60 protein-coding genes (2 of these 60 only partly in view) are annotated in these 54,986 nt (G+C 66.5%); 31 read left to right on the plus strand and 29 right to left on the minus strand.

All coding sequences use genetic code 11. From position 1 onward, the window contains the following. Positions 1-270, minus strand: partial view of a lysophospholipid acyltransferase family protein gene (locus tag VEA80_RS07170; RefSeq protein ID WP_325060021.1) — the start only. The gene continues 495 nt to the left of window position 1, outside the view; only the first 270 of its 765 coding nucleotides appear in the window; its start codon is at positions 268-270; its stop codon lies beyond the left edge, outside the window. A 90-nt stretch (positions 271-360) separates the two neighbouring features. Between VEA80_RS07170 and VEA80_RS07175 the strand changes: the two genes are divergently transcribed. After that, entirely contained in the window at positions 361-1,047 is a 687-nt protein-coding gene (locus VEA80_RS07175; RefSeq protein ID WP_325060022.1) for a fused DSP-PTPase phosphatase/NAD kinase-like protein, read from the plus strand. Positions 1,048-1,081: 34 nt separating this feature from the next. Here the strand turns inward: VEA80_RS07175 and VEA80_RS07180 are convergent, their stop codons facing one another. From VEA80_RS07180 to VEA80_RS07205, 6 genes are all read right to left on the minus strand, one after another. Continuing rightward, positions 1,082-1,429 (minus strand): UrcA family protein, encoded by a 348-nt coding sequence (locus tag VEA80_RS07180; protein ID WP_325060023.1) that lies wholly within the window; start codon positions 1,427-1,429, stop codon positions 1,082-1,084. 114 nt (positions 1,430-1,543) lie between these two features. Continuing rightward, positions 1,544-1,930: a UrcA family protein gene (locus tag VEA80_RS07185; RefSeq protein ID WP_325060024.1), complete on the minus strand. Its 387-nt coding sequence runs from the start codon at positions 1,928-1,930 to the stop codon at positions 1,544-1,546. Between the two features lie 62 nt (positions 1,931-1,992). Beyond that, positions 1,993-3,729, minus strand: a complete 1,737-nt coding sequence (locus VEA80_RS07190) for an ABC transporter ATP-binding protein (protein WP_325060025.1) — start codon at positions 3,727-3,729, stop codon at positions 1,993-1,995. 22 nt (positions 3,730-3,751) lie between these two features. After that, the gene (locus VEA80_RS07195) at positions 3,752-3,994 is read right to left on the minus strand and encodes a DUF4170 domain-containing protein (RefSeq protein WP_325060026.1); all 243 of its coding nucleotides are present in this window, start codon (positions 3,992-3,994) and stop codon (positions 3,752-3,754) included. 2 nt (positions 3,995-3,996) lie between these two features. Continuing rightward, positions 3,997-4,812 carry an inositol monophosphatase family protein gene (locus tag VEA80_RS07200; RefSeq protein WP_349257218.1) on the minus strand — a complete coding sequence of 272 codons (816 nt, stop codon included), beginning with the start codon at positions 4,810-4,812 and terminating at the stop codon, positions 3,997-3,999. Beyond that, positions 4,793-6,139, minus strand: a complete 1,347-nt coding sequence (locus VEA80_RS07205; RefSeq protein WP_325060028.1) for a TldD/PmbA family protein — start codon at positions 6,137-6,139, stop codon at positions 4,793-4,795. The genes VEA80_RS07200 and VEA80_RS07205 overlap by 20 nt, the downstream gene beginning before the upstream one ends. Before the next feature lie 148 nt (positions 6,140-6,287). Here VEA80_RS07205 and VEA80_RS07210 point away from each other — a divergent pair, with 148 nt between their 5' ends. Both VEA80_RS07210 and VEA80_RS07215 read left to right on the plus strand, forming a co-directional pair. After that, a complete protein-coding gene (locus VEA80_RS07210; RefSeq protein ID WP_325060029.1) occupies positions 6,288-6,422 on the plus strand; it encodes a hypothetical protein in 135 nt (44 codons plus the stop codon). 2 nt (positions 6,423-6,424) lie between these two features. After that, positions 6,425-7,000, plus strand: coding sequence for a peptidase S14 (locus tag VEA80_RS07215; protein ID WP_325060030.1), 576 nt, complete (start codon positions 6,425-6,427; stop codon positions 6,998-7,000). On the opposite strand, the gene VEA80_RS07220 is transcribed toward VEA80_RS07215, so the two are convergent. Further along, positions 6,997-7,401 carry an MAPEG family protein gene (locus tag VEA80_RS07220; protein ID WP_325060031.1) on the minus strand — a complete coding sequence of 135 codons (405 nt, stop codon included), beginning with the start codon at positions 7,399-7,401 and terminating at the stop codon, positions 6,997-6,999. The genes VEA80_RS07215 and VEA80_RS07220 overlap by 4 nt on opposite strands. Before the next feature lie 145 nt (positions 7,402-7,546). Here VEA80_RS07220 and VEA80_RS07225 point away from each other — a divergent pair, with 145 nt between their 5' ends. Both VEA80_RS07225 and VEA80_RS07230 read left to right on the plus strand, forming a co-directional pair. After that, positions 7,547-7,711 (plus strand): hypothetical protein, encoded by a 165-nt coding sequence (locus VEA80_RS07225; protein ID WP_325060032.1) that lies wholly within the window; start codon positions 7,547-7,549, stop codon positions 7,709-7,711. A 54-nt stretch (positions 7,712-7,765) separates the two neighbouring features. Then, complete coding sequence (locus tag VEA80_RS07230) at positions 7,766-8,248, plus strand: hypothetical protein (protein ID WP_325060033.1); 483 nt, start codon at positions 7,766-7,768, stop codon at positions 8,246-8,248. Between the two features lies 1 nt (position 8,249). Here VEA80_RS07230 and VEA80_RS07235 read toward each other — a convergent pair whose 3' ends face one another. From VEA80_RS07235 to VEA80_RS07245, 3 genes are read right to left on the minus strand one after another with little or no spacing between them, the layout of a single operon-like run. Continuing rightward, complete coding sequence (locus tag VEA80_RS07235; RefSeq protein ID WP_325060034.1) at positions 8,250-8,894, minus strand: class I SAM-dependent methyltransferase; 645 nt, start codon at positions 8,892-8,894, stop codon at positions 8,250-8,252. Continuing rightward, positions 8,891-9,799, minus strand: a complete 909-nt coding sequence (locus VEA80_RS07240) for a fatty acid desaturase family protein (protein WP_325060035.1) — start codon at positions 9,797-9,799, stop codon at positions 8,891-8,893. Before VEA80_RS07240 ends, VEA80_RS07235 begins: the two co-directional genes overlap by 4 nt. A gap of 31 nt (positions 9,800-9,830) precedes the next feature. Then, positions 9,831-10,517 (minus strand): winged helix-turn-helix domain-containing protein, encoded by a 687-nt coding sequence (locus tag VEA80_RS07245; RefSeq protein WP_325060036.1) that lies wholly within the window; start codon positions 10,515-10,517, stop codon positions 9,831-9,833. 64 nt (positions 10,518-10,581) lie between these two features. On the opposite strand from VEA80_RS07245, the gene VEA80_RS07250 reads away from it, so the two are divergent. Continuing rightward, positions 10,582-10,887, plus strand: coding sequence for an NIPSNAP family protein (locus VEA80_RS07250; RefSeq protein ID WP_325060037.1), 306 nt, complete (start codon positions 10,582-10,584; stop codon positions 10,885-10,887). Then, entirely contained in the window at positions 10,884-11,219 is a 336-nt protein-coding gene (locus VEA80_RS07255) for an antibiotic biosynthesis monooxygenase (RefSeq protein ID WP_325060038.1), read from the plus strand. The genes VEA80_RS07250 and VEA80_RS07255 overlap by 4 nt, the downstream gene beginning before the upstream one ends. A 95-nt stretch (positions 11,220-11,314) precedes the next feature. On the opposite strand, the gene VEA80_RS07260 is transcribed toward VEA80_RS07255, so the two are convergent. The 3 genes from VEA80_RS07260 to ubiA form a co-directional block, all read right to left on the minus strand. Next, positions 11,315-11,989 (minus strand): hypothetical protein, encoded by a 675-nt coding sequence (locus tag VEA80_RS07260; protein ID WP_325060039.1) that lies wholly within the window; start codon positions 11,987-11,989, stop codon positions 11,315-11,317. Between the two features lie 330 nt (positions 11,990-12,319). Next, the gene (locus tag VEA80_RS07265; protein WP_325060040.1) at positions 12,320-12,946 is read right to left on the minus strand and encodes a hypothetical protein; all 627 of its coding nucleotides are present in this window, start codon (positions 12,944-12,946) and stop codon (positions 12,320-12,322) included. Between the two features lies 1 nt (position 12,947). After that, complete coding sequence (ubiA, locus tag VEA80_RS07270; protein ID WP_325060041.1) at positions 12,948-13,904, minus strand: 4-hydroxybenzoate octaprenyltransferase; 957 nt, start codon at positions 13,902-13,904, stop codon at positions 12,948-12,950. Positions 13,905-14,215: 311 nt separating this feature from the next. Here ubiA and VEA80_RS07275 point away from each other — a divergent pair, with 311 nt between their 5' ends. Continuing rightward, the gene (locus VEA80_RS07275) at positions 14,216-16,033 is read left to right on the plus strand and encodes an ABC transporter ATP-binding protein (protein WP_325060042.1); all 1,818 of its coding nucleotides are present in this window, start codon (positions 14,216-14,218) and stop codon (positions 16,031-16,033) included. A 34-nt stretch (positions 16,034-16,067) separates the two neighbouring features. Here the strand turns inward: VEA80_RS07275 and VEA80_RS07280 are convergent, their stop codons facing one another. Further along, entirely contained in the window at positions 16,068-16,715 is a 648-nt protein-coding gene (locus VEA80_RS07280; RefSeq protein WP_325060043.1) for a hypothetical protein, read from the minus strand. Between the two features lie 99 nt (positions 16,716-16,814). On the opposite strand from VEA80_RS07280, the gene VEA80_RS07285 reads away from it, so the two are divergent. The 8 genes from VEA80_RS07285 to VEA80_RS07320 all read left to right on the plus strand — a co-directional run bounded on the left by VEA80_RS07285 (position 16,815) and on the right by VEA80_RS07320 (position 26,875). Continuing rightward, entirely contained in the window at positions 16,815-17,693 is an 879-nt protein-coding gene (locus VEA80_RS07285; protein ID WP_325060044.1) for a 16S rRNA (uracil(1498)-N(3))-methyltransferase, read from the plus strand. Next, positions 17,680-18,342: a signal peptidase I gene (lepB, locus tag VEA80_RS07290; protein WP_325060045.1), complete on the plus strand. Its 663-nt coding sequence runs from the start codon at positions 17,680-17,682 to the stop codon at positions 18,340-18,342. The genes VEA80_RS07285 and lepB overlap by 14 nt, the downstream gene beginning before the upstream one ends. Positions 18,343-18,422: 80 nt before the next feature. After that, on the plus strand, positions 18,423-19,790 hold the full coding sequence (locus tag VEA80_RS07295; RefSeq protein ID WP_325060046.1) for a glutamate--cysteine ligase: 1,368 nt from the start codon (positions 18,423-18,425) through the stop codon (positions 19,788-19,790). A 67-nt stretch (positions 19,791-19,857) separates the two neighbouring features. Beyond that, positions 19,858-20,217, plus strand: coding sequence for a hypothetical protein (locus VEA80_RS07300; protein WP_325060047.1), 360 nt, complete (start codon positions 19,858-19,860; stop codon positions 20,215-20,217). 58 nt (positions 20,218-20,275) lie between these two features. After that, the gene (locus tag VEA80_RS07305; protein WP_325060048.1) at positions 20,276-20,809 is read left to right on the plus strand and encodes a GNAT family N-acetyltransferase; all 534 of its coding nucleotides are present in this window, start codon (positions 20,276-20,278) and stop codon (positions 20,807-20,809) included. A 96-nt stretch (positions 20,810-20,905) separates the two neighbouring features. Continuing rightward, positions 20,906-22,789, plus strand: a complete 1,884-nt coding sequence (locus VEA80_RS07310) for an MHYT domain-containing protein (protein ID WP_325060049.1) — start codon at positions 20,906-20,908, stop codon at positions 22,787-22,789. Positions 22,790-23,044: 255 nt separating this feature from the next. Continuing rightward, positions 23,045-25,222, plus strand: a complete 2,178-nt coding sequence (locus VEA80_RS07315) for a peptide MFS transporter (RefSeq protein WP_325060050.1) — start codon at positions 23,045-23,047, stop codon at positions 25,220-25,222. A 264-nt stretch (positions 25,223-25,486) separates the two neighbouring features. Continuing rightward, positions 25,487-26,875, plus strand: a complete 1,389-nt coding sequence (locus VEA80_RS07320; RefSeq protein WP_325060051.1) for a type IV secretory system conjugative DNA transfer family protein — start codon at positions 25,487-25,489, stop codon at positions 26,873-26,875. On the opposite strand, the gene VEA80_RS07325 is transcribed toward VEA80_RS07320, so the two are convergent. The 5 genes from VEA80_RS07325 to VEA80_RS07345 all read right to left on the minus strand — a co-directional run bounded on the left by VEA80_RS07325 (position 26,872) and on the right by VEA80_RS07345 (position 33,148). Beyond that, the gene (locus tag VEA80_RS07325; protein ID WP_325060052.1) at positions 26,872-27,405 is read right to left on the minus strand and encodes a putative glycolipid-binding domain-containing protein; all 534 of its coding nucleotides are present in this window, start codon (positions 27,403-27,405) and stop codon (positions 26,872-26,874) included. The two genes, VEA80_RS07320 and VEA80_RS07325, sit on opposite strands and share 4 nt — an antisense overlap. 36 nt (positions 27,406-27,441) lie before the next feature. Next, entirely contained in the window at positions 27,442-28,368 is a 927-nt protein-coding gene (gene bla / locus VEA80_RS07330) for a subclass B3 metallo-beta-lactamase (protein WP_325060053.1), read from the minus strand. A gap of 155 nt (positions 28,369-28,523) precedes the next feature. After that, complete coding sequence (locus tag VEA80_RS07335) at positions 28,524-30,599, minus strand: outer membrane beta-barrel protein (protein WP_325060054.1); 2,076 nt, start codon at positions 30,597-30,599, stop codon at positions 28,524-28,526. A gap of 394 nt (positions 30,600-30,993) precedes the next feature. Continuing rightward, a complete protein-coding gene (gene tldD, locus VEA80_RS07340; RefSeq protein ID WP_325060055.1) occupies positions 30,994-32,418 on the minus strand; it encodes a metalloprotease TldD in 1,425 nt (474 codons plus the stop codon). Positions 32,419-32,500: 82 nt separating this feature from the next. Then, positions 32,501-33,148 (minus strand): tetratricopeptide repeat protein, encoded by a 648-nt coding sequence (locus tag VEA80_RS07345; protein ID WP_325060056.1) that lies wholly within the window; start codon positions 33,146-33,148, stop codon positions 32,501-32,503. Positions 33,149-33,273: 125 nt separating this feature from the next. Between VEA80_RS07345 and coxB the strand changes: the two genes are divergently transcribed. The 11 genes from coxB to VEA80_RS07400 all read left to right on the plus strand — a co-directional run bounded on the left by coxB (position 33,274) and on the right by VEA80_RS07400 (position 42,946). Further along, entirely contained in the window at positions 33,274-34,170 is an 897-nt protein-coding gene (coxB, locus tag VEA80_RS07350) for a cytochrome c oxidase subunit II (protein WP_325060057.1), read from the plus strand. A 17-nt stretch (positions 34,171-34,187) separates the two neighbouring features. Beyond that, positions 34,188-35,861, plus strand: a complete 1,674-nt coding sequence (gene ctaD, locus VEA80_RS07355) for a cytochrome c oxidase subunit I (protein ID WP_325060058.1) — start codon at positions 34,188-34,190, stop codon at positions 35,859-35,861. 10 nt (positions 35,862-35,871) lie between these two features. After that, complete coding sequence (cyoE, locus tag VEA80_RS07360) at positions 35,872-36,780, plus strand: heme o synthase (RefSeq protein WP_325060059.1); 909 nt, start codon at positions 35,872-35,874, stop codon at positions 36,778-36,780. Then, on the plus strand, positions 36,777-36,914 hold the full coding sequence (locus VEA80_RS07365; protein WP_325060060.1) for a cytochrome C oxidase assembly protein: 138 nt from the start codon (positions 36,777-36,779) through the stop codon (positions 36,912-36,914). Before cyoE ends, VEA80_RS07365 begins: the two co-directional genes overlap by 4 nt. Continuing rightward, the gene (locus VEA80_RS07370; RefSeq protein ID WP_325060061.1) at positions 36,911-37,474 is read left to right on the plus strand and encodes a cytochrome c oxidase assembly protein; all 564 of its coding nucleotides are present in this window, start codon (positions 36,911-36,913) and stop codon (positions 37,472-37,474) included. Before VEA80_RS07365 ends, VEA80_RS07370 begins: the two co-directional genes overlap by 4 nt. Before the next feature lie 51 nt (positions 37,475-37,525). After that, positions 37,526-38,431 carry a cytochrome c oxidase subunit 3 gene (locus VEA80_RS07375; protein ID WP_325060062.1) on the plus strand — a complete coding sequence of 302 codons (906 nt, stop codon included), beginning with the start codon at positions 37,526-37,528 and terminating at the stop codon, positions 38,429-38,431. Between the two features lie 67 nt (positions 38,432-38,498). After that, positions 38,499-38,894, plus strand: coding sequence for a DUF983 domain-containing protein (locus VEA80_RS07380; protein WP_325060063.1), 396 nt, complete (start codon positions 38,499-38,501; stop codon positions 38,892-38,894). 106 nt (positions 38,895-39,000) lie between these two features. After that, positions 39,001-39,693, plus strand: a complete 693-nt coding sequence (locus VEA80_RS07385; RefSeq protein WP_325060064.1) for an SURF1 family cytochrome oxidase biogenesis protein — start codon at positions 39,001-39,003, stop codon at positions 39,691-39,693. Then, positions 39,693-41,120, plus strand: a complete 1,428-nt coding sequence (gene thrC / locus VEA80_RS07390; RefSeq protein ID WP_325060065.1) for a threonine synthase — start codon at positions 39,693-39,695, stop codon at positions 41,118-41,120. Before VEA80_RS07385 ends, thrC begins: the two co-directional genes overlap by 1 nt. Then, positions 41,111-42,367, plus strand: a complete 1,257-nt coding sequence (locus VEA80_RS07395) for a pitrilysin family protein (protein ID WP_325060066.1) — start codon at positions 41,111-41,113, stop codon at positions 42,365-42,367. The genes thrC and VEA80_RS07395 overlap by 10 nt, the downstream gene beginning before the upstream one ends. 12 nt (positions 42,368-42,379) lie before the next feature. Then, the gene (locus VEA80_RS07400) at positions 42,380-42,946 is read left to right on the plus strand and encodes a GNAT family N-acetyltransferase (protein ID WP_325060067.1); all 567 of its coding nucleotides are present in this window, start codon (positions 42,380-42,382) and stop codon (positions 42,944-42,946) included. A 77-nt stretch (positions 42,947-43,023) separates the two neighbouring features. Here VEA80_RS07400 and nadC read toward each other — a convergent pair whose 3' ends face one another. The 4 genes from nadC to nadA are packed head-to-tail and all read right to left on the minus strand — an operon-like array spanning position 43,024 to position 46,948. Further along, positions 43,024-43,908 (minus strand): carboxylating nicotinate-nucleotide diphosphorylase, encoded by an 885-nt coding sequence (nadC, locus tag VEA80_RS07405; protein WP_325060068.1) that lies wholly within the window; start codon positions 43,906-43,908, stop codon positions 43,024-43,026. After that, positions 43,850-45,319 (minus strand): L-aspartate oxidase, encoded by a 1,470-nt coding sequence (locus VEA80_RS07410; protein ID WP_325060069.1) that lies wholly within the window; start codon positions 45,317-45,319, stop codon positions 43,850-43,852. The genes nadC and VEA80_RS07410 overlap by 59 nt, the downstream gene beginning before the upstream one ends. A 47-nt stretch (positions 45,320-45,366) precedes the next feature. Further along, complete coding sequence (locus VEA80_RS07415) at positions 45,367-45,801, minus strand: hypothetical protein (protein ID WP_325060070.1); 435 nt, start codon at positions 45,799-45,801, stop codon at positions 45,367-45,369. Beyond that, positions 45,785-46,948 carry a quinolinate synthase NadA gene (gene nadA, locus VEA80_RS07420; RefSeq protein WP_325060071.1) on the minus strand — a complete coding sequence of 388 codons (1,164 nt, stop codon included), beginning with the start codon at positions 46,946-46,948 and terminating at the stop codon, positions 45,785-45,787. Before nadA ends, VEA80_RS07415 begins: the two co-directional genes overlap by 17 nt. Before the next feature lie 258 nt (positions 46,949-47,206). Here nadA and VEA80_RS07425 point away from each other — a divergent pair, with 258 nt between their 5' ends. Then, positions 47,207-48,397, plus strand: a complete 1,191-nt coding sequence (locus tag VEA80_RS07425) for an MltA domain-containing protein (protein WP_325060072.1) — start codon at positions 47,207-47,209, stop codon at positions 48,395-48,397. Positions 48,398-48,452: 55 nt separating this feature from the next. Then, a complete protein-coding gene (locus tag VEA80_RS07430; protein ID WP_325060073.1) occupies positions 48,453-49,124 on the plus strand; it encodes a M23 family metallopeptidase in 672 nt (223 codons plus the stop codon). Here VEA80_RS07430 and VEA80_RS07435 read toward each other — a convergent pair. Continuing rightward, complete coding sequence (locus tag VEA80_RS07435) at positions 49,117-50,667, minus strand: oligosaccharide flippase family protein (RefSeq protein WP_325060074.1); 1,551 nt, start codon at positions 50,665-50,667, stop codon at positions 49,117-49,119. The two genes, VEA80_RS07430 and VEA80_RS07435, sit on opposite strands and share 8 nt — an antisense overlap. Positions 50,668-50,801: 134 nt before the next feature. On the opposite strand from VEA80_RS07435, the gene VEA80_RS07440 reads away from it, so the two are divergent. After that, positions 50,802-51,719 carry a hypothetical protein gene (locus tag VEA80_RS07440; RefSeq protein ID WP_325060075.1) on the plus strand — a complete coding sequence of 306 codons (918 nt, stop codon included), beginning with the start codon at positions 50,802-50,804 and terminating at the stop codon, positions 51,717-51,719. 3 nt (positions 51,720-51,722) lie between these two features. Here VEA80_RS07440 and VEA80_RS07445 read toward each other — a convergent pair whose 3' ends face one another. Genes VEA80_RS07445 through VEA80_RS07455 form a run of 3 tightly spaced genes read right to left on the minus strand, consistent with a single transcriptional unit; the run spans position 51,723 to position 53,803 of the window. Then, positions 51,723-52,709, minus strand: a complete 987-nt coding sequence (locus VEA80_RS07445) for an NUDIX hydrolase (protein ID WP_325060076.1) — start codon at positions 52,707-52,709, stop codon at positions 51,723-51,725. Beyond that, complete coding sequence (locus VEA80_RS07450) at positions 52,706-53,233, minus strand: hypothetical protein (protein ID WP_325060077.1); 528 nt, start codon at positions 53,231-53,233, stop codon at positions 52,706-52,708. The genes VEA80_RS07445 and VEA80_RS07450 overlap by 4 nt, the downstream gene beginning before the upstream one ends. 12 nt (positions 53,234-53,245) lie before the next feature. Beyond that, entirely contained in the window at positions 53,246-53,803 is a 558-nt protein-coding gene (locus tag VEA80_RS07455; protein ID WP_325060078.1) for an HD family hydrolase, read from the minus strand. Positions 53,804-53,966: 163 nt separating this feature from the next. Between VEA80_RS07455 and VEA80_RS07460 the strand changes: the two genes are divergently transcribed. Continuing rightward, a complete protein-coding gene (locus VEA80_RS07460; RefSeq protein ID WP_325060079.1) occupies positions 53,967-54,425 on the plus strand; it encodes a nuclear transport factor 2 family protein in 459 nt (152 codons plus the stop codon). A 159-nt stretch (positions 54,426-54,584) separates the two neighbouring features. Here the strand turns inward: VEA80_RS07460 and VEA80_RS07465 are convergent, their stop codons facing one another. Then, positions 54,585-54,986 carry the 3' end of a LytTR family DNA-binding domain-containing protein gene (locus VEA80_RS07465; protein WP_325060080.1) on the minus strand. The gene runs 438 nt beyond the window's last position, so only the last 402 of its 840 coding nucleotides appear in the window; its start codon lies beyond the right edge, outside the window; its stop codon occupies positions 54,585-54,587.

Genomic DNA, 54,986 nt, shown 5'->3' on the forward strand with positions numbered 1-54,986 from the left:
CGCCACGATGCCGCCTTCGCGCGACTGCGAGATCAGCATCTTGGCCTTTGGCACGCCGCGTTCGAATGACCACATCTTGTGCACCAGAGAAAACCGTCCGTGCCAGATGCAGCCGATCAGTTTGCCCCCCTCCGGCCGCCAAAACGGCTCGACCGCAGCCCGGTTCACCCGGGTCCAGCGCGTCGTTATCCCCACGAACAGCATATAGCCGCCGATGGCCCGCCCGATCAGGTACTGGACGACTGAATTGCCGAGAAATTTCTTGGCCATGAGCTCGCTGGTCGCGCCGCTTCCGAGTTGGCGCGTCGGCCCTTATAGGGGGGCCGGCCGGCTCTGCGCCAGCGGACGATGACAGGCTTCATGACTGACACCCAGGAGAAAAAGTCCCGTTTCGACTTGACGACGCCCGCCGGGCGCCGGCGGGCGCGGGCTGACTTGATCTGGACCGACCACGGCTTTCTTCGGTCGCGCTTCTCGAACTTCCACTGGATCGAGGAAGGTGTCATGGCGCGGGCGAACCAGCCATCGCCGGAGGCCGTGGCCCGCTACGCGTCGATGGGGTTCAAGACCATCCTCAATCTGCGGGGACCCTCGGACACCGGCTATTATTGGCTGGAGCGCGAAGCGTGCGAGCGGCACGGCGTCGCCATGATCGACGCGCGCATGCACTCGCGCGAGCCGCCGAGCGTGGAGCAGATCCGCAAGGCCAAGGACCTGTTCGAGACGATCGAGTATCCGGCGCTGATGCACTGCAAATCTGGCGCGGACCGGGCCGGCGTCATGGCCGTGCTCTATAAGCACTTCGCGATGGGCTTGCCGATCTCGGAGGCGGCCGAGCAGCTTTCGCTCAAATACCTGCATGTGAAGCAGGGCAAGACCGGGATGATCGATTTCTTCTTCGCCACCTATCTCGCCGAAACGAAGGAGAACAGAAAGTCCTTCATCGATTGGGTCGAGCAGGATTACGACAAGGCGAAGGTCAAGGAGGCCTTCATGGGCGAGTGGTGGGCGAACATCCTGGTCGACAAGATACTGCGCCGCGAGTGAAGCCCGCTCGGCGCGGGCTCCACCCGCGATGGCTTCAGGTCGGTGTCACGATCACGTTCGGCAGCCGCCCGCCGCGGTCCAGATAGCGTTGCGCGACCAGCGGGTTACCGATCCGCATTACGCCCTTCTGCGTGAACTGCGTCGCGCAGGCGCGGATGCGGCGGTGCTCGCGCAGATTCATCTGGCCCATTCGGTCGCCGCAGGTTTCGGCGGCGGCGTTTTCGAGCCGGTTGATCACCGCGTCGGCGCCGGCCGCGCGGTCGAGATCAAGATCGGCGTACGCGACCCGGGTGGCGTAGCGGCCGTTGTCGGCGTAGGCGGGCGCAGCGACGGCCGCGCTCAGGGCGACGGCCAGAACGATCGAAGTAAGTTGGAATTTCATGGCGTCCACTCCTTGTCGCTGATGTGCGACGGCGCGGATGATCGCGCCGGAGCGTGAGCGCCGCCGTGACAGCGGACACGCGGAGCGCGCCGCCGACGCGGCGCGCTCACGCCGTCAGTACCTTGGCTTCACGGTGTAGTAGGGATCGTCATCGCCCTCGATCACAACCTCGGGCCGATAGCCGTAATAGCGATAGAGCACGTTCGGATGGCCGACCTCGCGTACGGCGTACTCGACCGTCTCGGCTTCGCAGCCGCGCACGTCATGGTGTTCGTTGATCGGGCGCGGGCCAGCGCGATCGCCGCAGACGATGTCCGAGGCCTGCTCGATGCGGCGGATCAAAGTGTCGGCGCCGGCGCGCGACTCGAGGTCGAGATCGCCGAAATAGACGACGCGCGATTCATAGCGGTTGTCCCAGGCCGCTTGCGCGAAGGCCGGCGCAGCGGCCGCGCAAAGTAGAAGAGCTGGAGCGCAGGCGAGCGCCAGCGATGTGCGTGTCATGTGGGTTCTCCTCACGGCCCGCCCGTTACCGCGCTCAACGGCTTCGGCGGTGAGGTGTTCCGCTACCCGGTCGCGTCCGCGAATTGGAGCCGGCTGAGGCGGGCGTAAAGACCGCCTTTCGCCACGAGTTCCTCGTGGTTTCCCGCCTCTATGATGCGGCCGTTCTCGAGTGCGATGATGCGGTCCGCCTCGCGCACCGTGGCGAGGCGGTGTGCGATTACGAGAACGGTGCGGCCCTTCGCCAACCGCTTTAGTGCGTCCTGCACGCGCGCCTCGCTGGCCGCGTCGAGCGCGCTGGTGGCTTCGTCGAGCAACAGGATCGGCGCATCGCGCAGGAAGGCGCGGGCGAGGGCGACGCGCTGGCGCTCGCCGCCGGAGAGTTTGCCGCCACGTTCGCCAACGAGGGTGTCATACCCTTCGCGCAGCGCCATGATGAACTCATGCGCGGCCGCGGCGCGGGCGGCTTCCTCGATATCGGCTCGTGTGGCCCCTGGACGGCCGAGGCCGATGTTGGCGGCGATGGTGTCATTGAACAGCGCCGCCTCCTGCGCGACCAGCGCGATCGAGTTGCGCAGGCTGGCGAGCGTGACGCTGCGCACGTCTTGGCCGTCGATGCGGACGCTGCCGGAGGAGACGTCGTAGAGACGCGGCAACAGGTTGAAGATTGTCGTCTTGCCCGCGCCCGACGGACCCACGAGCGCGACTGTCTCGCCCGGCTCGACGGTGAAGCTCACGTCCTCGATCGCCGACGCGCCGCCATAGGCGAAGCTGACCTTGCTGAACTCGATATGGCCGGCGGTTGCTTTGAGCGGCTTTGCGCCCGGCTTGTCGACGATCTGGGAGGTTTCATCGAGCAACAGGAAAATGCGCGTCAGCGCCGCGAGGCCCTCGTTGAGCACGGTGTTGAAATTGCCGATCGCCCGCGCCGCCGGCGTGGCGATGCCGATGGCGCCGATAATGGCGATGAGGTCACCCAGGCTCATCGCGCCGGCGGTGATGCGCATGCCGGCCAGATAGAGAACGGCGGCCAAGGCCGCGCCGCCGAGCACTTCCAGCAACGGCTCACTTCGAGCGCGATTGCGCGCGAGCTTCATGGCCAGCTTGCGCCGCTGTTCGAACGCCGCTTCGGCGCGATCGGTTTCGCGTTGCTCCAGTCCGTAGGTTTTGACGACACGCGCAGAACCGATGCTTTCGGTGAGCAGGGCCGTGAGCAGACCGATCTGCGCCTGCGCGCTCTCGGTGGCGCCCCGCGCGCGTTTGGCGATGGCTTGCAGCGGCTTGCCGGCAATGGCGAACACCGCGAGCACCAGGAGTGTCAGCGCCCAGTCGTACCAGAACATCGAAGCGACGGCGCCGATCAGGGTCAGCGTGTCGCGTATGGCGACTTGGCCGCCGCGCACCAAACCTTCACCGATCACCGTGATGTCGTTGGTGAAGCGCGAGACGAGGCGGCCGCCGTCTTCGCGCGTTATGCGTGCGAAGTCTGCGTTGGTGATCTTGGCGAACATCGCGCCTTGGAGGTCGCGCAGCACCTTGAGCGCGAGCCCCTGGGAGAGCACCGCCTGCACGTAAATGGCGATGGCGCGAACGACAGTCGCCGCCATCACCGCGATCGGGACCAGCGCAATGGCGCCGAGATCGCCGGTTTGGATCGAGTCGATCGTGAACTGCAGGATCCAGGCGTACGAAACTGCCGCGAGCGCGACGACCGCGAGCACCGGAACGAGCAGCGCGACGTCGCCCAGATAGCGGGAAACGTAGTCGCGCCAGAGGCGTGCGAGTAATTGACCTGGTTTCATCCGCCCCTGAACGATGCCGCCGTCATTGACCCCGCTCGCCGTCCGTCGCCGGATCGAGGAGGCGGTGGGCGTGGATGATGAAGTAGCGCATGCGCGCGTTATCGACCGTGCGCTGGGCCGCGCCTTTCCAGGCGTCGTAGGCGGTTTTGTAGTTGGGATAGGCGCCGACGAAATCGACTTGGGAAAGGTCGGCGAATTCCGGACGGTCGAGCGACTTTAATTCGCCGCCGATGACGATGTGGAGGAGTTGACGTTCTTGGCTCATGGTTACGGCTTTTGATCTTGATCCCGCGGATCGGGCAAGACAGCGGTGCGTTCGATTAGCAAAGCGTGCAGGTCGGCGCCAGCGGCGACGACGCCGGGCACGCGCGGCACGGGTTGATTGAGTTCGAGCGCAAAGCCCCATGGGTCGCTGACGACGCCGCCCGCGGCCTGAATGATGGCCGCCCCGGCGGCGATGTCCCAGTCGTGCTTCCAGCCGAATAGGATGGTCGCGTCGCCGTGGGCGGCGGCGACCAAGGCCATGCGGTAGGCGATCGACTGGCGCTCGATAATGTCCAGTTTCGGCCAGGGCTTTTCCCAGCGCCGGTTCTGGAAACGGCGCGGCTGGCCGATCATGCGCGCGCCTTCGAGCTTGCCGCGTTCGCTGGTGCGGATCGGCTTGCCGTTCAGCGTCGCGCCGTGGCCTACGGCGCCCAAGAACATCTCATCCGTCATTGGATTGTAGATGGCGCCCGCAAACGCGTGGTCGCCTTCGACGAGGCCGACGCAGATCGTCCATTGCGGGACCTTGCCGACCAACGCCGAGGTGCCGTCGATCGGGTCGAGCATGAAGGTGCGCGGCTTACCGATGCGGCGATCGGGATCGTCAGGCGTTTCTTCCGAGAGCCAGCCATAATCCGGCCGTGCGGCGAGCAGGCGTTCGGCGAGCAATGCGTCGACCGCGTAGTCGATATTCGTGACCGGGCCGAGCGCGCCTTTTGAATGCACTTCAAGCGGCTTCGTCATGAGCGAACGCGCGAGCGCGCCGGCTTCGCGGGCGGCAGCTTCGAGGAGCTCGAGGTCAGACGCCGCCGACTGCAAGGTCGTCCACGATGAGGCTGGGAATTTCGAGCGCGCCGCGATTATCGACGTCCGAGCCGCAGCGCAGGCGGGCGAAGATGTCGAGCAGGCTGCCGGCGACGGTGACTTCGCTGACGGGATGAACAATCTCGCCGTTCTCGAACCAATAGCCGGCGACTCCGACCGACCAATCGCCTGTGTTCATATTAAGCGAGGGCGAGAACATATCGGTGACCAGCAGGCCTTTGCTGGCGCTTTTCATCAGCCCGGGCAGATCTTCCGCTCCAGGTTTGACGAACAAGTTCGCCGTGCCGATGCCGGGCGGGCCGCCGTGTCCGGCCGTCGCGTGGCCGTTAGGTTCGAGGCCGAGCTGGCGCGCAGCCGACGAGTTCAAGAGCCACATCGTCAGCACGCCGTCGTCGATCAACGTGGCGGGCGCGACTGCGCCGCCTTCGCCGTCGAACCAGCGGCTGCCGGCGCCGCGCTTCACGAACGGGTCTTCGTGGATGCGGAAGCCCTCGGCGAAGATGCGCTGGCCGAGCTTGTCCTTCAGGAACGACACCCCGCGCGCGACCGAAGCGCCGGAGATAGCCGAGAAGAACGGCGAAATGATGCGGCCTGCGAGTCGATTCTCGAAGATCACCGGCGCTTTTTGGCTGGCGACCTTTCTTGCGCCGAGCCGCCGCGTCGTCCGCTCGCCGGCGATGCGGCCGATCTCTTCGGCGCTCGGCAGGTCGGCGAAGAAGCGTTTTGTGCGCCACTCGTAGTCGCGCTCCATCTCGTCGCCTTTCTCGGCGACGGGCTGGGTGCCGAGGCTGTAGGAGGTGGCGCTCTCGGCGCCTTCGAAGCCGGTCGAGGTGGCGTGGACGAAGATTGCGTTCTCGAACGAGGCGCCGCCGCCGCCCGAATTGGCGATGCCGGGAATGGCGAGTGAGGCGGCTTCGCACCGCTTTGCGAGTTCGAGCAATTGCTCCGGCGTCGGCCGGGCGGTGTCCGACTGTTCGAGCTCTGGCGCGGGGCCGCGGGCGAGATAACGCTGGTCGAGGAGGCCGGCGAACTTGTCTTCGGGCGCGGCTTTCGCCATCGCGACCACCCGCTCGGCCAAGGCCTTGAGGCCCTTTGTGGACAGATCGGTCGAGGAGGCGGCGGCTTGGCGCTTGCCGATGAAGGCGCGGAGCGCGACCGAGCGGCCTTCCTCCCGCTCCATGCCCTCCAGTTCGCCCATCCGCACCTCGGCGGAAATGCTCTCGCGTGCTGCGAGCGAGGCCTCGGAGGCGTCGGCGCCGGCGGCGTTGGCGTAGTCGATCAGGGCCGCAAGGGCGGCGGTGGAATCGGTGTCGAAGGCCATGGGGCCAACATGGGCGCTGGCGGAGGCGGGGGCAATCGCCGCCCGGCGCGCCGCCGCCGGTATTCGGCGCCGAAATGAGTTCGACAGCAGGAACAGCGGCCGAGGGGACGCCGTTTTCTGATGCTGCGGTTCAGAAGAGGAGAACCCTATGCCGAACGAACGCCAAGAAGAACAACGCGAACGCCAAGCCGGGCCACGTGGCGGTCAAGGCAACCAAGGCGGCCAGCGCAACCGCGAGCGCGACGAGCGCCAGAACGACAACAAGCGCAATAAGAAGCAATAAGCGTGAGGACGCCGGCGTCTGAGCCATCGGAGGCGCCGGCGCGCCTGTTGGCGCCGCAGGTGAAGCTATTCGGCGAGATCAACGATGATTTTTTCCGTAGTTTCCGGGAGCAGATCGGCTGCGTCACCGACGATGACATCACGGTCGAGCTGACCACGTTCGGCGGCGACGCCGATGTCGGGCGCCGCGTTCGCGAAGACCTGCGCATCTTAACAGAGCATTGCGGCAAGACGCTCTGGTTCGCGGGGCGAACCACGGTTTATTCCGCCGGCGTCACCATCATGTCGGCGTTCCCTGTGGCGCGTCGGTTCTTGAGCAGGGGCTGCGTGCTCCTTATTCACGAGCGCACGATGAACAAGGATGTCTCGCTGCGCAGTGCGCTGAAGGCGAGCGCGCTCGAAGTCGATCGGGTCAAGGCGGAAATCGAGGTGGCGCTCGAGGTCGAGCGGCGCGGCTTCCGCGACCTGGTCGCCGGGTCCGAGGTGAGCTTCGAAGAGATCTGCGAGCGCGCCGTTCGCGATTGGTACGTCACCGCGGACGAGGCGCTGGAGCGCAAGCTGATCGCGGGGTTGTTCTAGAGCTGCTGGCTCAAGCCGGACCAAACAAGGCCGGCGCCCATCAGCAGAAAGCTCAGCCAGGTCAGCGCCATGCCGATCACCCGGCCGGCGTTGAGGGCGCCGGTGTGTAAGCCGACCGCGTGGATGATCCGGCCCGCCGTTAACGAAAGCGCAGCACTGTGGAAAAGCCAGAGGGGGGCCGCGGGCTCCAAGAGCGCCAGCAGCAGGATGCCGACCAGGCCAGCGGGAATGTATTCGGCGGCGTTGGCGTGGGCGCGCACGGCGCGGTTGAAGTCCGGATTGTCGCCGACACCCAGCACGATCTTGTGGGTGCGCCGGCCGCTCGCCACCATCAGTGCCAGCACGAGCAGGATGAGGATGTTCACGCCGGCGTAGATCGCCGTCCATTCCAGACGCAGCATCGTCGTTTCCCTCCGCTCCGTTGATGTAGCGAGCCCGGCGTGCGGCCCCAAGTGCATTTCAATGTTTTGTTTTGATTTCCGAAACCGCGTGTTCACCGCGCTCAGTCATAGTCTTCTCATACAAAGAATGCCTCGAAGGCATGGGATGGGTGGTTTGGACGCGGATTTGCTCGGCGTCGTAGGGGCGATGTTCGCGGTGATCGCAGGCTTGGGCCTTGCGGTTGCCGCGATAGCCTTTTTCCGCCGCGTCCGCGACAGCGATTACGATTTCGCCGCCGGCTACAACGCGCTCGCGCCGCTCGATCGCTGAAGCTTCACTTCCGGGACTGCGCCGCTAAGCTTCCTCCATTGCGAGGAGGCGGACATGAAGCTGCGGGCCATGATGCTGGCGCTAGCGCTGGCGGCGTGCGGACAGGCGGGCCAGCAGGTCGGCGCGCAGGAGGCGGAGGCGCCCGATCCGTTCAACCTGAACATCGAGGTCGGCCGTTACGGCGTGATGCTCGATCAGGTCGAGAACCTCAGCAGCGAAGCGCCGAACGCGGCCGAGCCTGAAGTCACCGATCCGCGCGATTTGGCGCGGCGGCTCAGGGAAACAGTTTGGCAATACAATCTCGAGCGTTCGAGCCTGTGCGCGAGAGGGCTCTACACGGCGGTGTCGTGCGGACCGTCGTATCAGCCGGTGTGGATCGGCGAGCCGGCGGACGCCTCGCCCTCGCTGGAGGAATTGCAGACACGTTCGAACGCGCTCGGCGAAGAGGTGATGCGGTTCTGGGACGCGGTGTGCGAAGAGGCGCGGGCGGCCGAAGCCGATGCAGAAGCGCGCCAGTACGTGTGCGCGATCGAGTGAGCTATTTGAGCGTCCATACGGCTGCCCGCTTCACCTCGGCGTCTTCGAGCGCGCGGGTGACCGGAATATCGTAGGCGGCGATCTGGTCGAGCTGGTCGCGCGGCAGATACGTGCGGCCCGGATCGCCGATGAGGATGGTCTTGCCGGCGCGCTGAAGCTCGGTCAGCCAGTCCAGCACGCGCGGGGCGAGGTCGCGGTCGTAGAAGAGATCGCCGACGAGGATGACGTCGGCGTCGGTCGGATGGCCGACGGGATCGGCGTCGCTGGTTTGGATTTCGACATTGTTGAGCTGGGCGTTGAGCGCGGCGGCGTGCGCGGCGAAGCTGTCGATGTCGACGGCGAGCGCGGAGGCCGCGCCCGCCTTCATCGCGGCGATGGCGACGAGGCCTGAGCCCGACGCGACGTCGAGCACGTGTTTGCCGCGCACGATCTCCGGATGATCGAGCAGGTAGCGCGCGAGCGCTTGCCCGCCCGCCCACGCGAATGCCCAGAACGGCGGCGGCAGGCCGAGTTCGCCGAGCTGTTCTTCGGTCAGCTCCCAAAGTGCGACGGCGTCGTCGGCGAGATGGAGCTGAATCTCCGGCACATGGCTCGGCGCGAGCACGCGCGTGTTCTCGCGGATGAAAGCGGGAATGTCGGAGATCACGCCGGCGCGGCTTCGCTCAGAACGCTGAAATAGCCGGGCGAGATTTTCATCTTCGACCAGAAGCCTTTGTTCATCAGCGCCTCGTGCAGGCGCGTCAGGCGATAGCAGGGCACGTGCATGAAGGCGTGGTGCTCGGCGTGGTAGTGGACCCAGTATGGCGCGATGAACAGGCGCTCGAGCGGGTTGGCGAGTGTGGTGCGGGCGTGGGTGAGCGGATGCTCCTGCGCTTTGACGCAGGCGTGCTCGGCTATGTTGCGCAAGCGCGTGACCAGCGGAAACCACGTCGCCATCGGCACGATCCAGAGCGCAAAGTACGTCCACCAATAGCCGGCGGCGGTGAGCGCGGCGAGCATGAGCGCGTTGACAAGCAGGAAGCGCCAGTTGCCGGAGTTCACGACTTCGCCCGGTTTGCGGTTGCCGAAGAGCTGGGCGGCGCGCTGCTTCAGGAAGGTTTGGCCGGTGAGATCGCGAACGATCTTGCGCCACAGCGATTTGCGCGTGATCGGGAACGGCGCCGAGAGCGGAAGATCGGGGTCTTCGGGTTGTTCGGTGAAGCGGTGATGCTTAAGGTGATAGGCGCGGTAGGAGTGGAGCCGCGCGCCGACGGGCGCGGCGCAGAGCCATTCGCCGACAAAATCGTTGATGGCCGAGTTGGTGTGCAGCGCGCCGTGGGCGGCGTCGTGCATCAGGATGGCGAGGCCGAGCAGGCGGGCCCCGATCAGCATCACGGCGATCACGAACGTGAGCGGGTTCGGCCAAATCAAGAACAGCGCGCCGGCGCCAAGGATGATCGCCCAGGCGTGAACGACCAGCGCCAAGCCGCGCCAGTGCGAGCGCGCAGCCATCGGCGCCCATTCTTCGGGCGTGAAGATGTCCTTCGGGTCAAGGCGGGCGACGGCCGGCATGAGGGCTATTTAGCTCAAACCCTTTCCAATTTCACCCAAACGCGAAGACACGTTTCAGCTGGGCCTCGCCGACGGGCGTAAATTCCAATACACGACTGCCCCGACGTTGCGTCGCCCAGCCGCGTTCGAAGACGCGCTCGAGGATGGCAGCGCCCAGGGCGCCAGCGAGATGGTGGCGGCGGACGCTCCAGTCGAGGCAGGCGCGGCAAAGCGGGCGGGCGCCGTTCTCCAGATCCTCGATATCGACGCCGAAGCTCGACACCTTGGCGCGGCCGAGGCGGGTCAGCGCATAGGTGCGTTCGGGCCCTGGGCTGACCCATTTGTTCTTGATGAAGCTGTCGAACATGGCGACGCCAAGTTCGCCGGCGAGATGGTCGTAACAGAGCCGCGCCCGGCGGAGCGCCGGCTCCTTGGGGCCGGGGCGCGTGCGCAGCGCTTTGGCGCGCATGGCGACGCCCATCAGGGTTTCGAGCAAGCCGGCGACATCGGCGTCGGCCAAGCGATAGTAGCGGTGGCGGCCCTGCGCTTCGACGGCGACGAGGCCGCCGTCGACCAGCTTGTTCAAGTGCGAGCTCGCCGTCTGTTTGGTGACGCCGGCTTCGAGCGCGAGTTCGCTCGCCGTCAGCGCGGCGCCGTTCAAGAGCGCCGTCAGCATGTTGGCGCGCGCGGGATCGCCGACCATGGCGGCGATCGCGGCGATGTCTGGGCCTTCTTTCATGGTTCGATGTTAATCGTACCGTAGCGCCGCCGCAATGCGCTATCTGAGCTGCGGAGGCGAAACGATGATCACCTGTTTCATTCGCTACGAGATCGATCCGTTCAAGAAGGGCGAGTTCGAGCGGTACTCGGAAGTCTGGGGCGAGGCGATCCCTCGTTGCGGCGCCGATCTGATCGGCTATTTCGCGCCGCACGAAGGCTCGGCGACGACAGCCTACGGTGTGTACAACATTGCCGACCTGGCCGCGTACGAACAGTATCGCGCGAGGCTGGCGGCCGATCCGCAGGGGCGCGAGAACTACGAGTTTGCGCGGCGCGAGCGCTTTATTTTGAAAGAGGACCGCATCTTCCTGCGGCTGTGCTCGCGATGATTGCGGTGATCTTCGAGGTCGAGCCGCACGCGGCGTTTCGAGACGACTATTTCCGTATCGCTGCGGAACTGCGGCCGCTGCTCGATGAGATCGACGGCTTCGTTTCGATCGAGCGGTTTCAGAGTCTGAGCGATCCGGCGCGCGTGCTGTCGCTGTCGTTCTGGCGCGACGAAGCAGCGGTGCGGCGCTGGCGCGAAATGGAGGCGCATCGAGCGGCTCAAGGCGAGGGCCGGACGCGGGTGTTTCGCGACTATCGGCTGCGCGTGGCGGCGGTGGTGCGCGATTACGGAATGCACGAGCGGGCGGAGGCGCCGCCTCGGGAAGAGGCGTAGTTCGCCGACGAATGTCGGTGTGGGAGGAAAACGCATGCGTCGGCGCGCCGCGTTTCCCGGAAACGTCGCGTTCGAGCGATCGGCGGCGAGAAGGGTCAGCTGGAGTCATTCAGCTCCTTCGCGGAGTCGCAGGCGTGGCGGATGACGACGTCCTGCAGGTGCGGATCGGCGTGCGGCGAGCGCGGCCAGCGCGTGACGGCGAGCGCATAGGCTAGCCTCGGCGAGCGGCGGAGCTTGCGGGCAAGCCGGCGGATGGCCGGGAGCGGCTTGTGGAGGACGCGCGCGAGCGCTTCGATGCGGCCCGCCAGCAAGACGGGTTCGGGCGGGCGCATGAAGCGAACGAGGGCAAGCTGGCGCACTTGCGCCTCGCGGATCTGTTCGCGCCAGATTTCGCGCACGTGTGTGGGCGGGCCGAGCAAGCGGATGCGCGGGCGCGGCCCGCTCCTGGGCCAAAGCCGGAAGCGGCCCCTGTGTGGGCGCGGCTGCGGGTAGGGAGTTTTCGGTGCAAACCGCGTCGGCGATGTCAGGCGCGGCTCGGGCTGCGGCGCCAGCGTTCGGGCGAGCGCCGCCGCTTCCACCAGAACGATCTTGCGCACCACCGCCTCGAGCGGACGCAGCCAGGCGCGCACGCGCGCCAGCGTCTTGGCGTCGGGCTCGAGGTTCTCCCTGAGCGCGCGCGGTTCGCCGATGACGCCAATCATGCGCACGAAGATTGCGCGGGCGGCGGCCCAGAGGGAGCTGATCGGATCGGAGAGCGTTGCGATGTGCATGGGCGCCATTATGGGGCCAGTCATGCGCGGTCGGATTTGCCGCCGTTCTATCCCCGATTTTGCGCACATTTCGCCTCCCTCGGATGGCGCAAATGTGCAGCGATTTTCTGTGTCACGGCTGAGTGTGATGCGGGAACGTCACAGATGGTAAGTCCATTCTTATCAAATCATGCGCACCCACGTTGATCCCACCCAGGCCGAGAGGCTCAGAGCGCTAGGCACATCGTTGCGTCGCGTGTTCACGACGGAGCCGGCGAAGGTTCCGGAGGACATCAAATTGCGCCTGCGCGCGCTGAAGGAGCGTGAGTTTTCAGAGCCCTCACGCCCGCATTAGGCCGCTTTGTCGTTCGGCAGCGTCTTCATGTCCATCAAGCGCCATAAGTGCCATGCAGCGGCGCTGCGCCACGGCGCCCAGCGTTCGCCATAGGCGCCCAGTTCCTTCGGCGTGAAGCTGCGGCGGTAAAGCTTTTCCGCGCCCTTGCGCACACCGAGATCGTCGATCGGCAGCACGTCCGGGCGCCCCAGTGTGAACATGAGGTACATCTCGACCGTCCAGCGGCCGACGCCGCGCGCGGCGGTGAGGCGCTCGATGATCTCTTCATCCGGCAAGCGGGTGAGCGCGCGGGCCTGCGGGATCGTCCCGTCGAGCCGCTTTTGGGCGATGTCCTGGATGGCGGCGATCTTTTGGCGCGAGAGGCCGGCGCCGCGCAACAGTGCCGGGTCGGCAGCGAGGATATCCTCGGGATTGGGGTGATCCTTGTCCGCCCAGAGCGCGATCAGACGGCCATGAATGGTGGCGGCGGCCTTGCCGGAGAGCTGCTGGAAAACGACGGCGCGGATGAGGGCGCGGTACGGGTCTTTGTTTTTGGCGAAGCTGGTGGGGTATGGGTCGTGATGCTTCACCACGGCGGCGAAGCGTTTGCAGATTTTGCTCAGCTCTTTTTCGGCCTCGCCCACGTCACACTCCCAGCACCGGCCGCAGCGTGCGCCAGATGGGTTCGAGCGCGAAGGCAAGCAAGACGGCCGCGCCTATGATGGCGTTCGCCTTGAAGGCTGCAAGCGCCGTTTCCGGACGTGCGTCGTCGATGCGCGCGAGCATCGGGTAGATCAGAAGCGCGGCGATGAGCGCCAGCGCCGCCGCGACAAGGAGGCCGGCGCCGCCGACGGACGCGGCTGCAGTCCAAAGCGCGAGCGCGGCGACGTAGAAGACGGTGGTCCAGGTGCGCCATTTGTCGGCGAAGAGGCGCGCGGTGGAGCGGACGCCGACCAGGGCGTCGTCCTCGCGGTCCTGCAGCGCGTAGATCGTGTCGTAGCCGATGGTCCAGCAGATGCAGCCTGCGTAGAGCGCGAACGCTTCGAGCGGCACGACGCCGGAGAGGTACGTCGATGCGGCGCCGCCGACCAGCGCGCCCCAGCTGAAGACGATGCCGAGCCAAGCCTGCGGCCACCAAGTGATGCGCTTCATCAGCGGATAGAGCGCCACCAGCGGAATGGCGATGAGCGCAACGAGCTGCGCCAGCGGCGGCAGCATCAGCAGCGCGACGAGACCGAAAAGGCATTGGGCGAGCAGCCAGGTCCAGGCCTGTTTCAGCGTGACGGCGCCGGATGGGAGGGGGCGGAGGCGCGTGCGCTCGACTTTTGCGTCGATGTCGCGGTCGAGGATGTCGTTGTAGGTGCAGCCGGCGCCGCGCATGGCGATTGCGCCAAGGAGAAAGGCGAGCGCGTAGCGCAAATCCTCCCAGTAGAAGCCGTAGCCGGTGCGCGCGACGGCGATCCCCATCAGGCACGGCAAGAGCAGCAGCTGCCAGCCGATCGGGCGGTCCAGACGCGACAGCTGCGCGTAGGGCTTCCAGGCGCGCGGCAGTGCGTCCGTCCAGTGTTGCTTCAGGGCGTCGGCGGGTTTCAAATCTGTCACGTCGTGGTGATGCGGCGGGGTTTTGCTTTACGCAAGTGCGCGAAAGCGGTATGTGAGCCGTCCTTCGACAGAGGAGCTGTCTGGATGAACACCCGCTTGAAATAAGCACGGCGCCGCGAACGGTCGCCGTCGAGCCTGAAGAGAGCGCTGCGCTCGATCGGCTCCAAGTCCCCGATTGCGATTGGGGAAACCGGTTCGCGAAGCAAGCCGTGCTGCGGGTGTTGCGCGTCGATTGACGCTTCGCTTCCAGCGCTTCGTTTCCCACTTCTGAGTTCGCACTGCCGCGCCAGCGGCTGCGCTTTGGTATTCCGATGAGCGATACGTTCGATTTCGACGATGAGGCCGAGGGCGGCCGGCGCAAGGCAAGCTTGCGCCAAGTGGCCGCCTTCATGTGGAAACACTGGTCGAGCCAGCCGGGCAAGCTTGCGCTGGTGGGGCTGTTCTTCGGCGCGGCCGTGGTGGCGGACCTGGCGATGCCGTTCGCGTCCAAGCACTTGGTGGACGCGCTCACGGCCGGGCCTTCGGAGGCGGGGCAGCGCGCGGCCGCCTGGGGTTATGGCGTGGTCGTCCTGTTGGCGTTCGTCTTCTACATGACGCGGAACATTGGCGTGCGCTTTCACATCCCGTTCGCGTCCAAGAACATGGAGCGGATCGTCACGGACGGCTTTCGCGACGTGCAGCGCTTTTCCGCCGATTGGCACGCCGACAATTTCGCCGGCGCGACGGTGCGACGCGTGTCGCGGGCGATGAACGCGTACGACGTCATTTCGGACACGATGGTCTGGTACATGATACCCGCGGCCGCCGTGCTGATCGGGGTGACGGTGCTGACATTCATGCAATGGCCGGTGATCGGCGGCTTTACGGGCGTCACCATTCTGGCGTTCCTGGCCGTAGCGTATCTCGCCAGCCGCTTCTATGTGGCCGAGCCGCTGCGCCGCTACATCAAGGCCGACACGGAGATCGGCGCAGCCCTTGCGGACGCCGTCGCATCGAACGCGACGGTGAAAGCGTTCGGCGCGGAAGCGCGCGAAGAAAAGCGGTTCGACGGCGTGGTGCAGGCCTGGACCAAAGAGGCCAATCACACCTGGAGCCGATTCACCAATGCCTGGGTGCTGCAGAACATGCTGCTCTGGATCCTGCAGGCGGGCCTGTTGGGCCTCGTGCTGCTCGAATGGAGCAATGGGCGCGCGACGGCGGGCGATGCGGTGTTCGCGATCACCTCGTTCCTGCTGGTCTCAGGGTATCTGCGCATGCTGGGCGAGAACGTGCAGAATCTGCAAAAGGGCATCGCCGATATCGAGGACGTCGTCGCTTACGCGCTGGAGAAGGAGGACGTGGTCGACCGCGCCGATGCGAGGACGTTCGCCCCGGGCGCGGGGCACATCGTGTTCGACCGAGTGTCGTTCGGCTACAAGAACGCCGCCGAAATTCTCTACAGCGATTTCTCGCTGGAGATTGCGCCGGGCGAGACGGTGGCGTTGGTGGGCCCGACGGGCTCGGGCAAGACCACGTTCGTCAAGCTGGTGCAGCGTCTTTACGACGTCAGCGGCGGCGCCATTCGCATCGACGGGCAGGACGTGCGCGCGGTGACGCAGGCGAGCTTGCGGCGGAGCCTCGCGCTCGTGCCGCAGGACCCGGCGCTGTTTCACCGCTCGCTGCGCGAGAACATCGCCTACGCGCGGCCGGACGCCGCCATGGAGGAGATCATCGCCTGCGCCAAGCGGGCGCGTGCGCACGACTTCATCTCGAAGCTGCCGAACGGCTACGAGACCGAAGTCGGCGAGCGCGGCGTGAAGCTCTCGGGCGGCGAGCGTCAGCGGGTGGCGCTGGCGCGGGCGTTTCTGGCCGACGCGCCGGTGCTGATCCTCGACGAGGCGACCTCTTCGCTTGACGTGGAAACCGAACGGGAAGTGCAGGCGGCGATGGCCGAGCTGATGCGCGGGCGCACCACGATCGTGATCGCGCACCGGCTGAGCACGGTGCGCGAGGCCGACCGCATCCTGGTGTTCAACCAGGGCCGGGTGGTGGAGCAGGGCAGGCACGCCGAACTGATCGACGCGCGCGGGCTCTATGCGCGGCTGAACGCAATGAGCCGCGGCGACGTGATTGCGGAGGCGGCGGCCTGAACCCTGGGCCGCCGGTGTTCTGGCCCGTGCGGCGTTAGGCTTGCTGCGGCGGCGCGGCTTTGAGCGCCGCCGCCGGCGAGGACGCAGGCGGCGCAAGATACGCCCGCACGCGGCCCGTCGCGTCCGCGATCAGCCGTTTCCGCAAGTTTTGATAGCGCCACTCGCGCGTGAGCTTGTCCCACTGCGCTGCGCCCCACCACAGCAGCGGGAAGAGGAGCAGCGCGGTCATGATGCTGTAGACGTTGGCCCAAGCGATGGTCTTCGCCAACCCGAACCGCGCTGTCAGCCAGAACACGATGACGATCCCGAGCGCGATCGCGACGGCTTTGAGGAAGGCGTTGAAGAACGGCTTCTCACCGAGAAAGGCGCGCAGGCCGCGCTCGAACGCATCGCTCTCGCCGCTGGAGAGGTTGAACAGCATCAGGTTGACCGGCTGCCTGGCGCCCTTGGCGGCGCCGCGGACGATGGCGACGCGTTGGGTTTCGCGCACGCCGAGTTCGGTGTCTTCGAAATCGTACTTGTTCTCGCGGCCGTCGAGTTCGCGGACGAACAGGCGCATCCGGTTGGTGATGTGGCCGGGCTCGACCTGGGCTGCGCCGTCGCCGCGATCGAACACCACGGTCTCCGAGGTCAGCTGCACTTCGATGACGTCGCCGGCCGTGATCAGAAGCGGCTTGGCCATGGGTTCCCCTCCGCGTAGCGCGCCGATCCAGCGCCGCGCCGGCCGCTGGGTCAAGGGCGAAAGCTTGCACCGACGGGGAGGGCTTGGCAGCAAGGGACGATGCCCGAGCCGCGTTTGATGATCGAGGAGACGCTTGGCCCCGGCGCGGAGATCGCGCTGGAGGAGGGCCAGGCGCGCCACGTCGGGACGGTGCTGCGGCTGGATGCCGGCGACGCCGTGCGCGTGTTCAACGCGCGCGACGGCGAATGGCGCGCGCGGGTCAGCGGCAAGAGCAAACGCGGCATGAATGTGCGGGTGGAGGAGAAGCTGCGCCAGCCGCGGGCTGCGCCCGATTTGGAGCTGCTGTTCGCGCCGGTGAAACGGCACGCGACGGATTTGATCGTGGAGAAGGCGACGGAGCTGGGCGTCGCGCGCATTCGCCCGGTGATCACGCAGCGCACGATTGCTGAAACGGTGCGGGTTGATCGCCTCGCCGCCATCGCGCGCGAAGCGGCCGAGCAGACGGAGCGGTTCGATGCGCCGGAAATATTCGAAGCAGTGTCGCTGGCGCGCGCGCTCGACGGCTGGGATGCGGCGCGGCCGCTGATCTATGCGGATGAAGCGGGGGACGATGAGAGTGCGCCTTGGGGCGGTGAAAGAGGCAGAGGCGTGCCGCTGCTTGATGCGCTCAAAACCTCCCCCCTTGCGGGGGAGGTGGCCGCGAAGCGGCCGGAGGGGGGGCGATCAAACGAGCAGGCGCCTGAGCGTTTGAACGCCCCCCACCCCCCAAACCCCGCCCCGCGAGGGGGCGGGGGAGTCGCTTTGCTCATTGGCCCCGAAGGCGGCTTCACGCCGGAAGAGCGGCGGATGCTGCGCGGCTTGGCTTATGTCGTTCCGGTGTCGCTCGGACCGCGCATATTGCGGGCGGAGACGGCGGTGATTGCGGCTTTAAGCGTAATACAGTCGGCCTGGGGGGACTGGGGTCATGACTCAGCGTGAACGTCTAACGCGGCGCACTGCACTTGTGAGTTTGGCCGCCGCTGCGGCCGTTGCGCCGAGACCGGCTGAGGCTCAACTTCTGAGCATCCGCTCGCAGCGCTGCAGCACAGATATGGCGCCGACGGTCATGCCGAACGAAACCGTGCAACTGCGTCCGCCGCGCATCGAACCGCGCATTGGAGACATCGTCGTCTTTGAACAAGCTTGGGAGTTCGATGGGCGAGTTCATTTTTACATGAAGCGCATCGTTGCATTGGCGGGCGACCGCGTCGCCTTCAGCGACGGCCGCCCGATCCTTAACGGCAACGCCGCCACGAGCACTTTCGTCGGCTCAGAGGATCTTCGGTTTGAGTGCGAGGGCAGGAGTGTCTTCCCCGACCTTCGACGCTTCAGCGAACGTCTCGCTGGACGAACGTACGACACTTACTTCGACCCGACCGATACGTTTAGTAGCGGGCGGCCGCGTCATGGGCGGGAGATGGCTGAAATCCGGGTGCCGCCGGGGCACGTCTTCGTGGTGGGCGATTGCCGGGACCGCAGCGAGGACTCCCGTCAACATGGCCCGATCCCAGAGAGCGTGATTCGCAGGCGCGCGGTCGCCATCCTGTGGAGCCGGGACCGCAACCGCCTGGGGCTTGCGCTCGAATAGTCCTTGGAGCGGGCCGCCTCCCTTGCGGCCCGTGCGATCACGCTCCACATGCCCGGCAACGAGCCGCCTGGAGGAAGCGCTTGGCCCATACGAAAGAAAAGGCCCCGGTGCTGACGGGCTTCAGGAATCTCGTCGCGCACCTGGAGACCGGCCCCAAGCCCGATCGCGCGACGTGGCGCATCGGCACCGAGCACGAGAAGTTCGCCTTCGACCGCGATACGCTCGCGCCCGTGCCGTACGAGGGCGAGCGCGGCATTGGCGCGCTGCTGAACGGTTTGGCGGAGTCCTACGGCTGGGAGCGCGTTTACGAGGGTGAGAACGTCATCGCGCTGAAGCAGGGCATGGCCTCGATCACGCTCGAGCCGGGCGGGCAATTCGAACTCTCCGGCGCGCCGCTCGAGCACCTGCACCAGACCTGCGCCGAGACCGGCTCGCACCTGAAGCAATTGCGAGACGTCGCCGGCAAGATGGGCATCGCCTTTCTCGGCCTGGGCTTTTCGCCGCTCTGGTCGCTCGATGAGACGCCGATCATGCCGAAAGGCCGCTACAAGATCATGCGCGACTACATGCAGAAGGTGGGCCGCCTTGGCCGCCAGATGATGTTTCGCTCGTGCACCGTGCAGACCAATTTGGACTTCGGCTCCGAAGCGGACATGGTGAAAAAATTCCGCGTCGGCCTCGCGCTGCAGCCGATCGCGACGGCGCTGTTCGCGAACTCGCCCTTTGCAGAAGGGCGGCTCAACGGTTTCCTTTCGTATCGCGGGCACATCTGGACCGACACCGATCCCGACCGCACCGGCATGCTGCCGTTCGTGTTCGAGGACGGCATGGGCTTCGAGCGCTACGCCCAATATGCGCTCGATGTGCCGATGTACTTCGTCTATCGCGACGGCAAATACATCGACGCCTCGGGCCAGAGCTTCCGCGCCTTCATGGACGGCAAGCTGCCGGCGCTGCCCGGCGAGCGGCCGACGGCGAAGGATTGGGAAGATCATCTGACGACGATCTTCCCGGAAGTGCGGCTGAAGACGTATCTCGAAATGCGCGGCGCGGATTCGGGCCCGTGGTCGCGGCTCTGCGCGCTGCCGGCGTTCTGGGCCGGCATTCTCTATGACGATGCGGCGCTCGAGGCGGCGTGGTCGCTGGTGAAGAGCTGGACGGCGGAGGACCGCGAGAGCCTGCGCCGCGCCGTGCCGGTGCTGGGGCTCAAGGCGCCGATCCGCGGCAACAGCGCGCGCGACATCGCCCAAGCGGCGCTGGCGATCGCGCGCCAAGGTCTCAAGTCCCGCGCACGTGCGGACAATAGCGGCGACGACGAAACGCATTTTCTCGGCGAACTGGATGACATCGCCGCCACTGGCGTCACGCCCGCGGAGCGGCTGATCGAGCGCTACCGTGCGGAGTGGCGCGGCGACGTGCGCCCGGTGTTCGAGGCCTGCGCGTACTGACGTCGCGCCTGTTGACTTCGCCGCGGTCTCCACCCCTTTGTGCGCCCGGGCATTTTAGGGGGAACGCATGCTGATCTGGTCAGGCTGGGGAATCATGGTCGTCGTGTTCGTCGCGATCGGCTTGTTCGTGACGTTCGGCGCGGCCGACGTGTTGGAGCAATGGCTGCCTTACGGGCCGGCGCAGTCCGTGGGCACGCTGATCGGCGGCCTGCTCGCAACCACCGGCGTCTATCTCTTCGCGCGCTGGCGCGAGCAGGGCGAAGGGCGCGTGTTCGTCGATGAAGCCACCGGCGAGCGCATTGAGGTGCGGCCGAGCGCCGGCTCGCTCTTCTTCATCCCGACCCGTTTCTGGACCTGGATCGTGCTCGCGCTGACGCTCGGCATCGCCGCGTTGGCGTTCAACTCGACGCCCTTATACGGCGGGTAGTACGCGCGAGCGGCGCTTCGGTGTTGCCGCCGGTCGCGCCGAGAGCCATCCTACGGCCATGCGCGCGCTCGACCATCCGCTCTTCACGCCACGCCTCAAGCTCGCGCCGGTGACGGCGGAGATGGCTGAGGCGGCGCGGGCCGGGCAGGCGGCGTTCGCCGGCGTAATCGGGGCCGACGCGCCGGCCGATTGGTGCCAGGCCAGCCTCGGCCTCGTCGCACGCTCCATCGCGCACGTGTGGGGACCCGCCGCCGCGCCGACGCGCGCGATTGCAATTCATCGCGGTGAAGGCGTCGTCGTCGGCGACGTGCGGTTCGAGCCCTCGCTGCGCGCGGCGCGCGAGTTCGAGATCGGCTATGGCATCGCGCGGAGCCGCAGGCGGCAGGGCTATGCCGTCGAAGCGGCGGGCGCTGTGATCGACTGGCTGTTCGACGAGGCTGGCGCGGAAACGATCCTGGCCGGGTGCGATGCGGCGAATCTGGCCTCGGTGCGCACTCTGAGGCGTCTCGGCTTTTGGCTGGACTCCAATCCGGGGAAGACGTTCTGGTGGGTGCTGGACGCCGAACTCCGTTCAACCGATCGCGCCATCTGACAAATCGGCAAGTTTCTTACCACATGCGCAGGCTGGGTTGAGCGCCATCGGGCGGCGTGCTTGGTGAGGGTCCTGAATTTGCCTGGGCGGGCGCCGGTGCCTATCGCATACGATCCATTCCTTGCTGGACTGTCCGTTGTCGTCGCCATTCTCGCGAGCTACAGCGCGCTGGAACTGAGCCGGATGGCCCTCTGCGCACGCCATCGGACGAGGTGGGCGATCGGCGCTGCGGTGATGATGGGCCTCGGCGTGTGGGCGATGCACTTCACCGCCATGGGCGCAATGGAGCTGCCGGCGGCGCCCGGTTACAATGTGCCGCTCACGGCGCTGTCCGCGGCGCCCGCGATGATTTGCACGGGGCTCGCGTTCGTCTTCGTTCTTTACCGCGGCGCTAAACTGGAAAACCTGATCATGGCCGGCGCGCTGATGGCGGCGGGCATCGTCACCATGCACTACACCGGCATGGCCGCTTACGCGGTGCAGGGCTTCCTGATCGTTCACGACTGGAAGTTCGTCACTGCCGCCGGGCTGATCGCGTTCGTCGCTTCGACAACGGCGCTGTGGCTCAGTTTCCGGACCTCGAACGGCTATTGGCAGGTGCCCGCCGCGGTCGCGCTCGGCTTGGCTGTGGCCGGCATGCATTACACCGGCGTTTTCGGCATGGCGTTCTGCGCATCGCCCGGGGCTGCCTACGATATTGGACCGTTCGCTTTGACCGATGCGGACGGCAAACGCGTCGGCATCGTTTCCGTGCTGATCGGCGCCGTCGCCAGCACGTGCGGCGCGGTGATCGCCTCGTCGCAGCGGCGCTTGCTCGACATGCAACTCGATACGGCCAATGCGCTCCAACAAACCCAAAAGATGGAGGCGATGGGCCAGCTCACCGGCGGCGTCGCCCACGACTTCAACAATCTGCTCCAGGTCATGTCGAGCGGCGTCGAGATGTTGGCGCGCAACCAAGATCCGCAGCGCACGGAGATGATACGCGGCGAAATCAGGCGGGCGGTCGCGCGTGGTCAGAGTCTGACCAAGCAATTGCTGGCGTTTGCGCGCCGGCAGCGACTGGAGCCGAAAACGATCGATCTCGCTGCGCATTTGCAGCAAGCGCTGCAGCTCCTAGAGCGGCCGCTGCAGAGCAAGGCGACGATAGAGCTCGCTGCCGCGACCGACCTCTGGGCGATCGAAATCGATCCGAGCGCATTGGACAACGCGCTGCTCAATCTCGTCATCAACGCGCGCGACGCCATGCCCGACGGCGGCAAGATCGTCGTGTCGGCGCGAAATCAGCTGATTTCGGTCGGATCGAACCTAAACGTGCGCACCGGCCTGGCGGGCGAGTTGGTTGAAATCGTCGTCGAGGACTCCGGCGTCGGCATGTCGCCGGCGGTTCAGGCGAAGGCGTTCGAGCCGTTCTTCACGACGAAGGAAGCCGGCGCCGGCAGCGGGCTCGGCTTGGCGCAGGTCTGGGGCTTCGTGCAGCAATCGGGCGGCGCCGTCGTCATCGACTCGCGCGTTGGCGAAGGCACAGCGGTGCGCATCTTCCTGCCCAAGTCCAACGAAGAGATCGCAAAACAGACGCCGCAACTCGTTCCGCCTACGCAGCAGCCATCGCGCGGCGACATCCTTGTCGTCGAGGACGATCCCAGCGTCGCCGCGATGGTGACGGGCATGCTCGAGGAATTGGGTCTGACGGTGCGACGCGCCGAGAACGTCGACGCCGCCGTCGCGGCGATCCAGGCCGGGCGGCCGGACTATGTTCTGAGCGACATCGTCATGCCGGGCAAAAGCGGCCTTGATCTGGCGAGCTACGTTCGCGATCACCATCCCGGCTTGCCGGTCGTGCTGATGACTGGGTTCACCAAGGACACGGCGAAGAAGCGCGAACTGGGGTGTCCGGTGCTGCGCAAGCCGTTCACGATCGAAGAATTGGCGGCGGTGCTGGAGGCCGTGCAGGGCGCCGCGGTGCGCCAAGCCGTCTAGCGCCGGCGGACGCGTGTTCGAGGCGGCGGCGCGCGGTAGCGCGATGAGCCGACGCGGTCGGCGAGACGCTAAAGCGATCTTCCCCCGGGCGCCGCTTTGCTCTGCCGCCCCAATCGGGGGAACACTTTTCCTGCCGGCGCCCCACACAGGGCTCCGTTCAGCGTCCCGCGCTTGACGCATCGAAAAACGCAAGGCTTGTCTGTCGGCCAGTTTAGGGAGGGCGGCGCGCGAGGGCGTGCGCCCAGGGGATAAAACATGACTGACGCAACCGCCGGGGCGCCGCAGGGCTCCGACGAGCAGACCTTCCTCGGCCACCCGCGCGGCCTGGTCACGCTGTTCTTCACCGAGATGTGGGAGCGCTTCTCGTTCTACGGGATGCGCGCGCTGCTGGTGATTTATCTCACGCAGCACTTCCTGTTCTCGCAGAACGATGCGCAGGGGCTCTACGGCGCCTACGCGGCGCTCGTGTACCTCATTCCGGTGATCGGCGGCGTGATCGCCGACCGTTTCCTTGGCGCTCGCAAAGCGGTGACGATCGGCGCAGCGCTCCTGGTGCTCGGTCACTTCGGTATGGCGTTCGAAGGTTCGGGCTCGCGGCAGTATCTCGAAGCCGGCGGCGAGAGCTATCTCGTCTCAGCCGAAGGCCGCGGCGCTGGCCGTGTCGCGCATATCGATCTTCCAGAAGGCCGCGCACAACTGCGCTTCGATGTGCGGGAGTACGCCGACCTGGTCGCACAGGACATGCCTGTCCGCCGTCTCGAGGGCGACGCCTATTCGCTGACTTCGGAAGCGCCGAGCTTTGTCTATTCGCTGTGCAGCATGGTGGGCCTGCCGTGCGGCGAGCCGCCGGCGACGTCGCTGAACATCGAAGGCGAGGGCGCATACCCGATCCGCGTCGAAGGCGAGATGTCGGTGGTCGACATCAACGGCACGACCTATCAACTCGAGCAAACCAGCCTCCGCGATGCGGTGGCTTTCGATCCGGGCGCGACCGATTCCGCAGACGACGATCGCACCATCCGCACGTTCGCGGACGGCAGCTATTCCGACCGCGTCCAGCAGGAGCAGCTCTACGTTCAGATCCTCTATCTCTCGCTGGCGCTGATCATCATCGGCGTGGGCTTCCTGAAGGCCAACATCTCGACGACCGTGGGCGCGCTCTACGCGCCGGACGATCCGCGTCGCGACGGCGGCTTCACCATTTTCTACATGGGCATCAACCTGGGCGCGTTCCTGGCGACGCTCGCCTGCGGTTATCTCGGCCAGACCTACGGCTGGAAATACGGCTTCGGACTCGCCGGCGTGGGCATGCTGTTCGGCCTCACGCAATACCTGTTCGGCCAGAAATACCTCAAAGGCAAAGCCGATCCGCCAAAGCCGATCGGCAAGCTCACCGAGGGCGTGTTCTGGATTTTGGGCCTCGTCGCCGTGATCCCGGCTTGGATGCTGGTGCAGCAGTCCGAATTGATGGAAGACGCGCTGCGTATAGTCGTCCCGGCTCTCTTCCTCCTGGTGCTGGGATATGCGCTAATTGGCTTCAAGGGCGTCGAGCGCACCAAGATGGTTGCGGCCTTGATCTTGATCTTCTTCAGCGTCGTCTTCTGGATGCTGTTCGAGCAGGCGGGCTCTTCGCTCTCGCTCTACGCCGAGAACTCCACCAACCTCACCGTCGCCGCGCCGGGCTCGATCGGCCACACGATCACCACCTACGCGCTGTTCGCGGTCGCCATCCTCGGCGCGATCATGGTGCTGGTGTCGATCGTCTCCTTCCTCCAGAAGAAGATCGACGGGGTGATGCTGGGCTATGGCGTCGTGTTCTTCGCCCTCTTGGGCGGGGCGGCAGGCTACATCGCCTACACGACCGGCCTTGGCGGCGAGGTCTTCGAGATGACCGCGGCGCAGACGCAGAGCTTCAACGCCGGCTACATCGTGCTTCTGGCTCTGCCGTTCAGCGCCATGTGGCTGTGGCTCGCACGGCACAAGCTGGAGCCGTCGACGCCGGTGAAGTTCTCGCTCGGCCTCATCCAGGTCGGCCTCGGCTTCTTCGTGCTGGTGTGGGGCACGCAGTTTGCGGGACCGGACTTCCGCGTGCCGCTGATCTTCCTGGCGCTGCTCTATCTCTTGCACACCACGGGCGAGCTCTTCCTCTCGCCGGTGGGGCTTTCGATGGTGACGAAGCTGTCGGCGGCGCGTGTGGTCGGCTTGATGATGGGCGTGTGGTTCTTGTCCAGCTCGCTCGCGCACATCCTGGCCGCGATCATCGCCCAGCAGACGGCGTCCGACACTATCGCCGGCGTCGTGGTGAACCCCGCGGCGCAACTTCAGGCCTATGTCTCCGTGTTCACCGCGGTGGGTATCCTGGGGGTGGCGACGGGCGTCGTGCTGCTGTTGATCTCGCCGCTGCTGAAAAAGTGGATGGCGGACGTCCATTAACAGTAAAATCGTTACAAAACAAAGCGATCGGCGGTCCTCTGGGCCGCCGATTAGCTTTGTCGGATAGTTATGCCCCGAACAGCGTCAAGGCGTTGCGCCGGGTATTTTTTCCGGCTGTTGTAGACCGGACCGGGGGCCAGAACGGCGTCCCGTCCCTGGCCTTAACCGGTTCGGCGGCGCTGCCGCATTCCGGCTCGGGTCCGGCCCCGTTTGAGAACTAGATTGCGATTCTCGGCCGCGTTTCGCGGCCGCGAGGAGGTGCTGATGACCCGCGCGCGCACGACCCGCTCCAGGAAGAAGCCGGCGGAGGCTTCAGGAGCGGCGGCGCGACCCGAGGTCATGGACCTGCTGCTCGGCTGGAAAGCGGACGACAGCGGCAAGCTGCCGATGGGCTTTGGCGCGCCGCGCGCGGCGGAGCCGGTGATCGAGGGCGAAGCGCCGATCCTCTATGGCGAGGACCGGCATCTGGTGACCATCGCCCCGACCGGCGCCGGTAAGGGGCGGGGCGTGATCATCCCCAACCTGCTCCGGTTCGAGGGGTCGGTCATTGTCATCGACCCGAAGGGCGAGACTTGGCACGTGACCGCCCGGCGGCGGAAGGAAATGGGCCAGGAAGTGCGCCTGCTCGATCCGTTCGGCGCGGTGTCGAAGCGGACAGACAGCCTCAATCCGTTCGACCTGTTCAATCGCCCCGGCGCGCTGCTGGACGCCGATGCTGAAATGCTCGCCTCGCTGCTCGCGGGCGATGTCGGCTTCCACAAGGAGCCCTTCTGGGACAATTGGGGCCGCTCGCTCATGTCGGGCGTGATCGCCGCTGTCGCCGAGACCGCGCCCAAGGCCGAACGCCACTTCGGCAAGGTGCGCGAAATTCTGATGAGCGACGACGCGGTCTATAACCTCGCCGCGCTGATCGAGAGCCACGAAGAGTTGAACCGGCTCTCGAAGCAGAACATCTCGAGCTTCCTGCCGATCACCGAGCAGACACGTTCGGGCATTCTCTCGACCGCGCAATCGTATCTCAAAGTCGTCAACTCGGATTCGGCGCTGCGTTCGCTGTCGAAGTCGACCATCAATCTCGACGCCGTGCGCCGCGGCGATCCGATGACGATCTACATCGTCATCCCGCCGGACAAACTCGAAAGCCACGGCGCGCTTCTACGCCTCTGGGTCGGCGCGCTGATGTTGACCGTCATGGGCCGCAAGCGCCGCCCGAAGCGCTCGACGCTGTTCCTGCTCGACGAGTGCGCCCAGCTCGGCGAATTCGGCCCGCTGCGGCAATCGATGACGCTGCTGCGCGGCTACGGCCTGCAAGTGTGGCCGTTCTTCCAGGATCTGTCGCAGCTGCAGCGGCTCTATCCGAAGGACTGGCGCACGATCTTCAACAATGCGGGCGTCTTCCAGCTGTTCGGCGTCGCCAATCATCTGATGGCGAAAGAAAGCTCCGATCTGATCGGCGACATCAACGCCGATACGCTCCGCGCGATGACCAAGGATCAGCAGATCATCTCGGTCGCCAACGAGAAGGCGCTGAATGCGCGGCTGCCGGATTATCTGCAGGACGCGCCGTTCGCCGGCCTCTGGGACGCAAACCCGATGTTCGAATCGGAAGGCCCGGCGCCGGCGGCGAAACGGCGGGCGCCGCGCTCGCGCTAGACTCGTTCGAACAAGCCTTCGTAGCGCATGACGAGGCCATCAGTGTCGAAATCCAGCAGGGCCCTGAAACCGTCGGCGACGCCCAGATCGACATAGCGCCAGCGCTGCGGACCGACGAAGTCGTAGCGCTGGCGCGAGGGCTGCACGCTCAGGTCGGCGGCGTCGACATAGAGGGCGGTGAGTTCGCTAGGCTGATGTTTCAGCCCGCGCAGCGCGAGGCCGTTGCAGAACGGCGTCGCCGAGACGTCGATCTCGAGACAATCGGCGAGCTCGGGGCGCTCTTCGCCATCGATACGCCAACCGTGCTCGCGACGTTCGATCGTGAGGCTGTGGCCGTCCTCCCGTTCGATCCGCAACAGGCGTGAGCGCCAGTCGCCGTCGAGCCGCCAGTGACAACGCAACGCAAACGGCGTTTCGCCGGCGTCGATGATGGTGGAGCGCGCTTCGACGGCGTCTTCTCTTGCGGTGATCCGCATGAGTTCGAGGCCTGGATGATCCAGCCGCCGCCAACGATAGGTTTGCTCCGTCATCACGCGCAAACGCGCGCGAAGCCAAGCGGTTGCTGCTTAGGGCCGTGTTGCGGCTTGTCGCGCCAGTTCTTCGTCGAACGCGCGCTCAAGCCGTTCGTTCAATTGGCTCAGCGCATTCGGATCGACGAAGGCGGTCGCATCGCCAGCGCGCCGTCGGGCGCGGCGTTCTTCAAGGCCCATGAAGTCTGGGTGATTGGTGAGCAGCACATCCGCGTCGATCTCGCGCACGCGGGCGAAGGTGGCGCGAAAGTCCGCGACGATGCCGGGATAAGCCGGCGGGACCAGCGACTGGCCTGCGACCGTCGCGCTGCAGTGGAAGAAGGCGCGATGCGGCGCGCCGTCCGCACCGGCCACATCCATGCTCCATGATGTGCAGCCCGGCGTGTGGCCGGCAGTAATGTGCGCGGTGAGCGTGACGCCGCCGAGCGTCAGCGTTTCGCCGTCGGCAATGACGCGATCGACGCGAATGGGCGGAAAGCGCATGCCGGCGGACGGTCCGTATGGAAAACTCCCCGCCTCCAGGGCGCCGCGATCGGCTTCGCTGGCGACCATCTGTGCGCCGCTGGCGCGTTGCAGGCGGGCGAGGCCCGCGGCGTGATCGACATGGGCGTGGCTGTTCAACAGATAGCGTACATCGCCGACCTCAAAGCCGAGGCGTTCGACGTTGGCTATGATGAGCGGCGCGCTCTGCGCGAAGCCGCCATCGAGCAGGACGTGACCGTCCGGCGTCGTAATCAGAAAGGCGCTTACGCCCTTGACGCCGACATAGTGGATGTTGCCGACGATCGTGAATGGTTCGACGTTTGCATTCCAATCGCCCCAGTCGCTGGAGAGTGGCGCGCCTTCAGCGGCGGCAATCTGCTCCTCGCTCGCGAGCGGCGGCAGAGAACTGGCCGATGGATCGGAGGCCGGCGCCGCGCAACCAGCGAGAAGGAAAAGCGGGATCGTCAAATGCTTGAGCACGCGCGCTTCTTACGGGCGGCGGCGCGCGCGTGGAAGGGGCTCTTCAACGGGTCCCGCAAAAGCCGGGGGCCGCGCGCAAGATGAACCGCCGGCGCCGCTGCAGCTCCAGAACGGGTGGGGGAGGCGCTGCAGGTGGCGTCGGCGGCCCAAACGGATCAGAAGCGGCCGCTCAGCTCCAGGATGAACCAAGGCGCGCTGGCGAACTGGCGCATGCGGATGTCCTGGGCGACGAGAACGCCGCTGCGGTCCGGCGCGAAGAAGCGCCGGTCGCGGTTGACGTCGCCGTCGAACAGATTCGCGGCCCACAGGCGCAGCTTCATGTCGTTCGGCAGCGCCGTCGTCTCGACGAAGAGATCGATCCACGGACCTTCTTCGTTGGTGTCGGTTTCGTTGAAGCGGTGGGCGCGGAATTCGCCTTCCTTGAACACCTCGATGCCCCAGGCGAATTTGATGTCCGGCAAGTCTTGGCGGAACGTGACCTGATAGCGCGACTCGGGCGTGAACGAGATGATGCGCGGTTCGCCCGTCACCGGATCGGTCACTTCGTGATCGGCGAGCATGCCTTCGATGGTGAGGCGTCCGCCTTCGATGAAGGGCACCGGCGTCGAGAAATTGACATCGAGACGCGTCATCTCGCCGTCGCCGATATTGCCCGGCGCGTCGTAGACGAGATCATCCGACGGATCGAGCGGCGTGCCGTTGTTATCTTCGATCTTCACGAGATCGGAAACGTCGCTGATCTCGTGCTGTGCGAGCGTGAAGGTGAGCGCGGCGCCGCCCGGAAAGCGCAGGTCGCCGCCGAGTTCAGCGATCCAGGCGGTTTGCGGCACCAGCTCCGGATTGCCGCCCGCGATCAGGTTGTCGGCGACTGACGCGGCCGACGTGAAGTCGCCGAAGTCGAGCTGGCCGACATCGCGGTGGATGCGCAGACGCAGTTGGTTGTTGGCGCCGAACGTGCGCGAGAGTTGCACCGATGGCTTCCAGTAAGAAAGTTCGACGACATCATTGGTGTCGCCGCTGAAGGTGAGCGTGGACGTTTCCCAGTTCACGCGCGTTTCGAGAGACCAGCGGTCGGTCGGACGCCAGGTTTCGGACACGAAGAACTCGGCGCGCTCTTCCTCGATCGAGACGTTGTCGTTGGTGAACGGGAAGACGACGTTGTCCTCGGCGTAGATCAGCGCTTGGTCGAGCGTGTTGATGGCGCCTTCGCCGCCGAACTCGACGCGGTGGCGTTCGCCCAGCGGACGAGCAAGCGAGGCGCGGAAGATGGTTTCGCCGCTTTCCTGACGCACGTCCTGGAAGTATTCGTCGATGACGAAATTGGTGTACGCGCCGTCTTCTTCGCTGGTGTAGACGCCGCGATTGGCGAGCGCGATCAGCGCTAGCGACCAGGGTCCGAAGTCGCGGTCGTAGTTGAGGCCGAGCTCGTAGCCGCGGCGCTGCTCTTCGAACACGCTCTCGAGATCGAAGTTGGAAGAGCCGTCCTGGTTGAAGAAGAAGAAGCCGTTGTCGGCATGGAAGCGCCACCAGTTGACTTGGCCCGTTGCGCTGAAGCGGCCGCCGGCGAGCGGGAAGGCGACATTGCCGTTGACCGTGCTTTCGCGAAAGTCGCGCGGCGAGGGGGTTTCGGCGCGCCCGTCCGGATTGCCTGCGCCGTCGAAGAAAACGCGCCAGCCCGGCAGGTCGCGATACTGGCTGAAGATCGAGCCGCTCAGGCCCCATTCGAAATTGCCGTTGCGGCCCGAGTACGAAAGCTCGCCGCGCGGCGCCGGCGTGTCGCGCGACGTGATCTCGAAGCCGGCTTCCCAGAGCCCGCTGCCGGCGGTGGGCGTGCGCACGATGTTGAGCAGGACCGATTGACCCGATGCGTCGCCTGCTACCGCGGCGCCGCGCAGCACTTCGATGCGGACCACCTGGTTGGCGGGAATGCGCGAGAGAATGCCGTCGACGGACTGGCTCTTGGTGCTGGGCCGGATGCCATCGATCAGCAGATTGCCGACCGCGCCCGAAAAGCCGCGCCGGTCGTCGCCGCCGTCAAGGGTGAAGCCCGGCGTCTGGCGCACCATGTCGAGTGCGTTCGATGGATTGTATTGATTGAAGTAGGCGGCTTCGTAAGTGACTCGGTCGCCGCTCGAAATCGGCGTAGCGGCCGCTTCGTTCGTCGGCGTTTCGGTCTGCGCATACGCAACGCCCGTCAGCGCAAGCGCCGACACCATCATGCGTCCCAGCATTATCGTTCCCCTCCCGTCGCGCCGTCTCCCGCGGCGTTGCGGCTTGTGCGCAGAAGCGCTGCTGCATGTTTCAGGATGATTGCAGCGGCTGCCACGGATGCGGCTGGGCCGGGTTTTTTCAGGGCGCAGTGCAGACAATGCGACGAAGCGGCGATCCGGTACGACGATTGAAAACGAAAACGCCGCCGGGAGGTCCCGACGGCGTTCCGTGATTCCAGTTCGAAGAAGCTTACTTCTTCTTGCCGGCGGCCTTCTTGGCTTTCGCCTTCGGCGCGGCCTTGGCGACTTTCGTCGCGGTCTTCTTTTTAGCAGCCATAGCTATCAACCTCCCCAGACATTGGGATGCACACAGCTTCTGCTTCGATTCTCTAAATTGTAAATGAGTACGCTCGGCCTACATCCCGCCGACTGTCAGTCCTTGGATGTAGAGCGTCGGCTGGCCGACACCCACGGGCACACTCTGTCCGCCTTTGCCGCAAGTGCCGACGCCTTCGTCCAGTTTGAGATCGTTGCCGATCATCGTCACGCGCGTGAGCGCTGAGGGACCATCGCCGATCAGCGTTGCGCCTTTGATCGGCGCTTTGATCTTTCCGTCCTCGACCAAGTACGCCTCGGTGCACTGGAAGACGAACTTGCCGGAGGTGATGTCGACCTGTCCGCCTCCGAAATTAACCGCGTAAACGCCGCGCTTCAGGCTGGCGAGGATCTCGGCCGGGTCTTTGTCGCCCGCGGTCATGAAGGTGTTGGTCATGCGCGGCATCGGCCGGTGCGCGTAGCTCTCGCGGCGGCCCGAACCGGTCGGCGCGACGCCGGTGAGGCGCGCGTTGAGGCGATCCTGCAGATAGCCTTTGAGGATGCCGTCTTCGATCAGCACGGTGCGCTGCGTCGGCGTGCCTTCGTCGTCGATGGTGAGCGAACCGCGGCGGTTTTCGAGCGTGCCATCGTCGACGACCGTAACACCCGGCGCCGCAACGCGCTGCCCAACCATGCCGGAGAAGGCGGAGGTGCCTTTGCGGTTGAAGTCCCCTTCGAGCCCATGACCGACGGCCTCGTGCAGCAGCACGCCCGGCCAGCCGGGACCGAGGACGACGTCCATTTCGCCGGCGGGGGCGGGGATGGCGTCGAGGTTCACGAGCGCGATGCGCAGCGCCTCATCGGCGAGCGCCCTCCAGCGCTCGGGCGCAATGAAGACCTCGTACGGCTCGCGTCCGCCGGCGCCGGCCGAGCCGGACTCGCGGCGGCCTTCACGCTCGACGGTGACGGAGATGTTGATCCGCACGAGCGGGCGATGGTCGTTCAGCTTGGCGCCGTCCGGGCGGAGAATGGTGAGGCCGCGATAGGCGCCGGCGAGGTTGGCGGCGACTTGGACGACGCGCGGATCCTTGGCCCGGCAATAGGCGTCGATCTCCGCCAGCAGGTCGGTCTTGGCGGTGAAGGTCGGCGACTCGATCGGGTCGAAGTCAGCGTAGAGGCGCCGGTTCACCTTGGCCGGGCTGACGTCGAGCGTCCCCTGGTGGCCGAGCTTCACCGCGGCGGCGGCTTCGGCCGCGCGCTCGACGGCTTCAGTTTCGAGCACGCTGGCGTGGCCGTAACCGGCGCGGTCGCCGGCGACGACGCGCAGACCAAAGCCCTGGGTGGCGTCGAACGAGGCCGACTTCAGCCGGCCGTCGTCCCAGTAGAAGCTCTCGGTGCGGCTGTCCTCGACGAAGATCTCGCCGTCGTCCGCGCCCTGGGCGGCTTCAGCGAGGATGCGGCGGGCGGCGTCCCAATCCATCTCGGCGGCTTGTTCGGGGTGGGGGGCGCGCTGGCCGTCAGCCATGAAACTCTCCTTCTGATGAGAGGAGAATATAGGAGGCGAGTCGGGCCGTCGCGTGGCCTGAGAAAGTTCCGCAATGGGAACGTCAGGGCGTCGTCGGCTCGTCCAGCACGGTGGCCAGGTGCTCGCGGCGCGCGCGGGCGAAGCGGGCGAGTTCGGCGCTTGCCGGACCCCAATCCGGCTCGATCTGGAGGGCCGTCGTATAGTCCTCGAACGCGCCGCGGAGATCGCCCAGCGCCTCGCGGGCGATGCCGCGGTTGAAGTACGCCTTGTGCGGCTCCTGCACCCCCAGGCCGAGCGCCTCGGTGAGCGAAGCGATGGCCGGGCCGTAGCGCCGGAGCTGAACCAGGGCTGCGCCGCGGTTGAGGTGGGCCTCGGCGTTCTCGCCGTCGATGACGATCACGGCGTCGAAGTCAGCCACCGCCAGTTCGTTCTGCTGCCGGCGCAAGTGGGTGACGCCGCGGTTGACCAGGAGCTGCACCTGCGCCTCGCGGGTGAGACGCCTGTATTCGAGCGCACGCGTGCAGGCCGCGATCGTCGCGTCCGAGCTGTCGCCGCCGGCGACGTTCTGACCGCAGCGGCGCGCATTGGCGTCGTTGCCGAGGATCGTCATTGCGCGCGGGTCGGCGTGCGGGTCCTGCGTGGCGGCCGCCGGCGACGCGGTCAGCGCGAGTCCCGCGGCAAGCGCTGGAATCGCGGCTCGGATGCGCCTTGGAAGCCGCGCGCGGATCATGCTAGCTCCCCACCCTTGGAGACTTACAGAAAGGCAAGGCGCGGTCAAAAGCCGCGCCCGGCGACTATAGGCGGGGGCGCCCGCCCGCGCCATACCGAGCGCTGAATCTCTAGGAGGATCATTGCGTGAAGCGAGGGGCTTTGATCGCAAGTTTGGCTGCGGCCGCGCTGTCGATGACGAGCGCGGCTCACGCGAGCGTTGGCGCGCCGACGCCAGGGGGGCTCGATCTGCAGCCGGCCGCTACCGAGATCATGCGGCAGATCCACGATTTCCACAGCTTTTTGCTCGCGATCATCGTCGCGATCACGATGTTCGTGCTGGCGCTGCTGCTGTGGGTGATCGTCCGTTTCAATCGGCGTACCAATCCGACGCCGAAACGCTTCACGCACAACATGCTGGTCGAAGTGATCTGGACGGTAGTGCCGGTGCTGATCCTGGTCGCCATCGCCTGGAAGTCGTTCCCGCTGCTCTATGCGCAGGAGCGCGTGCCGCAGGACGCCGAGATCACGCTGAAGGTGACCGGCAATTCCTGGTTCTGGAATCTCGAGTACCCGGATCAGGGTGTCGCCATCACCGCGAACCTGCTGCCTGAAGAGGACGCGCGCGAGCAAAACCGGCCGTACCTGCTGGCGACAACCGAGCCGCTGCTGGTGCCGGTCGACACGACAGTGCGCGTGCTCGTCACCTCGAACGACGTCATTCACGCGTTCGCGGTGCCGGCGTTCGGCGTCAAGGAAGATGCGATCCAGGGTCGGGTGAACGAGACGTGGTTCCGTGTCGACCGTCCCGGCGTCTATTACGGCCAGTGCTCGGAATTGTGCGGCGTCAACCACGCCTACATGCCGATCGAGATCCGTGCGGTGAGCCGCGCCGAATGGGAGGCGTGGATCACCGCGCAGGGCGGCACGCTGGCCGCGCCCGAAACCGAAGCGCCCGCGGCCGCGCCCGCCGAGGCGCCGGCGCAAGGCGAACCCGCCGCGCCCGCGCAACCTGCTGCGCCCGCGGCCCAACCGACGCGCTGAGATTAGAGAGCTAGAAGATGACGCACGAAGTCGCTCACGCTGAAGGTGATGGTCACGAGGACCATCGCCCCAGCCTCTATGATTGGAAGCGCTGGATCTATTCGACCAACCACAAGGACATCGGCACGATGTACCTTGTGTTCGCGATCATCGCCGGCCTGATCGGCGGCGCTCTCTCCGGCTTCATCCGGTGGGAATTGGCCGAGCCGGGCGTGCAGGTGTTCACTGAAGGCTCCATGCTCGCGAACCTGCTCGGGATGGACTCGAACCATTCCTACAACGTGGCCGTGACCATGCACGGGCTGATCATGATCTTCTTCATGGTCATGCCGGCCATGATCGGCGGCTTCGGCAATTGGTTCGTGCCCCTGATGATCGGGGCGCCCGACATGGCGTTCCCGCGCATGAACAACATCTCGTTCTGGCTGCTGCCGGCCTCGTTCGGGCTGGCGATCCTGTCGATGATCGTGCCGGGCAACGGCGAGTTCTCGGGTTTCGGCGGCGGCTGGACGCTTTATGCGCCGCTCTCGACCTCGGACGCGCACCATGGCGGAGCTTCGATGGATCTCCTGATCCTGTCGCTGCACATCGCCGGCGCGAGTTCGATCCTCGGCGCCATCAACTTCATCACCACGATCTTCAACATGCGCGCGCCGGGCATGACCATGCACCGGATGCCGCTGTTCGTGTGGTCGATCCTGATCACGGTGTGGCTGCTGGTGCTGTCGCTGCCGGTGCTCGCCGGCGCCCTGACCATGCTGCTGACCGACCGCAATTTCGGCACGCAATTCTTCGAAGCGGCCGGCGGCGGCGATCCGGTGATGTACCAGCACCTGTTCTGGTTTTTCGGCCACCCGGAAGTCTACATCCTGATCCTGCCGGGCTTCGGCATGGTCAGCCAGATCGTCTCGACGTTCTCGAGGAAGCCGGTGTTCGGCTATCTCGGCATGGCCTACGCCATGGTCGCGATCGGCTTCATCGGCTTCATCGTTTGGGCGCACCACATGTTCACGGTGGGCATGGGGCTCGACCTCGAAGCCTACTTCGTGGCCGCGACGATGGTCATCGCCGTGCCGACGGGCATCAAGATCTTCTCCTGGATCGCCACGATGTGGGGCGGCTCGATCGACTTCAAAGTGCCGATGCTCTGGGCAATTGGCTTCATCTTCCTGTTCACGGTCGGCGGCGTCACCGGCGTCGTGCTGGCGAACTCGGGCGTCGATACGGCGCTGCACGACACTTATTACGTCGTCGCCCACTTCCATTACGTGCTCTCGCTGGGCGCCGTGTTCGCGATCTTCGGCGGCTTCTTCTACTGGATCCCGAAGATGAGCGGCTATCGCTACAACGGCTTCCTGGCGGGCCTGCAGTTCTGGATCATGTTCATTGGCGTGAACATTATCTTCTTCCCGCAGCACTTCCTCGGGCTGCAGGGGATGCCGCGCCGCTACATCGATTATCCGGAAGCGTTCGCGTACTGGAACCACATCAGCTCGATCGGCTACGCGATCACCGCGATCGGCGTGCTCGTCTTCCTGGTCACGCTGGCCGAGATGTTCCTGGCGCGCCGCAAGGCGGGCGCCAATCCGTGGGGTGAGGGCGCTACGACGCTGGAGTGGACCCTCTCGTCGCCGCCGCCGTTCCACCAGTTCAACGAGCTGCCGGTGATCAAGCCGGACGCGCATCACTGAGGCTTGAAGCTTGGTTGATGTCACCGCCTCCCACGATCGGCCCAGCAGCGCGAGCGATTACGTCGCGCTGCTGAAGCCGCGCGTGATGAGCCTGGTGGTGTTCACCGGGCTCGTCGGCTACGTCGCCGCGCCGGGCGCTGGCGATGGGGTGCTGGGGTTCGCGGCGATCCTCTCGATCGCCATCGCCGCGGGCGCTTCAGGCGCCCTCAACATGTGGTTCGACGCCGACATCGACGCGACCATGACCCGCACGCGGATGCGGCCGATCCCGGCGGGCCGCGTCGCCCGCGACGAAGCCCTGATGCTGGGGCTGACGCTTTCGGCGCTCAGCGTCGTGACGATGCAGTTGGCGGCCGGCCCGCTCGCGGCCGGCCTCTTGGCGTTCACGATCTTCTTCTACGCCGTCGTCTACACGATGTGGCTGAAGCGCTCGACGCCGCAGAACATCGTCATTGGCGGCCTCGCCGGCGCGCTGCCGCCGGCGATCGCATGGGCGGCGAAGACTGGCTCGCTCACGATCGATCCGATCCTGCTGGTCGCCATCATCTTCATGTGGACGCCGCCGCACTTCTGGGCGCTGTCGCTGCTGCAGAAGAGCGACTACGAAGCCGCGAAAGTGCCGATGCTGCCGGTGACGCACGGGGCAAGATCCACGCGCCGGCACATCTTCGCGTATTCGCTGGTGCTGGCGCCGCTGGGCTTGGCGCCGGTGTTCACCGGCCTCGTCGGGTGGGCCTATGGCGCGATCGCCGCCGCGGGCGGACTCTTCTTTGTGTTTCTCGCGTGGCGCGTGCTGCGTTCGCAGGCGGGGGAAGGCGAAGGGGCGCAGAACAAGCCGGCGCGCGATCTGTTCGGTTTTTCGATCCTCTACCTTTTCGCGCTGTTCGCCGCCGTGCTGGCGGAGCGGGTCGCGGCATGAGCGCGATCATGACGCCCGAAGAACTCCAAGCCCGCAAGCGCCGCAATCTCTGGATCGCGCTGGCGATCGGCGCGTTCGTGGCGCTCGTCTTCCTGATCACGCTGACGAAGCTGCAGGAGGGGCTGCACCTATGAGCGCGGCGCCGAACAAGAAGCGCATGGCGATCACGGCGGGCGTCGTCGTCGCGGCGGTCGCCGGCATGGCGGGTCTCGCCGCGGCGGCCGCGCCGCTCTACGACGCGTTCTGCAAGCTGACGGGCTATGGCGGCACGACCCAGGAAGCGGCGGCGGCGCCGGGTCAGGTTCTCGATCGGCGCATCGAAGTGCGGTTCGATTCCAATGTCGCGCCCGGCCTTCCGATCGAGTTCGAGCCGAAGCAGATCAGCCAAACGCTGCGCATCGGCGAAACCGGGCTTGCCTTCTACACGGTGCGCAACCTTTCCGACCAGCCGGTGGTGGCGCGCGCGACCTACAACGTCACGCCGCACGAGGCGGGGCAGTACTTCGCCAAGCTCGAATGCTTCTGCTTCCAGGACCGCTTGATCGGACCGGGCGAAGCGGCCGAACTGCCCGTCGTGTTCTTCGTCGATCCGGAGATCGCGAGCGACCTGAACACGGCCGAAATCGGCACGCTGACGCTTTCGTATACGTTCTTCCGCTCCACCGATCAGTCGGCGGCGGAAACGGCAAGTTGAGACTTTAGGACTTAGTCCGGAGCGCGCTCCGGCAACGCGCACGAGGGGAAAATGGCGCACGGCGACGTCAAGCACGACTACCACTTGGTCAATCCGAGCCCTTGGCCGTTCGTGGCCTCCGTGGGCGCGTTCGTCGCCGCCGTCGGTGCGGTCGTGCTGATGCGCGGGCTGTCGCCGAACGACAACGACTTCTTCTTCGGCCACGGCCAATGGACGCTGTTCCTGCTCGGCGCGGCGATCCTTGTCATCACCTGCATCGGCTGGTGGGGCGACGTGATCAAGGAAAGCCGCTCCGGCGATCATACGCCGGTGGTCGATATCGGCCTCCGCTACGGGATGATCCTCTTCATCGCTTCGGAAGTGATGTTCTTCGTCGCCTGGTTCTGGATGTTCTTCGAGATGGCTATCTTCCACGGCAATCGCGCCGATTGGCTGGTGCCGACTTGGGACGAAGCCACCGCCGCCGCCTGGGCCAACTGGCCGCCGCCGCATGTCGAAACCTTTGACCCCTTCCACCTGCCGCTGATCAACACTTTGATCCTGCTGCTCTCGGGCACGACGGTGACGTGGGCGCACCACGCGCTGCAAACCGGCGACCGCAAGGGCGCGCGCCTCGGCCTCATTCTCACCGTGGCGCTCGGCATCCTGTTCAGCTGGATCCAATTCGGCGTCGAGTATCCCGAAGCCGGCTTTGCTTTCGGCAATCCGGAAGTGGGCGGCAACGCGACCGTGTATGGCGCGTCGTTCTTCATGGCGACTGGCTTCCATGGCGCACACGTCGTCATCGGCACCATCTTCCTCGCCGTGTGCCTGTTGCGTCTGATGGCCGGGCAGTTCACGCCGCAGAAGCATTTCGGGCTCGAAGCCGCGGCGTGGTACTGGCACTTCGTCGACGTTGTGTGGCTGTTCCTGTTCACGTTCGTCTACGTGACGCCCTATCTGACGATGCAGAATTAGCGAATGGCGAATAGCGAATGGCGAATGGCGAATAGCGAATGGCGAATAGTGAGTAGGGGAAAAGGCGATGGGTGAGGACAATCCCCATTCCCCATCCGCTACTCGCCATTCGCCCTTCGTCACCGGCCTTCAGCTCCGCTGCCCGCAGTGCGGCAAGGGCGAGGTGTTTCAGGGCTATTTGAAGTTTCGCGACCATTGCCGCGCCTGCGGCGCCGACTTCAAAGCGGCGGACTCGGGCGATGGCCCCGCGGTGTTCGTGATCCTGATCGTCGGCGCGATCGTGGCGCCGCTGCTGATCATCCTGCAATATGGTCTCGATCTGCCGGGCTGGCTCGCGCTGGCGATCACGATGGCCGCGGCGATCGCGCTGTGCCTTGCGTGCCTGCCCCCGTTCAAGGCGCTGCTGTTTGCGTTCCAGTGGAAGCACAAGGCGCGCGAGGCCACGCATGAGGATGTCGAGTGAGTCAGAAGTCAGTAATCGGAAATCAGCAATCGGAAGTCGAAGCCAACCTGACTTCTGATTTCCGGCTTCTGATTTCTGTCATAGGCGCTCCGCGGAGCGCGCGCCCATGATCCGCTTTCGTCCTCTTCTGTTGATGAGTGTCGCGGCGGTGCTGGCGTTCGCCGCGCTGCTGCTGCTCGGGCGCTGGCAATGGGAGCGTTACGAGCTGAAGAAGGCTCTGGCCGAGGAGCCGGTGCCGGAAATGACGATCGCGAACTACCAGCCGATCGCCGAAGGCATGCAGTTCGTGCACGGCGTGCGCACCGACACACGCGAGCAAGGCTGGCGTGTGTTCGCGCCGGTGCAGTACGGCGACACGGTCGTGTTCGTCGATGCCGATTTCGTTCCTGGCGTCGAGCCGCCAAGCGCCGACGAGGTGCGCGTTCCGGCCTTGCTGCGGCTCGGCGCGCCGATCAGCGGCGCTTCGATCCGGCCGGAGGAAGCGGGCCCGTTCACACTTGCGCCGCGGCCGCTGCAGCGGCTCTGGTTCGCGATCGATCTGCCGGCGATGGGCCGCAACGCCGGGCTCGAGAACGTCGCCGACTATTACGTCGCCAGCGCCTATGTCGGCGCCGACGGGCGGGCGACGGCGAACCCGTTCGCACTGGCGACAGGGGCCGACACGCTGCCGCCCGAGCGGCACATGGGCTACGCCATCACCTGGTACGGGCTCGCGATCGTGCTGATCGTGATCTACTTTGCGTATCACGCGAGCGTGGGGCGCCTTTCCTTTGCGCCGCCGCGCCGGCCCGAGGAGTGATGCGCTACATCTCGACACGCGGTCTTGCGCCGCCGGTTTCGTTTCTGGACGCGGTGCTTGCCGGCATGGCGCCCGATGGCGGCCTCTATGTGCCGGAGAGCTGGCCGGGGCTGCCGCTGAAGCCGCGCCGCATCGTCACCAGTCATTACGCCAATGTCGCATCGCGCGTGCTGGAGGCGTTCGCCGGCGATGACCTCGGCGCTGAGGCCGGAGACATTGCCACAAGCGCCTATATCGACGTCCCGGCGAACCCGCATGATCGAAGCTGGCGCGGCAAGTGGCCAGAAGCGGTGACTCCGTTGCGCCAGATTCGCGTCGCTGATTGGCTGCTCGAGCTTTTTCATGGGCCGTCGCTCTCGTTCAAAGACGTGGCGATGCAGCTGATCGGGCCGCTTTACGATTTGGCGCTATCGAACCGCGATGCGCGGCTCAGCGTCGTCTGTGCGACCTCTGGGGATACCGGCGGCGCGGCGGTTGAAGCGCTGAAGAGGAGCGGCCGCGTCGACCTCTTCGTGCTGACGCCAAAAGGGCGGGTCTCCGACGTGCAGCGCCGTTTCATGACCACGTCTGGCGCGGCGAACATATACGCGATCGAGATCGACGGCGATTTCGACGCGTGTCAGGCGATCGTGAAATCGCTCTTCGGCGATCGAGACTTCGCCGCGCGGGCGCATCTCTCCGGCGTGAATTCGATCAACTGGGCGCGGATCGTCGCGCAGTCGGTCTACTACCAGATCGCCGCGCACACTCTGAGCGCACATGGACCTGTCGATTTCGTCGTGCCAACGGGAAATTTCGGCGATGCATTCTCCGGCTGGGTCGCCAAGCAGATGGGCGCTCCGGTGGGACGTATCGTGCTTGCGACCAATGCCAACGATATTCTCGTGCGCGCCTTGAACACCGGGCGTTACGAGCGCGGCGTCTCGCAAGAGACGCTATCGCCGGCGATGGACATTCAAGTGGCCTCCAATTTCGAACGCATCCTGTTTGAGGCGCTCGATCGCGACGGCGAAGCGGTGACACGGCTTTATACGCAAATGGCGCAATCCGGCGGCTTCGATATTCCACAGTACGCGCTCGAACGTCTGCGCGCCGATTTCTCTGCCGCCGAAGTCGACGATGCGCAAACGTTGCAGAGCATGGCTTGGGCCGCGCAGGACGACGCGCCGGTCTGTCCACACACGGCCGTTGGCCTAGTGGCGCGATCCAAGGTGACGCACGGTTTGAGCGGCGGGCCCGTTGTCTTTCTCGCGACTGCGCATCCGGCGAAATTCCCGGGCACGGTCGAGCGCGCCACAGGCGCCCGCCCGCCGCTGCCGGCGAAGTGCGCTGACCTTTTCCAGCGCGATGAGCGGTTCGACTCGCTCCCCGCTGACGTTGAAGTGGTGAAGCAGTACATTCGCGAGCGGAGCAGGGCGTGGAGCTAGACCTTATCCGGCTGCCGAACGGCGTCCGCGTCGCACTTGACCCGATGCCGGAGCTAGGCACCGCGGCGCTCGGCGTCTGGCAGCGGGTCGGCGCCCGCTGGGAGCCGGCCGAGATCAACGGCATCGCGCATCTGTTCGAGCACATGGCGTTCAAGGGCGCGGGCTCGCGCGATGCGCGCCAGTTCGCGGAAGCGATCGAGAATGTCGGCGGCGTGGTGAACGCGGCGACGAGCTATGAGCGCACCGCCTATTATGCGCGCGTCGTCGCCGAGCATGCGCCGTTCGCGCTCGACCTGATCGCCGACATCCTGTTCGAGCCGCACTGGGCACCGGACGATCTGGAGAAGGAGAAGGGCGTCGTCGCGCAGGAGCGCGGCGAAGGCTTCGACGTGCCCGACGACCGCGTGTTCGAACTGCACCAGGGCGCGCTCTATCCGGATCAGCCGCTGGGGCGGCCGATCCTCGGCGAAGAGGAAACGCTGGCCCATGTCAGCGTCGAGACACTGCACGCGTTTCACGATGCGCACATGGCGCCCGAGCGCATCGTCATCTCGATCGCCGGCGCGTTCGATCGCGATGCGTTCGTGGAGACGGCGGCGCGGCGGTTCGCGCACTTGAAGCCGCGTCCGCCCTTGCTGATGACGCCGGCGCGGCCGGCGGCCGGGCGCGCAGTCGAGACGCGCAAGCTCGAACAGGCGCACCTCGTGTTCTCGTGGCCGGGCGCGGCGGCGGGATCGGATCGGATCTACGCGCTGCGGCTGCTCTCCGAGATCTTTGGCGGCGGCATGTCCTCGCGACTTTTCCAGGAAGTGCGCGAGCAGCGTGGACTGGTCTACGCGATCGACAGCTTTCTCGATACGTTCGAGGACGATGGCCGGCTTGCGATCTATGCCGGATGCGCGCCGCAGAACGCGACCACCGTCGCCGAGATCGTGCGGGACCAACTCGCCTTACTGGCGCAGCAAGGTCCGCGCCCGGAGGAGTTGGAGCGGGCGAAAGCGGTGGCCCGGGCGCAGATGCTGATGGGGCTCGAGGCGCCGTCGGCGCGCGCCGAGGCCCGGGTGGGGCAGGTGTTCCTGCGCGACCGGCTAATGGATTTTTCCGAAATCCGCGCAAAGCTCGATGCGGTGACGGCGGATGACGTGCGCGCAGCGGCGCGGGCGGCGCTGGCCGGGCCGCTGTGCGCCACTGCGCTTGGGCCGAAGGCGGGGCATGGCGCGCTCGACGCGTTTAAGGCATCATCCTGAGCCATGGCTCTGATGCGCAAGGACAACGAGGGCGGCCGCCGGATCGACGGCGAGGGCGTCTATCTGCGTGCGCCCGAAGCGCGCGACTATCAGGACTGGGCGCAGGTCCGCGACGCCAGCCGCAACTTTCTGACCCCCTGGGAGCCGACCTGGGCGCAAGACGAGACCTCGCGCGGCTCATACCGCTACAAGCTGCGCCGTTACACGGAAGACGCGCGCGACGACAAAGCGTACGCGCTGTTCGTCTTCCGTGAGGACGACGATCAGCTCTTGGGCGGGGTGACGCTCTCGAACATCCGCCGCGGCGTCGCCCAGACCGCCTCGCTCGGCTATTGGGCTGGCGAGATGTATGCGGGCCAGGGCTACATCACGGCGGCGGTGCGGGCGGTGGTGCGTTATGCGTTCGAGGATCTCGAGCTGCACCGCGTCGAAGCCGCGTGCCAGCCGGACAACATCGCCTCGCGCCGCGTGCTCGAGAAAGCCGGCTTCGAACACGAAGGCATGGCCCGCGCCTATCTGAAGATCAACGGCGCCTGGCGGGATCATTTGCTGTTCGCGACAGTGAACGCCGCCGGGTGAACTCGGGTTTTAGGTGTTAGGTGTTAGGTGTTAGAGGCGGCGGGTTCGCGTTTGAACCAACACCTAACGCCTAGCACCTAAATCGCGTCCAATCCAACATCCAACGACCGCGCCGAATGCGTCAGCGCGCCGATCGAAATCACGTCGACGCCCGTCTCCGCCACCGCGAACACATTCTCGATCGTGATCCCGCCGGACGCTTCCAGCAGCGTTTGACCCTTCGCCAGTTTCACTGCCGCGCGCATGTCGGCTTGCGAGAAGTTGTCGAGCAGGATCGCGCTCGGCGCATGCGGCAGCGCTTGCTTGAGCTGGTCGAGATTATCGACCTCGATCTCGATGCAGGTGAGGTGCCCCGCCGCCGCCCGCGCCCGCTGCATGGCGTTGGCGATCGAACCGGCGGCGGCGATATGGTTGTCCTTGATCAGCATCGCGTCGTCCAAGCCGTAGCGATGCGCGCCGCCGCCGCCCAGCTTCACCGCACGCTTCTCCAGCGCGCGCAGGCCCGGCGTCGTCTTGCGCGTCGAAGCGATGATCACGCCCATGCCTTCGACCGCATCGGCATAGACCCGCGTCAGTGTGGCGATGCCGGAGAGCCGGCCGATGAAATTGAGCATCGTGCGCTCGGCCATAAGCACGGAGCGCGCGGCCCCTTCCAGCGTCATGATCGCATCGCCGGCTTTGACGCGCGCGCCGTCGGGCGCGTTCACCGTGAACTGGATGTCCGGATCGATCAGCCAGGCCGCCAGCGTCGCCGCGTCGAGCCCGGCGATCACGCCGGCTTCGCGCGCCCGCAGCGCCCACTTGCCTTGCGTCTCGGGATCGATCAGTGCGTCGGTCGTCACATCGCCCGCCGCGCCCAAATCCTCGGCGAGCGCGAGCTTGACGATCGGTTCGAGCACGACGTCAGGCAGCGGCGGCAGCGTCGTTCCGCGTGAGGAAGCTGCGGTGCGGGTCTGCGGCATGCGGGAAATCGCTCCTGAAGTGGGCGCCGCGGCTTTCCTTGCGGGAGAGCGCGGCGGTGAGAATGAGGCGCGCGGCGACGAGGGGATGCGCTTCGCCATGAGTTTCGCAGAGCGCGCGCACGCGGTCGAGCGCTTGCGTCAAGCCTTTGGCGTCGCGAACGACGCCGGCGTGCGCCTGCATGAGCTGGCGGAGCTCGGTGCGCGGCGCATCCGGCAGCACGGGCGGCGGCGGTTCGTTTTCGATCGGCAATGGCGCGGCGGTCTCGGCTTCGCGGAGACGATCGGCGATGCGGTGCGCGAACACGACGGCTTCCAGCAGCGAATTGGAGGCGAGGCGATTGGCCCCGTGCGCGCCAGTGGAGGCGCATTCGCCGACAGCCCAGAGGCCGTCGAGCGTGGTCCGGCCCCAGACATCGGTGACGACGCCGCCCATGTGATAGTGCGCGGCCGGGGCTACGGGTATGGGCGCAAGGCGCGGATCGAGGCCCGCACTCATGCAAGCGGCGAACACGGTGGGGAAGGTGCGTGGAAAATGTGACCCGACAGCTTCGCGCGCATCGAGAAACGCGCCGCGGCTCGCCGCCCGCTCGAGATGGATGGCGCGGGCGACGACATCGCGCGGCGCGAGCGCATCGACGAACGATTCGCCTTTGCCGTTGATCAGCTGCGCGCCTTCTCCGCGCAGCGCCTCGGTGGCGAGCGGGGCCGGGTCGCGTCCGATATCGATCGCGGTCGGATGGAATTGCACGAATTCGGGATCGCCGATCAGCGCGCCCGCGCGCGCCGACATGGCGAGGCCCTGGCCCTGCGCTTCGACCGGATTGGTGGTGACTGCGTAGAGCCCGCCTGCGCCGCCCGTGGCGAGGATGGTTTCTCCGGCTTCGAAGCGCGTCCCGTCTTCGCACAACGCGCCGCAGACGCGGCCATTGGCGTCGCGCAGCAGCACGCGCGCGCGCTTGTTCTCGACGATGTCGATGTGCGGCGCGGCGCGCGCGGCGGCGATCAGCGCATCCATGATCGCCTTGCCGGCGAGGTCGCCGGCAACCCGAACGACGCGCGGTTTCGAATGCGCGGCTTCCAAGCTCTGCGCCAGTCTGCCGTTCGGCGTACGGTCGAACGGCACGCCGAGCGCCACGAGATCGATGACGCGGGCAGGGCCCTCGTGCGCGATCAGCGCGGCCACCGCGGGGTCGACGAGGCCCGCGCCGGCGGCGACCGTGTCTTGCGCGTGGAGCTGCGGATCGTCTTCCGGCGCAAGTGCTGCGGCGAGCCCGCCCTGCGCCCAGGCGCTCGCGCTCGCTTGGCCGAGCGGCGCCTGGCTCAGCACCGTCACGCGCCGCGGCGCGAGTTTCAGCGCAAGAAAAAGCCCCGCAAGCCCGGTGCCGATGATAAGGATGCCGTCGCGGCGCACGTTCTCTCTCTTTTCCGGATTCGGACTAAGCCAGCGGGAGCAGCGCGTCAGGCAACAGGCGCATCACTGACGCCGCGCCGCCAAACCGCCGGCTGGTTCCAGTTCGCGGTGAGCCTGCCGACCATCACGTTCGGAGCTTGAACGACGAGTTCGAAGTCGTCCGGCAGATAGCCGGGCGCGCGATCGGGGTAGAGCACGACGCAGTCGACGAGCACGCTATCGCCGCTGCGCGTTGCGCGGCAGCTCTGCTCGACAGGTGTGTTGGAGAGCCCGCCGCAGGTTTCCGTCGCCACGAGACTCACTTCGTACACGTCTCGCGTCGATGTATCCCTCACGACCGCATCGCCGGTGATGGTGCAGTCGGCCGCGGCGTGGACGGCGCGAAACGACCAGGCGCCGGCGAGCGTCGCCATCTCCGCATGAGCGACGGACGAGGCGAAAAGAACGGCGACGAAGCCGGTCGCGCTACACCATTTCCACATCGACAAGCTCCCGCCCCACTTCGAACGCGCGCGGCTTTTCCTTTGGCAGCGCCAGCATCGCGTCGATCGCCTTCTTCGCGCGCACGCGGACGTCCTCCGGGATCGTCACCTCGTGCTGCATGTCGGCGAGCGCATCGTAGATGCCTTCGACGGTGATGCGCTTCATGTGCGGGCAGAGATTGCAGGGACGGACGAAATCGACATCCGGCGCGGCGGCGGCGACGTTGTCGCTCATCGAACACTCGGTCAGCAGCACGACCTTACCAGGGCGCCTCTCGACCACGTAGTCCTGCAGCGCGGCGGTCGAGCCGGCGAAGTCGGCGGCGCTCATCACGTCCGGCGGGCACTCGGGGTGCGCCAGCACGACAACGCCCGGATGCGCGTCGCGCAATTCGCGGACGTCTTCGGGCGTGAAGCGCTCGTGCACTTCGCAGCGGCCGTGCCAGGAAACGATCTTGATGCCGGTCTGCGCGGCGACATTTTTCGCCAGATACTCGTCCGGCAGCAGGATCACGCGATCCGTCTTCCACTCGCGCGCCGCCCATTCGACCACGGCGGCGGCGTTCGACGAAGTGCAGCAGATGTCGCTCTCGGCTTTCACGTCGGCCGACGTGTTGACGTAGGTGACGACTGGAACGCCGGGATAACGCTGCTTGATCAGCCGCACATCGGCGCCCGTGATCGATGCGGCGAGCGAGCAGCCGGCGCGCATGTCGGGGATGAGAACGGTCTTTTCCGGCGCGAGAATCTTCGAGGTCTCGGCCATGAAGTGAACGCCGGCCTGTACGATGACGTCGGCGTCCGTCTCGGCCGCTTCGCGGGCGAGCTGCAGCGAGTCGCCGCGAAAATCGCCCACGCAGTGGAAAATCTCGCTCGTCATGTAGTTATGGGCGAGCACCACCGCGTTCTTCTGGCGCTTCATCTTGTTGATGGCGCTGATCAGCGGCGCATAGGCGGGCCACTCGACTGCCGGGATCACGTGCTTCACGCGCGCGTAGAGCGGCGCGGTCTCGGCCGCGATGTCCGGCGTGTAGGCAAGGCCGCGGCGGGCGGCGGCGTCGAGCGCGCCCCAAGTTCCGTGCACGGCGCGCGGGTCGCAGCCCGAGCCTTCGCTGGCGGTCAGAGGAGCGTCAATGATACGGGCCATGGGCGGCCTCCTTCAGCTCGGCATGAGCTTATTATGCTCAATCGGAGCATATGTGGGGTGTGAAAGAAGGCCGGTAAAGGTCCGGCCGCACCCCTTATGCTACGCTGGAGCATAAGTCCAAGGCGCAACTTACTCCCAAGGGGTAACCCGTTCAAGCGAAACGTCGTCACATTTCCTTCGCCTTGATTCGGCTCCTTGGCTCTAACCCGGAGCGGAACCGACCGCCTAAACTCGGCGTCTTGAAGCGGGAGAAACGAGATGAAGCTCAGCCGGCTGACCTGCCTAGCGGCGGCAGCGGCGCTCGCCGCCTGCGCGACGACGCCCACCACAGAAACGCGGCCCCCCGAAACGCCGCGCGAGGAGGCCGCGTTCGCGCTAGAGGCAGCGGCCTTCGAGGACATCCCCGGGTGGCGCGAAGCTGACCTGGCGCCGGCGCTCAGCGCCTTTCGCCGTACATGTGACGGGCGCAGGCAACGCGATCCGGCGGCGGCGCTGCCGGGCGGCGGGCGCTATGGCGGGACGGTCGCAGATTGGGCGCCGGCGTGCGCGGCGGCGGGGAGCGTGGCGGCAGGCCAGGAGCGCGCGTTCTTCGAAGCGCACTTCAGCCCGCATCTCGTCCAAGGCGGTGGCGAAGCGCGGCTGACGGCCTACTACGAGCCGATCATCCAGGCGCGACGCACGCCGGATGCTGTCTTCTCGGCGCCGCTGCTGCGTCGACCAAGCGACATGGTCAGCGTCGATCTCGCCGCGTTCGCGGAGGCGCACGACAATGAGACGCTGCGCGGCGCGCCGCGCGCGCTCACGGGTCAGCTCGTCGGCAACCAGGTGCGGCCTTATCCGCGCCGTAGCGAGATGAATCCGTCGCCGGATCAGGCGTTCGCCTGGGCGCATCCGGTCGACGTCTACAATCTTCAGATCCAAGGCTCCGGCCGCATCGCCTTTCCCGACGGCACGCAGGCGCGCGCGGCCTATGCGGCGCAGAACGGCTATCGCTGGCGCTCGGCCCTGGGCGCGCTGCGCGACAGCGGCGAGTTGCCGAGCGCGACGTGGGACAGCTTCCGCGCCTGGAGCGATCAGCGCGGTCCCGAGGCGACGCGCCAAGCGCTCGCGGCCGATCCGTCCTTCGTGTTCTTCCAGGAAGAGCAGATTGCCGACCCCGCGGCAGGACCGCGCGGCGCCGCGGGCGTGCCGCTGACGCCGCTGGGCTCAATTGCGGTCGATCCGGCGTATCACCCGTACGGCGCGATCGTGTTCGTCGACGGCCAGTACGACGGCCAGCCGTTCCGGCGTCTGCTGGTGGCGCAGGATACGGGCGGCGCGATCCGGCGCGGGCCGATGCGCGGCGACGTCTTCTTCGGCTCCGGCGATCAGGCCGGCGAAGCGGCGGAGCGCATGAACGCGCCGGCGCGCTGGTGGACATTACTGCCGCGCGGGGTTCCGGTGGCCTGAAGCTTCCGCTACCTTTGCCGCGAGCGAGGGGCCTTGAGAAAGGCGGAGGGCGGCGATGCGCGGCCTTGCACTTGGCTTGCTTGCACTTGCGGCGCTCGGCGGCTGCGTGGCGACCACGACGAGCTATCCATCTCCAGCGATCACGGCGCCGATCGCCAGCGAGCCTTCCGGGCCCAACCGCTACTCGGCGGCGGCGCGTGCGGCGCTGCAAAGCGAATTGTTCGCCTGCAGCGGCTACGGCTCGAACATCGGCCAGATCGGCTCGCGCGGCGAAGCGCTCGCCTATTCGCCTTACATCTACACCCCGGCGGGGCCGCTGCTGCGCAATCCAACGGAAACGGCGTGTCTCTCGTCCGGCTTCGGCTGGCGCGGGCTGGCTGACGGCGGCGAGCGCCAACACAACGGGCTCGATCTCGCCAATCCAAGCGGGGGCTACGTCTACGCCGCGGCCGATGGGCAGGTCACGTTCGCCAATCGGCGCGGCGGTTACGGCATTTCGCTCGAGATCGACCACGGCAACGGCGTGCGGACGTTCTACGCACATCTGAGCGACGTCGATCCGAATTTGAGTCCGGGTGCGTTCGTATCTGCGGGGCAGCCGGTGGCGCGGATGGGGCGAACCGGCAACGCGACCGGCGTTCACTTGCACTACGAAGTGAGTATCGACGGGCTCACCGTCGATCCGTTGCACTATGGCCCGCCGCCGGAGGCAGCGCCGATCATGTAGGCTTGGCGGAGGATGGCGCAAGGATCGTGCGTGCGGCCCCGAGCGCGGAGCGGAAAGCGGGGCGCGCGAACGCCCAGATCGCGCCGATGTAGAACAGCGCGCCGATGGCGATGAACACGGCGAGCCGGGCGATGTCGGGCAATCCGTCCGCGGCGTGGCCGCCGCGCAGCAACGCCACCAACGCGAGCATGGCGACGCTGATCGTCATCGGCAGCCATACGTTGGCGAGATAGGTGCGCAGCCGCAGCCCCGGAATGGCGCGTTGAGTCACGGTCCAGACGGCGACGTTGTGCGCGATGCCCCCGAACAGCACCGCGCCCGCTGCGGCCATCGGGCCAAAGCGGCCGACGAGGGCGAGGCCTGCCAGCAGCACGGCGAGAGCGAAGGCGTGCAGGCCGACGATGGTGGCGCGCCGGCCGAGCACGAGCAGCATGTTGTCGCAAAGCCGGGTGGCGATCGCGATCGCGCCGCCGATCATGAGCAGCGCCATCGGCCCCGCGGCGCCCGCCCATTCCGGGCCGAGGAAGACGGCGATCAGTTCCGGCGCAACGGCGGCGACGCCGAGAAAAACTGGAAATGCGACGACGGCGGCGAGCCGCAGCGCCTGATCGAGCGCATTGGCGAGGCGGGCGGCGTCCTCTCTCACGTGCGCGAACGTCGGCAGCGACACCCGCCCGATCGCGGCGGTGAGTCCCAGCTGCAGCGCAAGCCGGGTGCGCTTTGCGAGATTGTAGACGCCGGCGGCCGCCGCGCCCGAGAAGCTGGCGACCGCCAAGCCGTCGATCGATTGCCGGGTGGTGGTGATGAGGTTCGCCGGCGCGATTGCGAAGCTCTGCCGGGCGATCGCGAGAAAGCTTTCGCGGGAGAAGGCGAGGCCCGGCCGCCACAGCGCTGGCCAAGCCAGCAGCACGAGCGAGAGCAGCGCCGAGGCCCATTGCTGCAGCACCAGCGCGCCCACATTGAGCCCATTGGCGGCGGCGGCGATCCCTGTCGCGCCGCCGACCAGCACCGCCGCTACCGAGCGGAACGCTAGCGCGCGGAACTCCATGCGAATGGTCAGCTCCGCTTCGAACAGGCGCCCGAGCGCATGCACCACCAGCAGCGGAGCCAGCAGGGGCAGCACGTCGCGGAGATCGGCAATGCTGAACAGCATCGCGAACAAAGGCGCGAGCACGCTCAGCAGCGCGGCCGTGACGATCGCGGCGCCGAAGGCCTGAACGAACGCTGCGTCGAAACACTCGCGCTTGAACTTGCCGAGCGCAACGAGGTTGACGCCGAAGCACTCGCTGGTGAAGGCGCGGCAGATTTCGATCAGCAGCAGCGCCACGGCCACCGTGCCGAACGCGGACGGACCGACCATCCGCGAGACGATCACGAACATGACGAAGGCGATGACCTGCGCGCCGTTGCCGCCGAGCACCGCCCATGTGGCGCCTTTGAGCGCCCGCTGTTTGAGGGGAGAGGCCATCACGCGTGCGCGGCCAAGCGCCAATGCGCTCGGCCCCTTGCGGCTGAACCAAGCCTTGCTTTCTGGGGCACGCACACCCTCCGTCCAACCCGCTGCCAACGCACGAGCGCGAAATACGTTTCTTGCCACGGAACAGGGAGGGCGCCGCCGAGTTTGAGCTGCGCGGGCGGGTTGTTCCTCCCTCGCTAGCCGCAGCCGCCGGAGCGCCCATGCAAGACGTCGGATTCGCCGTTGGCACAGGCCGTTGCGGGACGAAATTCCTGGCCGAAGTGTTCGCCCGCGATCCCTCGGTGGCGTCGCATCACGAGCGGCACGCCTTCAGCGACACCTTCCACCGCTACTGCCGCTGGTACGGCATCGATGCGGACGAGGCCGGCTTCGTCGCGACCAAGCGCAGCGCCATAGAGCAGGACCTGCGCACCCACCTCTATTCATTCGAGGCAAGCGCGTTTCTTTCGCTGTCGCTCAACGTCCTGCACGAAAAACTCGGCGCCAACGTCGTCGCCATGGTGCGGCGCCCGGACAAGGTGGTGGCGAGCTATCTGCGCAAAGGCTGGTACGCCTCCGAACCGCATCTCGATGATCCCGATAAGCCGCCGACGATGCAGGACGTGACGATGCCGCACCACTTTCTCGGCCGCACGATGCCGCGTGGGGCGGAGTTCGCGCGCTGGTCGAGGCTGACACGGGTCGGCAAGCTCGCCTGGTACTGGAGCACGCTCAACCGCGCGCTGCTCGAGCAGGCCGAGAAGCTGCCGCGCGGTGCGGTCTTGGTGCAGAAGCTCGAAGAGCTCGACTATGCCCGCTTCCGCCAAGTAGCCGACTTCCTCGATGCGCCGCAGAACGTGACCGAGACCGAGTTCACGTTGGTGCGGACGCGGCGTCCCAACGCGTCGGAGGCGATGCGCACGCCGCATGTCTGGACCGAGGTGGAGCGGCGCGAATTCGAAGCGGAAGTGCGCGAGGTCGCCGAAAGCTTCGGCTATCGATGGCGGATCGAGGAGCTGACGCGCGAGCCGCCGCCGCGGGCGGCGAACCCGTCGCTGCTGAAGCAGGCGCGGCATGTGCTGGGCGACGTGCTGCCGTGGGCGCGCCCGGAACGCGCGCACGAGCAGCGGCCAAATTAGCGATCACTCTCCCCGCGGCGCGGGCACGTGAACGCCGCCGACCGGGCGCTCACTCAGGGTTTCGCGGCGACAGCGGAAGAGTTCGGCCGGGCGGCCGCCGGCGCTCGTGTCGAACTGGCCTGCGCCTTCGACCAGGCCCGTGCGGTCCAAAAGCCGGCGGAAGTTCTGCTTGTGCAGCTCGAGCCCGGAGATGGCTTCGACCAGACGCTGCAGATGCAGCAGCGTGAAGAGTTCGGGCGCGAGTTCGAAGATGACCGGCCGATATTTGATCTTGGCGCGCAGGCGCCCGATCGCCGTGGCGAGAATGCGGCGGTGGTCGGAAACCATTGGCTCGCCCAGGCCGGGCGTCGGCGTCATTGCCGGCGACTTCTCGCCGTCGAAGCGGACGCGGTCGCGCGCAGCTTCGGGTGCGAGCCCCGCTTCATAGAGAAGCTCGTAACGTTCGAGCGCGCGCTCTTCGTTCCAGACTGCGCCGTCGAGCGCGAAGGCGAGGCGTGCGCGACTTCGACGCTGAGCGGCGACGTCGGCGTCGCTCGCGCTCTGCGCCCAGGCTTTGAGCTGCGGGGCAATGAGTTCGTCGATGACGGGCGGGCGGCCGTCGCGCCAGTCCTCCCAGGGAAAGAAGTCGTACCACGTGCGCCAGCGGGCGCCGGCGCGGTCGAGCACGGCGCGTGAGGGCGTGAGCGCGAGATAGGAGATCGAGATGACGCGGTCGGGACTCGATTCGATCTCCGCCAGGGGTGTTTCGCGGCCGCGGTCGCCGAAAGTGTAGAGCTGTTCGACGTAGCCGATGTCGAACCCGGTTTGCTCATGCACCCAGCCGCGCAGCGAAAGCTCGAGCGTGCGGTCGCCGGCCGGATCGAATGGGCCGAACGGAAGACCTGAGACCCCGCCGTTCGCTTCGCGCGTGACGACCACGAACGGCGCCTCCTCCGTGACCGCGACGATCACGGCGGAAAGGCCGATGACGACGCGCGGCGTCTGGCTCATCGTGGATACAGCGAGGCGAGCGCAAACGGCTGCGCTTCGCCGATCTCGAGCCAGGTCGCGCCGCGGCCGATCGCTTCGATGGCGCGCGACATGCGGCCCGAGCGGCCGAGTTCGGCGTCGGCGAGAGCGACGAAGCGGCGGTTGGGGCTTGCTGTGGGCGAGGCGGCGCGCAGCGCAAGCGCGATCGCTTCTTCATCGGCGCCCGGATTCTGGACGCAGGCGGTGATGAAGGCGGTGGCGGTGGAGCGCGAGATGCCGGCGTAGCAGTGAACCAGGATCGGATCGCTCCGGTCCCAGCCGCCGACGAAGTCGAGGATGGCGCGGATGCGCTCGTCGCAGCAAGCGTCGAGGCCTTCGGTCTCTGCCTCGATGTCATGCACCGAGAGACGCAAATGCCGCGTCTGGTCGAATCCGGCAAGCGCCGGGAACGCCGTACCGGGATCGAGCAGGCTCACGATATGTGACGGCTTCTGCTCGCGCGCCACGTCGGGCACGCGGGAGAGGGGGCAGACGATGATGGTCATGTGCGCGCGAGTTTACGCCGGATCGATCAGCGAGCGGAAGCGCTTGAGAAAGGCCTCCTGCACCTGGGCCGTGGCCTGCGGCTTCAATTTGAGCGCGAGCCCGCGCGGCGGCGCCCCGAAATAGCGCTTCGCTTCGGCTTCGCTGAATCCGGCAAGCTGCGTGGCCTCGAAATAAGCGCAGATGATATCGGCGCGCTTGATCACGCCCTTTACCGCCGCCGGCATGTGCGCCGGCAGGCCGAAGCGAAGGTGGATCGCGGACTCGAGCTTGGCCTCGAACGCCTTGTAGTCGAGCCCGAGCGCTGCCTTGAACGGGCTGATCATGTCGCCGATGACGTATTCGGGCGCATCGTGCAGCAGCGCCATCAGCCGGCGCTTCTTGTCCCATTCGGGCGCGAGCTTGCGGCAAATCTCTTCGACCACGAGCGAGTGTTGGGCGACCGAGAAGGCGTGTTCGCCGACCGTCTGCCCGTTCCAACGGGCGACGCGGGCGAGGCCGTGGGCGATATCTTCGATCTCAACATCGAGCGGCGAGGGATCGAGCAGGTCCAGGCGCCGGCCGGACAGCATACGCTGCCATGCACGGGGGGCGTCAGCTTTCGGTGCAGGTGATCGCGCCATCGAATCTCACACTAGAGGGTCCAAAGCGACCCGCGAAGCGAGTTCACGCCACGGACGCCGCCGCACTATGTTCTGTCGCGACCGCCGATCTTGGCGAGCGAGAAGGGCCAGCATGACCGCACCTACCCCGCGCGAGGTTTTCCTGCAGTTAGTCCATGGCGTCGCGAAGGCCGTGTCCGACGGCGATGCTTCGCCTCTCCCGGCGCTCTATGCAGAGTCAACGGATGTGAGTCATCCTATGCACCCCGCCCGAATTCCACCGCTGACCAGCCGCGCCGATCTTGCGCGGCACTTCGGCGTCGGCAGGGCCGGCTATGTGCCTACGGTGCGCTTCCAGCCCGAGGCGATCGTCGTGCATGAAACGGCGGACCCCGAAGTCATCGTGGCCGAGTTCGAATACCGGGGCGAGGTCCTTGCCACTGGCGAGCCGTTCGCCGTCCCATGCGTGTTCGTTATGCGTGTTCGCGCTGGGCTCATCGTCGAGTCCCGCGACTACATTGATCACGTCGCCTTCGCCAGGGCTCGCGGCACGTTGGGTGACCTGCTCGCCTCCGCTCGTCCGACCGGTTGACGCCAATGGCAAGCCGGCGGGTTGCGCTGAACGAAACGCAGACTGGCCCACGCGGGCGCAGCGGCGACGGCGTCGTGGACTCGGCTCACACCGTCCAACATCGCGCCGCCTTCGTCGGCAATCCGCCGGCGAAGAGAGCGAGCGCGGCGAAGAGCTGTTTCATCGAGCAGAGACCTCGTTTGGCGCGGCTTCAAGCGCGGCGCGATAGCGGCGGCTGCCGGCGACGGTGCGGCCGCTATCGAGCGTGATCTCGATGTCGCCGGACGGCGTCGGTTTGACCGCGGCGATGCGGCCCCGGTTGACAATGCGGGCGCGGTGGACGCGGACGAAGCCGCGGCCGGCGAGGCGCGCCTCCCAGGCCGCGAGCGTGCCGCGGACGAGATGGGTGCGGCCGGCGGTGTGGAATTCGACGTAATTGCCCGCGGCCTCCAGCAGCAGCAGCTCGGCCGGGGCGAGGAAGACGGCGCTCGCGCCGTCGCGGATCTCGATCCGGGCGTCGCCGGCCTGGGGCGCGGGCGGCCGCTCGGTGCGGCGCTGGAACCACCAATAGACGGCCCCGAT

Origin of the sequence: Vitreimonas sp. (assembly GCF_035627415.1) — a bacterium.
In the GTDB taxonomy this organism is placed as follows: domain Bacteria; phylum Pseudomonadota; class Alphaproteobacteria; order Caulobacterales; family Aquidulcibacteraceae; genus Vitreimonas.

Bases quoted from the DNA above. Each gene is read 5' to 3' on its own strand.
- VEA80_RS07175 (WP_325060022.1), top strand. From the start codon at position 361: ATGACTGACACCCAGGAGAAAAAGTCCCGTTTCGACTTGACGACGCCC.
- VEA80_RS07180 (WP_325060023.1), bottom strand. From the start codon at position 1,429: ATGAAATTCCAACTTACTTCGATCGTTCTGGCCGTCGCCCTGAGCGCG.
- VEA80_RS07185 (WP_325060024.1), bottom strand. From the start codon at position 1,930: ATGACACGCACATCGCTGGCGCTCGCCTGCGCTCCAGCTCTTCTACTT.
- VEA80_RS07190 (WP_325060025.1), bottom strand. From the start codon at position 3,729: ATGAAACCAGGTCAATTACTCGCACGCCTCTGGCGCGACTACGTTTCC.
- VEA80_RS07195 (WP_325060026.1), bottom strand. From the start codon at position 3,994: ATGAGCCAAGAACGTCAACTCCTCCACATCGTCATCGGCGGCGAATTA.
- VEA80_RS07205 (WP_325060028.1), bottom strand. From the start codon at position 6,139: ATGGCCTTCGACACCGATTCCACCGCCGCCCTTGCGGCCCTGATCGAC.
- VEA80_RS07210 (WP_325060029.1), top strand. From the start codon at position 6,288: ATGCCGAACGAACGCCAAGAAGAACAACGCGAACGCCAAGCCGGGCCA.
- VEA80_RS07220 (WP_325060031.1), bottom strand. From the start codon at position 7,401: ATGCTGCGTCTGGAATGGACGGCGATCTACGCCGGCGTGAACATCCTC.
- VEA80_RS07225 (WP_325060032.1), top strand. From the start codon at position 7,547: ATGGGTGGTTTGGACGCGGATTTGCTCGGCGTCGTAGGGGCGATGTTC.
- VEA80_RS07230 (WP_325060033.1), top strand. From the start codon at position 7,766: ATGAAGCTGCGGGCCATGATGCTGGCGCTAGCGCTGGCGGCGTGCGGA.
- VEA80_RS07240 (WP_325060035.1), bottom strand. From the start codon at position 9,799: ATGCCGGCCGTCGCCCGCCTTGACCCGAAGGACATCTTCACGCCCGAA.
- VEA80_RS07245 (WP_325060036.1), bottom strand. From the start codon at position 10,517: ATGAAAGAAGGCCCAGACATCGCCGCGATCGCCGCCATGGTCGGCGAT.
- VEA80_RS07250 (WP_325060037.1), top strand. From the start codon at position 10,582: ATGATCACCTGTTTCATTCGCTACGAGATCGATCCGTTCAAGAAGGGC.
- VEA80_RS07255 (WP_325060038.1), top strand. From the start codon at position 10,884: ATGATTGCGGTGATCTTCGAGGTCGAGCCGCACGCGGCGTTTCGAGAC.
- VEA80_RS07260 (WP_325060039.1), bottom strand. From the start codon at position 11,989: ATGCACATCGCAACGCTCTCCGATCCGATCAGCTCCCTCTGGGCCGCC.
- VEA80_RS07275 (WP_325060042.1), top strand. From the start codon at position 14,216: ATGAGCGATACGTTCGATTTCGACGATGAGGCCGAGGGCGGCCGGCGC.
- VEA80_RS07280 (WP_325060043.1), bottom strand. From the start codon at position 16,715: ATGGCCAAGCCGCTTCTGATCACGGCCGGCGACGTCATCGAAGTGCAG.
- VEA80_RS07285 (WP_325060044.1), top strand. From the start codon at position 16,815: ATGCCCGAGCCGCGTTTGATGATCGAGGAGACGCTTGGCCCCGGCGCG.
- lepB (WP_325060045.1), top strand. From the start codon at position 17,680: ATGACTCAGCGTGAACGTCTAACGCGGCGCACTGCACTTGTGAGTTTG.
- VEA80_RS07300 (WP_325060047.1), top strand. From the start codon at position 19,858: ATGCTGATCTGGTCAGGCTGGGGAATCATGGTCGTCGTGTTCGTCGCG.
- VEA80_RS07305 (WP_325060048.1), top strand. From the start codon at position 20,276: ATGCGCGCGCTCGACCATCCGCTCTTCACGCCACGCCTCAAGCTCGCG.
- VEA80_RS07315 (WP_325060050.1), top strand. From the start codon at position 23,045: ATGACTGACGCAACCGCCGGGGCGCCGCAGGGCTCCGACGAGCAGACC.
- VEA80_RS07320 (WP_325060051.1), top strand. From the start codon at position 25,487: ATGACCCGCGCGCGCACGACCCGCTCCAGGAAGAAGCCGGCGGAGGCT.
- VEA80_RS07325 (WP_325060052.1), bottom strand. From the start codon at position 27,405: ATGACGGAGCAAACCTATCGTTGGCGGCGGCTGGATCATCCAGGCCTC.
- VEA80_RS07335 (WP_325060054.1), bottom strand. From the start codon at position 30,599: ATGCTGGGACGCATGATGGTGTCGGCGCTTGCGCTGACGGGCGTTGCG.
- tldD (WP_325060055.1), bottom strand. From the start codon at position 32,418: ATGGCTGACGGCCAGCGCGCCCCCCACCCCGAACAAGCCGCCGAGATG.
- VEA80_RS07345 (WP_325060056.1), bottom strand. From the start codon at position 33,148: ATGATCCGCGCGCGGCTTCCAAGGCGCATCCGAGCCGCGATTCCAGCG.
- ctaD (WP_325060058.1), top strand. From the start codon at position 34,188: ATGACGCACGAAGTCGCTCACGCTGAAGGTGATGGTCACGAGGACCAT.
- VEA80_RS07365 (WP_325060060.1), top strand. From the start codon at position 36,777: ATGAGCGCGATCATGACGCCCGAAGAACTCCAAGCCCGCAAGCGCCGC.
- VEA80_RS07370 (WP_325060061.1), top strand. From the start codon at position 36,911: ATGAGCGCGGCGCCGAACAAGAAGCGCATGGCGATCACGGCGGGCGTC.
- VEA80_RS07375 (WP_325060062.1), top strand. From the start codon at position 37,526: ATGGCGCACGGCGACGTCAAGCACGACTACCACTTGGTCAATCCGAGC.
- VEA80_RS07380 (WP_325060063.1), top strand. From the start codon at position 38,499: ATGGGTGAGGACAATCCCCATTCCCCATCCGCTACTCGCCATTCGCCC.
- VEA80_RS07385 (WP_325060064.1), top strand. From the start codon at position 39,001: ATGATCCGCTTTCGTCCTCTTCTGTTGATGAGTGTCGCGGCGGTGCTG.
- thrC (WP_325060065.1), top strand. From the start codon at position 39,693: ATGCGCTACATCTCGACACGCGGTCTTGCGCCGCCGGTTTCGTTTCTG.
- VEA80_RS07400 (WP_325060067.1), top strand. From the start codon at position 42,380: ATGCGCAAGGACAACGAGGGCGGCCGCCGGATCGACGGCGAGGGCGTC.
- nadC (WP_325060068.1), bottom strand. From the start codon at position 43,908: ATGCCGCAGACCCGCACCGCAGCTTCCTCACGCGGAACGACGCTGCCG.
- VEA80_RS07415 (WP_325060070.1), bottom strand. From the start codon at position 45,801: ATGTGGAAATGGTGTAGCGCGACCGGCTTCGTCGCCGTTCTTTTCGCC.
- nadA (WP_325060071.1), bottom strand. From the start codon at position 46,948: ATGGCCCGTATCATTGACGCTCCTCTGACCGCCAGCGAAGGCTCGGGC.
- VEA80_RS07425 (WP_325060072.1), top strand. From the start codon at position 47,207: ATGAAGCTCAGCCGGCTGACCTGCCTAGCGGCGGCAGCGGCGCTCGCC.
- VEA80_RS07430 (WP_325060073.1), top strand. From the start codon at position 48,453: ATGCGCGGCCTTGCACTTGGCTTGCTTGCACTTGCGGCGCTCGGCGGC.
- VEA80_RS07440 (WP_325060075.1), top strand. From the start codon at position 50,802: ATGCAAGACGTCGGATTCGCCGTTGGCACAGGCCGTTGCGGGACGAAA.
- VEA80_RS07445 (WP_325060076.1), bottom strand. From the start codon at position 52,709: ATGAGCCAGACGCCGCGCGTCGTCATCGGCCTTTCCGCCGTGATCGTC.
- VEA80_RS07450 (WP_325060077.1), bottom strand. From the start codon at position 53,233: ATGACCATCATCGTCTGCCCCCTCTCCCGCGTGCCCGACGTGGCGCGC.
- VEA80_RS07455 (WP_325060078.1), bottom strand. From the start codon at position 53,803: ATGCTGTCCGGCCGGCGCCTGGACCTGCTCGATCCCTCGCCGCTCGAT.
- VEA80_RS07460 (WP_325060079.1), top strand. From the start codon at position 53,967: ATGACCGCACCTACCCCGCGCGAGGTTTTCCTGCAGTTAGTCCATGGC.